52 protein-coding genes and 1 tRNA gene (2 of these 53 cut by a window edge) are annotated in these 57671 nt (G+C 41.6%); 27 read left to right on the forward strand and 26 right to left on the reverse strand.

The features are described 5' to 3' along the window. The 3 genes from B5Y40_RS16985 to rplU all read right to left on the reverse strand — a co-directional run. Positions 1 to 1819, reverse strand: the 5' portion of a protein-coding gene (locus B5Y40_RS16985) for a SusC/RagA family TonB-linked outer membrane protein (protein WP_079687973.1). It extends 1325 nt beyond the left edge of the window; 1819 of the gene's 3144 nt are visible here — the first part of the coding sequence; the start codon lies at positions 1817 to 1819; the stop codon falls past the left edge of the window. Between the two features lie 346 nt (positions 1820 to 2165). Then, entirely contained in the window at positions 2166 to 2435 is a 270-nt protein-coding gene (gene rpmA / locus B5Y40_RS16990) for a 50S ribosomal protein L27 (protein ID WP_079687974.1), read from the reverse strand. A gap of 28 nt (positions 2436 to 2463) precedes the next feature. Beyond that, a complete protein-coding gene (gene rplU / locus B5Y40_RS16995; protein ID WP_079687975.1) occupies positions 2464 to 2772 on the reverse strand; it encodes a 50S ribosomal protein L21 in 309 nt (102 codons plus the stop codon). A gap of 418 nt (positions 2773 to 3190) precedes the next feature. Between rplU and B5Y40_RS17000 the strand changes: the two genes are divergently transcribed. Continuing rightward, complete coding sequence (locus tag B5Y40_RS17000) at positions 3191 to 4174, forward strand: ribonucleotide-diphosphate reductase subunit beta (RefSeq protein ID WP_079687976.1); 984 nt, start codon at positions 3191 to 3193, stop codon at positions 4172 to 4174. Positions 4175 to 4228: 54 nt separating this feature from the next. Then, positions 4229 to 6700: a ribonucleoside-diphosphate reductase subunit alpha gene (locus B5Y40_RS17005; RefSeq protein WP_079687977.1), complete on the forward strand. Its 2472-nt coding sequence runs from the start codon at positions 4229 to 4231 to the stop codon at positions 6698 to 6700. 109 nt (positions 6701 to 6809) lie between these two features. On the opposite strand, the gene B5Y40_RS17010 is transcribed toward B5Y40_RS17005, so the two are convergent. Next, positions 6810 to 8768, reverse strand: a complete 1959-nt coding sequence (locus B5Y40_RS17010) for an OmpA family protein (RefSeq protein WP_079687978.1) — start codon at positions 8766 to 8768, stop codon at positions 6810 to 6812. A 137-nt stretch (positions 8769 to 8905) separates the two neighbouring features. Then, positions 8906 to 9376 carry a hypothetical protein gene (locus B5Y40_RS17015; RefSeq protein WP_079687979.1) on the reverse strand — a complete coding sequence of 157 codons (471 nt, stop codon included), beginning with the start codon at positions 9374 to 9376 and terminating at the stop codon, positions 8906 to 8908. 203 nt (positions 9377 to 9579) lie between these two features. On the opposite strand from B5Y40_RS17015, the gene B5Y40_RS17020 reads away from it, so the two are divergent. The 3 genes from B5Y40_RS17020 to B5Y40_RS17030 all read left to right on the forward strand — a co-directional run bounded on the left by B5Y40_RS17020 (position 9580) and on the right by B5Y40_RS17030 (position 12569). Beyond that, a complete protein-coding gene (locus B5Y40_RS17020; RefSeq protein WP_079687980.1) occupies positions 9580 to 11292 on the forward strand; it encodes an IlvD/Edd family dehydratase in 1713 nt (570 codons plus the stop codon). A gap of 6 nt (positions 11293 to 11298) precedes the next feature. Next, on the forward strand, positions 11299 to 12060 hold the full coding sequence (locus B5Y40_RS17025) for an SDR family NAD(P)-dependent oxidoreductase (protein WP_079687981.1): 762 nt from the start codon (positions 11299 to 11301) through the stop codon (positions 12058 to 12060). 299 nt (positions 12061 to 12359) lie between these two features. Next, the gene (locus tag B5Y40_RS17030; RefSeq protein ID WP_079687982.1) at positions 12360 to 12569 is read left to right on the forward strand and encodes a hypothetical protein; all 210 of its coding nucleotides are present in this window, start codon (positions 12360 to 12362) and stop codon (positions 12567 to 12569) included. A 103-nt stretch (positions 12570 to 12672) separates the two neighbouring features. Here B5Y40_RS17030 and B5Y40_RS17035 read toward each other — a convergent pair whose 3' ends face one another. From B5Y40_RS17035 to B5Y40_RS17055, 5 genes are all read right to left on the reverse strand, one after another. Further along, a complete protein-coding gene (locus B5Y40_RS17035; RefSeq protein WP_143785799.1) occupies positions 12673 to 12921 on the reverse strand; it encodes a hypothetical protein in 249 nt (82 codons plus the stop codon). Next, entirely contained in the window at positions 12894 to 13169 is a 276-nt protein-coding gene (locus tag B5Y40_RS17040; RefSeq protein WP_221408956.1) for a hypothetical protein, read from the reverse strand. Before B5Y40_RS17040 ends, B5Y40_RS17035 begins: the two co-directional genes overlap by 28 nt. Positions 13170 to 13322: 153 nt before the next feature. Beyond that, positions 13323 to 13574 (reverse strand): GIY-YIG nuclease family protein, encoded by a 252-nt coding sequence (locus B5Y40_RS17045; RefSeq protein ID WP_079687985.1) that lies wholly within the window; start codon positions 13572 to 13574, stop codon positions 13323 to 13325. Between the two features lie 111 nt (positions 13575 to 13685). Further along, on the reverse strand, positions 13686 to 13937 hold the full coding sequence (locus B5Y40_RS17050; RefSeq protein WP_079687986.1) for a GIY-YIG nuclease family protein: 252 nt from the start codon (positions 13935 to 13937) through the stop codon (positions 13686 to 13688). Between the two features lie 59 nt (positions 13938 to 13996). Continuing rightward, positions 13997 to 14071: transfer RNA gene (locus tag B5Y40_RS17055), tRNA-Val, on the reverse strand. Positions 14072 to 14295: 224 nt separating this feature from the next. On the opposite strand from B5Y40_RS17055, the gene B5Y40_RS17060 reads away from it, so the two are divergent. After that, entirely contained in the window at positions 14296 to 15039 is a 744-nt protein-coding gene (locus tag B5Y40_RS17060; protein ID WP_079687987.1) for a toxin-antitoxin system YwqK family antitoxin, read from the forward strand. Between the two features lie 9 nt (positions 15040 to 15048). Here the strand turns inward: B5Y40_RS17060 and B5Y40_RS17065 are convergent, their stop codons facing one another. From B5Y40_RS17065 to B5Y40_RS17075, 3 genes are all read right to left on the reverse strand, one after another. Then, positions 15049 to 16611, reverse strand: coding sequence for a hypothetical protein (locus B5Y40_RS17065; protein ID WP_143785800.1), 1563 nt, complete (start codon positions 16609 to 16611; stop codon positions 15049 to 15051). A gap of 118 nt (positions 16612 to 16729) precedes the next feature. Further along, positions 16730 to 18673, reverse strand: coding sequence for a c-type cytochrome (locus B5Y40_RS17070; RefSeq protein ID WP_079688478.1), 1944 nt, complete (start codon positions 18671 to 18673; stop codon positions 16730 to 16732). A gap of 19 nt (positions 18674 to 18692) precedes the next feature. Further along, positions 18693 to 20606 (reverse strand): 3-keto-alpha-glucoside-1,2-lyase-like domain-containing protein, encoded by a 1914-nt coding sequence (locus B5Y40_RS17075; protein ID WP_159453725.1) that lies wholly within the window; start codon positions 20604 to 20606, stop codon positions 18693 to 18695. 249 nt (positions 20607 to 20855) lie between these two features. Between B5Y40_RS17075 and B5Y40_RS17080 the strand changes: the two genes are divergently transcribed. From B5Y40_RS17080 to B5Y40_RS17105, 6 genes are all read left to right on the forward strand, one after another. Beyond that, a complete protein-coding gene (locus B5Y40_RS17080; RefSeq protein ID WP_079687990.1) occupies positions 20856 to 22046 on the forward strand; it encodes a M20 metallopeptidase family protein in 1191 nt (396 codons plus the stop codon). A gap of 37 nt (positions 22047 to 22083) precedes the next feature. Further along, complete coding sequence (locus B5Y40_RS30125) at positions 22084 to 22302, forward strand: PLDc N-terminal domain-containing protein (protein ID WP_079687991.1); 219 nt, start codon at positions 22084 to 22086, stop codon at positions 22300 to 22302. A gap of 91 nt (positions 22303 to 22393) precedes the next feature. Beyond that, the gene (locus B5Y40_RS17090) at positions 22394 to 24004 is read left to right on the forward strand and encodes a Na/Pi symporter (RefSeq protein ID WP_079687992.1); all 1611 of its coding nucleotides are present in this window, start codon (positions 22394 to 22396) and stop codon (positions 24002 to 24004) included. A 63-nt stretch (positions 24005 to 24067) separates the two neighbouring features. Next, on the forward strand, positions 24068 to 24424 hold the full coding sequence (locus B5Y40_RS17095; RefSeq protein WP_079687993.1) for a phage holin family protein: 357 nt from the start codon (positions 24068 to 24070) through the stop codon (positions 24422 to 24424). A 4-nt stretch (positions 24425 to 24428) separates the two neighbouring features. Then, positions 24429 to 24842, forward strand: a complete 414-nt coding sequence (locus tag B5Y40_RS17100; protein WP_079687994.1) for a hypothetical protein — start codon at positions 24429 to 24431, stop codon at positions 24840 to 24842. 3 nt (positions 24843 to 24845) lie between these two features. Further along, complete coding sequence (locus tag B5Y40_RS17105; protein WP_079687995.1) at positions 24846 to 25607, forward strand: phosphoglycerol geranylgeranyltransferase; 762 nt, start codon at positions 24846 to 24848, stop codon at positions 25605 to 25607. Between the two features lie 67 nt (positions 25608 to 25674). Here B5Y40_RS17105 and htpG read toward each other — a convergent pair whose 3' ends face one another. Together htpG and B5Y40_RS17115 are read right to left on the reverse strand one after the other, a co-directional pair. Continuing rightward, positions 25675 to 27585: a molecular chaperone HtpG gene (gene htpG / locus B5Y40_RS17110; RefSeq protein ID WP_079687996.1), complete on the reverse strand. Its 1911-nt coding sequence runs from the start codon at positions 27583 to 27585 to the stop codon at positions 25675 to 25677. 96 nt (positions 27586 to 27681) lie between these two features. Beyond that, positions 27682 to 28146: a DUF4293 domain-containing protein gene (locus B5Y40_RS17115; RefSeq protein WP_079687997.1), complete on the reverse strand. Its 465-nt coding sequence runs from the start codon at positions 28144 to 28146 to the stop codon at positions 27682 to 27684. A 168-nt stretch (positions 28147 to 28314) separates the two neighbouring features. On the opposite strand from B5Y40_RS17115, the gene B5Y40_RS17120 reads away from it, so the two are divergent. The 9 genes from B5Y40_RS17120 to B5Y40_RS17160 all read left to right on the forward strand — a co-directional run bounded on the left by B5Y40_RS17120 (position 28315) and on the right by B5Y40_RS17160 (position 40575). Continuing rightward, positions 28315 to 29505 carry a thiolase family protein gene (locus tag B5Y40_RS17120; RefSeq protein WP_079688479.1) on the forward strand — a complete coding sequence of 397 codons (1191 nt, stop codon included), beginning with the start codon at positions 28315 to 28317 and terminating at the stop codon, positions 29503 to 29505. Between the two features lie 112 nt (positions 29506 to 29617). Next, complete coding sequence (gene truA / locus B5Y40_RS17125; protein ID WP_079687998.1) at positions 29618 to 30364, forward strand: tRNA pseudouridine(38-40) synthase TruA; 747 nt, start codon at positions 29618 to 29620, stop codon at positions 30362 to 30364. A 93-nt stretch (positions 30365 to 30457) separates the two neighbouring features. Next, on the forward strand, positions 30458 to 30937 hold the full coding sequence (gene ispF, locus B5Y40_RS17130; RefSeq protein WP_079687999.1) for a 2-C-methyl-D-erythritol 2,4-cyclodiphosphate synthase: 480 nt from the start codon (positions 30458 to 30460) through the stop codon (positions 30935 to 30937). Between the two features lie 71 nt (positions 30938 to 31008). Continuing rightward, positions 31009 to 31677, forward strand: a complete 669-nt coding sequence (gene mnmD / locus B5Y40_RS17135; protein WP_079688000.1) for a tRNA (5-methylaminomethyl-2-thiouridine)(34)-methyltransferase MnmC2 — start codon at positions 31009 to 31011, stop codon at positions 31675 to 31677. 281 nt (positions 31678 to 31958) lie between these two features. After that, complete coding sequence (gene gltB, locus B5Y40_RS17140) at positions 31959 to 36512, forward strand: glutamate synthase large subunit (RefSeq protein WP_079688001.1); 4554 nt, start codon at positions 31959 to 31961, stop codon at positions 36510 to 36512. Positions 36513 to 36537: 25 nt separating this feature from the next. Then, positions 36538 to 38013 carry a glutamate synthase subunit beta gene (locus B5Y40_RS17145; protein WP_079688002.1) on the forward strand — a complete coding sequence of 492 codons (1476 nt, stop codon included), beginning with the start codon at positions 36538 to 36540 and terminating at the stop codon, positions 38011 to 38013. Between the two features lie 145 nt (positions 38014 to 38158). Beyond that, complete coding sequence (locus tag B5Y40_RS17150) at positions 38159 to 39037, forward strand: carbon-nitrogen hydrolase (protein WP_079688003.1); 879 nt, start codon at positions 38159 to 38161, stop codon at positions 39035 to 39037. A gap of 80 nt (positions 39038 to 39117) precedes the next feature. After that, complete coding sequence (locus B5Y40_RS17155; protein ID WP_079688004.1) at positions 39118 to 39471, forward strand: four helix bundle protein; 354 nt, start codon at positions 39118 to 39120, stop codon at positions 39469 to 39471. Between the two features lie 18 nt (positions 39472 to 39489). Beyond that, the gene (locus B5Y40_RS17160) at positions 39490 to 40575 is read left to right on the forward strand and encodes an agmatine deiminase family protein (protein WP_079688005.1); all 1086 of its coding nucleotides are present in this window, start codon (positions 39490 to 39492) and stop codon (positions 40573 to 40575) included. 12 nt (positions 40576 to 40587) lie between these two features. Here B5Y40_RS17160 and B5Y40_RS17165 read toward each other — a convergent pair whose 3' ends face one another. From B5Y40_RS17165 to rimO, 3 genes are all read right to left on the reverse strand, one after another. Then, complete coding sequence (locus B5Y40_RS17165) at positions 40588 to 41166, reverse strand: 5-formyltetrahydrofolate cyclo-ligase (protein ID WP_079688006.1); 579 nt, start codon at positions 41164 to 41166, stop codon at positions 40588 to 40590. Between the two features lie 8 nt (positions 41167 to 41174). Further along, positions 41175 to 42749 carry a bacillithiol biosynthesis cysteine-adding enzyme BshC gene (gene bshC / locus B5Y40_RS17170; protein ID WP_079688007.1) on the reverse strand — a complete coding sequence of 525 codons (1575 nt, stop codon included), beginning with the start codon at positions 42747 to 42749 and terminating at the stop codon, positions 41175 to 41177. Positions 42750 to 42967: 218 nt separating this feature from the next. Then, a complete protein-coding gene (rimO, locus tag B5Y40_RS17175; protein ID WP_079688008.1) occupies positions 42968 to 44281 on the reverse strand; it encodes a 30S ribosomal protein S12 methylthiotransferase RimO in 1314 nt (437 codons plus the stop codon). 203 nt (positions 44282 to 44484) lie between these two features. Between rimO and B5Y40_RS17180 the strand changes: the two genes are divergently transcribed. Both B5Y40_RS17180 and B5Y40_RS17185 read left to right on the forward strand, forming a co-directional pair. Further along, entirely contained in the window at positions 44485 to 45744 is a 1260-nt protein-coding gene (locus B5Y40_RS17180) for a DUF6452 family protein (RefSeq protein WP_079688009.1), read from the forward strand. Next, positions 45731 to 46432: a DUF6048 family protein gene (locus B5Y40_RS17185; RefSeq protein WP_143785801.1), complete on the forward strand. Its 702-nt coding sequence runs from the start codon at positions 45731 to 45733 to the stop codon at positions 46430 to 46432. Before B5Y40_RS17180 ends, B5Y40_RS17185 begins: the two co-directional genes overlap by 14 nt. A 5-nt stretch (positions 46433 to 46437) precedes the next feature. On the opposite strand, the gene ftsY is transcribed toward B5Y40_RS17185, so the two are convergent. The 6 genes from ftsY to B5Y40_RS17215 all read right to left on the reverse strand — a co-directional run bounded on the left by ftsY (position 46438) and on the right by B5Y40_RS17215 (position 51370). Continuing rightward, positions 46438 to 47388: a signal recognition particle-docking protein FtsY gene (gene ftsY / locus B5Y40_RS17190; RefSeq protein ID WP_079688011.1), complete on the reverse strand. Its 951-nt coding sequence runs from the start codon at positions 47386 to 47388 to the stop codon at positions 46438 to 46440. Between the two features lie 241 nt (positions 47389 to 47629). Continuing rightward, a complete protein-coding gene (locus tag B5Y40_RS17195; RefSeq protein WP_079688012.1) occupies positions 47630 to 47785 on the reverse strand; it encodes a DUF4295 domain-containing protein in 156 nt (51 codons plus the stop codon). 3 nt (positions 47786 to 47788) lie between these two features. Next, positions 47789 to 47971, reverse strand: coding sequence for a 50S ribosomal protein L33 (gene rpmG, locus B5Y40_RS17200; protein ID WP_079688013.1), 183 nt, complete (start codon positions 47969 to 47971; stop codon positions 47789 to 47791). Between the two features lie 76 nt (positions 47972 to 48047). Then, positions 48048 to 48287, reverse strand: a complete 240-nt coding sequence (gene rpmB, locus B5Y40_RS17205; protein ID WP_079688480.1) for a 50S ribosomal protein L28 — start codon at positions 48285 to 48287, stop codon at positions 48048 to 48050. Between the two features lie 99 nt (positions 48288 to 48386). Further along, positions 48387 to 49037 carry an HAD family hydrolase gene (locus B5Y40_RS17210; protein WP_079688014.1) on the reverse strand — a complete coding sequence of 217 codons (651 nt, stop codon included), beginning with the start codon at positions 49035 to 49037 and terminating at the stop codon, positions 48387 to 48389. A gap of 122 nt (positions 49038 to 49159) precedes the next feature. Then, positions 49160 to 51370 (reverse strand): T9SS type A sorting domain-containing protein, encoded by a 2211-nt coding sequence (locus tag B5Y40_RS17215; RefSeq protein WP_079688015.1) that lies wholly within the window; start codon positions 51368 to 51370, stop codon positions 49160 to 49162. Between the two features lie 126 nt (positions 51371 to 51496). Between B5Y40_RS17215 and B5Y40_RS17220 the strand changes: the two genes are divergently transcribed. Further along, a complete protein-coding gene (locus B5Y40_RS17220) occupies positions 51497 to 52783 on the forward strand; it encodes a UDP-N-acetylmuramoyl-tripeptide--D-alanyl-D-alanine ligase (protein WP_317043558.1) in 1287 nt (428 codons plus the stop codon). A gap of 26 nt (positions 52784 to 52809) precedes the next feature. After that, positions 52810 to 53472 carry a DUF2461 domain-containing protein gene (locus B5Y40_RS17225; protein ID WP_079688017.1) on the forward strand — a complete coding sequence of 221 codons (663 nt, stop codon included), beginning with the start codon at positions 52810 to 52812 and terminating at the stop codon, positions 53470 to 53472. A 22-nt stretch (positions 53473 to 53494) separates the two neighbouring features. Here the strand turns inward: B5Y40_RS17225 and B5Y40_RS17230 are convergent, their stop codons facing one another. After that, positions 53495 to 54766, reverse strand: a complete 1272-nt coding sequence (locus B5Y40_RS17230) for a sugar MFS transporter (RefSeq protein WP_079688018.1) — start codon at positions 54764 to 54766, stop codon at positions 53495 to 53497. Positions 54767 to 55016: 250 nt separating this feature from the next. Here B5Y40_RS17230 and B5Y40_RS17235 point away from each other — a divergent pair, with 250 nt between their 5' ends. Both B5Y40_RS17235 and B5Y40_RS17240 read left to right on the forward strand, forming a co-directional pair. After that, positions 55017 to 55934 (forward strand): nucleotidyltransferase family protein, encoded by a 918-nt coding sequence (locus tag B5Y40_RS17235; protein WP_079688019.1) that lies wholly within the window; start codon positions 55017 to 55019, stop codon positions 55932 to 55934. Between the two features lie 144 nt (positions 55935 to 56078). After that, positions 56079 to 57104, forward strand: coding sequence for a phosphotransferase enzyme family protein (locus B5Y40_RS17240; protein WP_079688020.1), 1026 nt, complete (start codon positions 56079 to 56081; stop codon positions 57102 to 57104). A 93-nt stretch (positions 57105 to 57197) separates the two neighbouring features. Here the strand turns inward: B5Y40_RS17240 and B5Y40_RS17245 are convergent, their stop codons facing one another. Then, positions 57198 to 57671, reverse strand: the 3' end of a protein-coding gene (locus B5Y40_RS17245) for a mannose-1-phosphate guanylyltransferase (protein WP_079688021.1). The gene runs 606 nt beyond the window's last position; only the last 474 of its 1080 coding nucleotides appear in the window; the start codon falls outside the window, past its right edge — the gene reads right to left on this strand; the stop codon is at positions 57198 to 57200.

Below are 57671 nucleotides of genomic sequence, written 5' to 3' on the forward strand. Positions count from 1 at the left end.
TCGCAAAAGCTGAATAACCGTCTCTCCGGAAATTGAATGTTGCAAAATATTTCTTTTTGAAATCATAATTCAATCTTCCAAAATATGAAAGAAGATAGTTTTCACTCTGTAAGTTATTAGTAGGTATAATGTTTGCAAAATTTCCCTGGAATGTATCAAAGAAGTTATCAGAGGATGTAGTACGGTTGCTACCCCATCGATCTATTTTAGTATACTGTTGTTCTCCACCAACTAATAAAGAAAAGAAATGGCTGTCTGATAAATCGAAGTCATACTGTGCAGTGTTCTGCCAGTTCCAGCGTTTGTTTGTACGGTTTGTATTTGTAGCAGAACCTTTTGGTGTAAAGCCATCTCCGTTGAGCGGAGATTGGTAGCCCTTATCTTCAATTGTAAGGCGATCTATACCATATGTAGTACGCAAATTAAGTCCTTTAATCACTTCCCAGTTAGCATATACACTTCCTTGAATTTGACCTCCATCGGAAATGAAGTAATCGTTATCAAGTATAATCATTGGGTTATAAAAACCTGACTGTTCTGTGTTACTCATTTTACCAATGTTACCCCCATCTATACTATAGGTTCCATCAGCTAAATAGGGACCAACATTGGGTGCAGTTACTAACGGCAAACGTCCAAGACCACCAGTATTAAACGCCTGACCTGGCAACGAGCCTGTATTCGGAGCTTCATTTATACTGTTAGAATAATTCATGTTTACTCCAATACGAAAATTCTCATATACTTTATGGTCAACATTTAATCTCGCAACTGTTCTCTCAAATGAATTGTTTTTGATCATACCTTCCTGCGAAGTATAGCCTACAGACATATAGTATGACGTGAGATCTGTACCGCCAGAGAAATTTACGTTATGTGAATGCGAAACGCCTGTCCTATAAATAACATCATACCAATCAGTATCAATCAATTTACCATTCGCGTCATTAGTAGGAAAAAATGCAGCAGCCTGATTATTGTTTGCTCTTGCTTCATTTTTTATAGTCATGTACTGCTCAGCATTCAGCAAGTCAAACAGCTGAACGGGTTTTGACCAACCCACCCAGCCTTCGTAGTTTATTTTTGATTTTCCTTTAGTACCTCTCTTCGTGGTGATCAGAATTACACCGGCACTTGCTCTTGAACCGTAGATCGCACTGGCAGAAGCATCTTTAAGAATTTCGATACTTTCAATGTCACTGGGATTTAAGTTACCCAGAGGGTTGTTTGCAGCTGAGTTCGTGGAGTTGTCACCCGTAAAAGTTGGAATTCCATCAATGACTATTAACGGATATGAGCTAAGGTTAATTGAATTGACACCTCTGATGCGAATTACAGGAGCGTTATTCAAAACGCCATTTGGTGTTGTAATGTTTACACCAGCTGCTCTTCCTTGTAAGGCTTGATCGAAGCTTTGAACAGGCGCTGTTGAAATTTCAGCCCCATTAATCGAAGCAATTGACCCTGAGATTTCTTTTCTGGATTGAGTTCCATAACCAACTACAACAACTTCGCTTAATTGTGTAACATCAGATGAAAGCGGGACATCAATTACACTGCGATCGCCAATCTCTACTTCTTTTGTTTCTATCCCGATGAAGGTAAAAACTAAAGTGCCACCAGAAGCGGGTACTTCGATGGAGTATTTTCCATCTGCATCAGTAGCGACACCAGTAGAGGTGCCCTTTAAAATAACATTTACTCCCGGAAGGGTGGTTCCGTCTTCAGCAGAAGTAACTTTTCCAGTAACGGTCCTCTCTTGTGCCATCAATTGAAACGATAGGGCACACGAGAAGATAACGAGTAGAATCTTCCTCATAGTTTTAAGTTTAGGTTAATACGCCCTAAAATAAGGTATGAGGTATTGAAATAAAATAACTCTTTATTCGGTAGTTATAATTGATTCAACGGTTTGCGTTAAAAAACACAGAATAAAATTCTAAAAACAGTTTAAAAACAAGAGGAAAAAAAATAAAAGAGTAGTTTATCTGGCAAAACCATGTCTTAAATTTTTTTCTAATTTCTTAAAAGAGAGTGAGGATGAGCGGTTAATTATCGTGTATGATGTTGCAAAAAAAGAGTGATGCAACCCTAGGACTATGCGACAAATAAAAAACGCTTTCTCCCTATAGGAAGAAAGCGCTCTGAAATTTTTAAGTATCCGATTAAGCTTGTGCTATAACCGCAGGCTCTACTGATACAAAAGACTTATCAGCTTTACCTTTCTTGAAAACCACAACACCGTTTGTCAAAGCAAACAATGTGTGATCTTTTCCAATACCTACGTTTTTACCAGGATGGTGTTTTGTTCCACGCTGACGAACGATGATGTTTCCAGAAATTACTTTTTGACCACCGAATACCTTAATGCCAAGTCGTTTGCTTTCTGATTCGCGGCCGTTCTTTACTTTACCTTCGCCTTTTTTATGTGCCATGGTTCTGTGTCGTTAAAGGGTTTTTGAATTAACCAATGCTTTCGATTTGCACTTTGGTGTACTGCTGACGGTGGCCGTTCTTTACCACGTAGCCTTTTCTTCTTTTCTTTTTAAAGACAATCACTTTGTTGCCTTTTACGTGTTCAAGTATCTTACCAGATACTGTTAAACCACTTACAGTAGGGGCGCCAATTTGAATATCTCCACCGTTATCAACAAGAAGGATTTTGTCGAAGCTTACAGAAGCTCCTACTTCGCCTTCCATCTTTGGGGCATAGATATATTGGTCTTTAGCCACTTTGAACTGTTTGCCTGCAATGTCTACAATCGCGTACATAGCTTTTTAAAATTGGATTGCAAAGGTAGAAAAAGAATCTGGATATCAATCTGGTTGCTCCAATAATTTTCCAACTTCTACTTCCTTGCGTTGGTCGAAAATTTTTGAAAATTTTTAATTGATCGAAATTAACTCAAATCATACACGAAAATGGGCTTACTAACGGTTTATTTTACAGGAACTTATGTATCCACAATGCATCAACAAGTTATCCACATTTGTTGAAATCAGCTTAAAAATGGCGTTTTGTTTTTTAGAATGGTTCTACTTCTTTTGTACACTTAGTGCTGACCAAAGAACAGGTGTTCAGTCTGTGTCGTAAAGCAAAAAGAATTTATTAGAAAATGTAACAGGTGTTGGTATAAATACTGACGCCTCTTATGATATTTAGTTTAAACCCTAAAACCCCATTTATGCCATGAGCCAGCAGGAAGAGCCCATATTGAAAGAGAACAAAGATCGCTTTGTACTCTTTCCGATCAGACAACATGATATCTGGAGATTCTATAAACAGGCGGAAGCCAGTTTCTGGACAGCAGAGGAAATAGATCTGAGTCAAGACTTACGCGACTGGGCTGGCTTAAATGATGGTGAGAGACATTTTATAACGCACGTGCTTGCATTCTTTGCTGCCAGCGATGGCATTGTAAATGAAAATCTTGCAGAGCACTTTGTATCAGAGGTTCAATATACTGAGGCAAAATTTTTCTATGGCTTCCAAATCGCCATTGAGAATATTCACTCTGAAACATATTCTCTTTTGATAGACACGTATGTAAAGGATGCAAAAGAAAAAGATAAGCTCTTCAACGCCATTGAGACAATGGATTGCGTAAAGAAGAAAGCTGACTGGGCACTTCGTTGGATTGACAAAGGAAATTTTCAGGAAAGACTGATTGCTTTTGCTGCCGTGGAAGGAATTTTCTTCTCTGGTTCTTTCTGCTCTATCTTCTGGCTCAAGAAGCGCGGCCTTATGCCTGGACTTAGTTTTTCAAATGAGTTGATTTCACGTGATGAAGGATTGCACTGCGATTTTGCATGTCATCTATATACACAACACGTGGTGAACAAACTTCCAGAACAAACGATTATTGATATCATTAAAGATGCCGTTGAAATCGAAAAGGAATTTGTTACCGATGCTATACCTGTTAACCTGATCGGAATGAATGCCGAGCAGATGCGTCAGTATATAGAATTCGTTGCTGATCGTTTATTGAATGAACTTGTTGGCAAGAAAATTTACAATGCTACTAATCCTTTTGACTTTATGGAGATGATCTCGCTACGAGGAAAAACTAATTTCTTCGAGAAGCGTGTGGCGGAGTACCAGAAAGCAGGAGTGATGAAGAGTACTGAAAAAGAAAGCGCTCCGAAGTTTTCCCTTAACGAGGATTTTTAATTACATTCAAACACTTTTTTAACTTCTCCCACAAAAACAACCCTATATTCTGAGATGCTTGTATTAAAACGTGATGGACACAGAGAGTCAGTTAAGTTTGACAAAATCACCGCTCGTATTGAGAAACTCTGTTACGGATTAGATCCGAAGTTCGTCAATCCTGTAGAGCTGGCCATGAAGGTGATCAATGGCCTCTATGATGGTGTATCTACACAGGAGCTTGATAATCTGGCCGCAGAGATTGCTGCTACGATGACTACCAAACATCCTGACTTTGCAAAATTGGCAGCACGTATTGCTGTATCCAATTTACACAAGGTGACAAGCAAGTCGTTTTCAAATACTATGAAGCGACTGTATACATATGTGGATTCTAAGACTGGCCAGAATGCTCCGCTTATTTCAAAGGAAACCTATAAAGTAATAAAAGAACACGCTGCCGAACTGGATGAAGCCATCCTGTACGATCGCGATTTCAGTTACGATTACTTCGGTTTTAAAACATTAGAGCGTTCGTACCTGATGAAGGTGGAAGGCAAAACTGTGGAACGCCCGCAGCATATGTTAATGCGTGTGGCAGTAGGTATACACGGCGAAGATATTCCGGCTGCTATCGAAACGTATAATTTACTTTCCGAAAAGTGGTTCACACATGCTACGCCTACATTGTTTAATGCTGGTACACCGAAGCCTCAATTGTCTTCGTGCTTCCTGCTTACGATGAAGGACGACAGCATCGATGGTATATATGACACATTGAAGCAGTGCGCAAAAATTTCTCAGTCCGCGGGAGGTATAGGTCTGAGCATTCACAACGTACGTGCAAAAGGATCCTATATTAAAGGAACCGGTGGAACTTCAAATGGTGTTGTTCCAATGCTAAGAAATTTCGACATGACTGCACGTTATGTTGATCAGGGTGGTGGAAAACGTAAAGGAAGCTTTGCAATCTATCTTGAACCATGGCATGCTGATGTTTTCGAATTCCTTGATCTGAAAAAGAATCATGGTAAAGAGGAGATGCGCGCACGCGATCTTTTCTACGCAATGTGGATTCCGGATCTGTTCATGCAACGTGTAGAGAACAACGAGATGTGGTCTCTCTTCTGTCCAAACGAAGCGCCAGGGTTGGCTGAAGTTTGGGGTGAAGATTTCGAGCGTCTCTATGATAAATATGAAAAAGAAGGCAAGTTTCGCAAGCAGATAAAAGCTCAGGATCTGTGGTTCGAAATTCTTGAATCACAAATTGAAACAGGAACCCCATATATACTATATAAAGATGCTGCCAACAAAAAATCCAACCAGAAGAACCTGGGTACGATTAAGTCCAGCAACTTATGTACAGAAATTATACAGTATACATCTCCGGATGAAGTAGCGGTTTGTAATCTGGCATCTATAGCATTGCCAAAATTTGTTACAGAAGATGGCAAGTTCGATCATCAAAAACTTTATGAGATCACAAAAGTTGCTACGCGCAACCTCAATAAAGTAATTGATGTAAACTATTATCCGGTAGCAGAAGCGAAGACTTCAAACATGCGTCACAGACCAATCGGTTTGGGGGTGCAAGGTTTGGCGGATGCGTTTATCATGCTACGTATGCCATTTGACTCTGACGAAGCCCGCAAGCTGAACGCAGATATATTTGAGACCATCTACTTCGGTGCGATGGAAGCTTCCATGGAACTTTCAAAAGTTCTGGGTCCTTATGAAACGTTCAAGGGATCGCCAGTATCAAAAGGAATTTTCCAATTTGATATGTGGGGTGTTACCCCTGACAGCGGTCGCTGGAATTGGGAACAACTTAAACAAGATGTGAAGAAGCATGGTGTACGCAACTCATTGCTTGTTGCTCCAATGCCAACCGCTTCTACATCGCAGATACTTGGTAACAACGAATGTTTCGAACCTTATACTTCGAATATATATACCCGTAGAACATTGTCAGGAGAATTCATTATTGCAAACAAGCATTTAATGAGAGATCTGATGAGCCTTGGCTTATGGAGTGAATCCATGAGACAGAAACTCATCGCAGCAAACGGATCGGTTCAAAATATACCTGAAGTTCCGCAGAACATTAAAGACCTGTATAAGACCGTTTGGGAAATTTCACAGAAGTCAATCATTGACATGTCTGCTGATCGTGGTGCCTATATCTGCCAGTCACAGAGTCTTAACATTCACCTTACCAATCCGAACTTTGGTAAGCTTACTTCGATGCATTTCTATGCGTGGAAGAAAGGTCTTAAGACCGGTATGTACTACTTGCGTACAAACGCTGCTGCGGATGCAATTAAATTTACGCTTGACAAATCAGCGATTCAACAGGCAAATGCAGCTGAAGCAGCAGCGGCCATTGAACAAGGTGCTGTTACAACAGCAGATCCTGTTGGAGTAGTGGCAGCTGTGACATCTGATGCGCAACAGACTTCACTACAGTACGTGCAGTACGAACAGAAAATGTCTGATATGATGTGCTCACTGGATAATCCAGATGCATGTGAAGCTTGCGGAAGCTAAACAACAGTGACGTTTAAACTCTAAATAAAGAAGCCCGGTCAAATTGATCGGGCTTTGTTTTTATATACTATAAGGTTGAAATCTTTGAAGTTGTGCTCTAGCCCAACCGTTATTTTTCAAGGAAAGTAAATTCAACTCTTCTGTTCAACGCTTTTCCTTCTGCCGTTTTATTTGAGGTAACAGGCTTCGATGAACCGTAACCACGCGAAGTGATTCTGTTTTTTGCAATTCCTTTAGACGTAAGATAATTTACTACAGCCTTCGCCTGGTTTGCCGTTGAAATTTTTGTAGATGGATCGGTGTGAGCGCTGACCTCGATCTTTACAGTCGGGTTTGCTTCCAGGTAAGCCACCAATCTGTCAAGTTCAGGGAATGAAGACGGACTTAATGTAATTTTCTTAGGGTCGAAAAATACATTCTTCAACAGCACAGATTGTCCGCGCTCGACAGGAACCAACGTCAGATCACGGTTAATCCGAACTTCGTTGGTTTCATTCATAACGTCAATCGATTCATACACTGGGTAATAATTACTAGCAATGGCGCTTAATATATATCGGTCTTTCAACGGAAACCTTAATTCATATTCACCCTTTAATGAATCTACGGCAGCAGCGACAGAGGAAACTCCTTCCACTTTAACATCAACTTTTATTTCAGGAGAGAGTAAAGTGCCTGTTTTTTTATCGATAAGTTTTCCTGTTACGATAGCCATCTTCTCGGCATCAGCCTGCAAATCAAAGTTAATCTCCTCGTAACCATCAATATTTTTCAAGTCTATTATGTCTGGAAGAGATTCAAAACGTTGTGCACTCACCTGAATATAGTATATCGTGCCGTGATTTAATCGTATCGAATAAGTACCTTTCGCATGATCAATTGTTGCAGACTCCATTTCTTCTCCATCTACTACAATTTTTGCCTTAGCCGATGCAGGGATAGTCTGGTCCGTGTTCTTGATCAGAAGTTTTCCCTTCAGTAAAGCGAACATTGTGGGCTCTTCTTCCAAATCAGTTTTAACTTCACGGTATTCCTTATCTGTAGTAGCATCGATGGTATAATCCTTCGCTCCGTATTGATGAACCTGTGCAGATATAGTATATTTTTTTCCGAAAGGAAGCTTTACTGAATATGTAGCTGAATCGCGATGCACCGCGTTATCAACTTGCTTGCCATCCACCATGATTTGAATGTCTTTGCCTTTCAGTGCACGTTTGGAAGTAGCATTTATTATTTTGCCAGAAACTAAAATATAGGGACGATCTTCAAATAACTTCACTTCAAAGATGTCACCTTTGCCACTAGAGTTTTTTGTAGAAGAATAATAGCCCCAGGCGCCATTCGCATTTGTTGTCAGAGAAGTTTCATTTCCATCTGTATTTATAGTATCATTTAGATGAGTGGGAGCAGACCATACATTCCAATCATCACTTAATCTTTTTATACTGAACAGATCTTTGCCTTTACCTTTTTGTGTAGTGCTATAATATAAAGTTTTGTTGTCGATCAACAGAAAAGGAGTTTGTATCTTCCCTTTTATACCTTCTGCAGTTACAGCATCTTTCCATCCACCACCAACATCATTCTTTTCAAGAATATAGAGTTTACTTTTCTTTTTATATAAAAGATATTTGCCATCAGCACTGAGTGTCGCATCGCTCGATCCCTTGATGTTTAGCTTTTGTGGAGCAGACCATATTTCATTTTGTTTTGTGGATATCGATAACCCTTCGTCTGTATATAGCAACAATGTATTGCCATCTACTGTAAGGGACAATGCATAATTGTGCTGACCAAGATTGAGAGATGTTGAACGTTGTGCTTCCGACCACAAGCCTGTAGGTTGTAATGTACTGAACCATATATCAGCACTGTTCTTCGCACCGTATCCGTTTTGAGGATGATCTTTCCGGCTAAAGAAAATAACTTTTCGGTCAGCAGAAATTACTGGACTCACTTCGTCATAGGCTGTATTTATTTCGCTCCCCAGATTCTTCGGAAGAAAAGTTGATTGGGCTTGTGCAGAGAAAACAAATAGCAATGCACAAATAAATGCCGTGAATTTCATGAAAGTAAGGATTTTTGGAACAGAGAGTCTATAATTGTGATAAAAATAGACTACTACGGTCACTCCCGAAAATACATGTAATAAAAAGTAACCTTTTTACCCGAAAGCATCTGAGTGTCCACGTCATGATCACGTCATCAAGTTTTCTTCCCTTTGGCTGCCGCGATTTTTCGCTTGCCTGTTTCGCTCAATGCAGAAGAGCGTGTCATTGTTTTAATGTGCTCTGCTTTCCGAAAACGTAAGGCACTCCAGTCCTCATCAATGGCCACCATTCGCACGGGCTCCCAATCAAGTTTGCCCAACGCTATCCATCCGGTGTCACGATTAAATTCGCAGGTATACTTTTTCGATGATCCTTTCGGATATGCAAACCACAATAAGCCATCTTCCTCCATCAACGGCGATATTTTTTTTGCGAGGTCATCTACTTCTTTTTGTTTAGTAACGAACGCGAGAACAAATTCAATTTTTTTGGATCCTGCAAGAGTTGTTTTAATTGTAGTAAGATCATTCATATCGTCCATCGCCTTTTTAAAACTATCGGGAGGGTTAATGATGTAGGCCTGTTCCTGATTTTTATAGTTGAGTTTCTTGAAGATGGGATTCACGTGGCAAACTTTTAATTAAAGTTATCAGATGAAAGTTTACGTGCAAAGAACAATCCGGCGAAAAAACACACACATATAGTAACGTGCTATAAATACATCAATCTATCAAGCCTATATTATTAAGGTCTGTGATCGTTGATAAAGAATCATTGTATTTCCATCAGCGGATTTCAATCTTCCTTTATTCATACTATCTTTTACTTATGAAAGAAAAACTCCGCAGCCAGGGCTGGTTTGGCAAGACAGGTAAAGATGGTTTTATCTATCGTGCCTGGATGAAAAATCAAGGTATACCCGATTATGAATTACGAGGGAAACCCGTGATCGGTATTTGCAACACATGGTCGGAGCTCACACCGTGTAATGCTCACTTCCGTGAACTAGCTGAATCTGTGAAGCGTGGAATATCTGAAGCGGGTGGATTTCCGGTAGAGTTTCCAGTAATGTCGTTAGGAGAAACATTGATCAAACCAACGGCTATGCTCTATCGCAATTTAGCCAGTATGGATGTGGAGGAATCTATACGTGCCAACCCGATCGATGGTGTTGTACTGCTCTGTGGATGCGATAAAACTACACCATCGTTAGTGATGGGCGCGTGCAGTGTAAATATACCTTCCATTGTTGTTTCGGGCGGCCCAATGTTAACCGGTAAATATCAGGGGCGTGATATAGGCACGAGTGATGTATGGCGATTTAATGATGCTGTGCGATCCGGTGAAATGTCGCAGGAAGAATTAACGGTTGCTGAAGCATGCATGTGTCGAAGCCGTGGACATTGTGCTGTAATGGGTACCGCGTCCACCATGGCTTGTATGGTTGAATCACTTGGATTATCGCTTCCTGAAAATGCTTCTATACCGGCTGCAGATTCCCGCAGAAAGGTGATCGCGCAATTGTCGGGTAGCCGTATCGTTGAGATGGTGAAAGAGAACTTGCTGCTTTCAGATATATTAACACGTCAGGCATTTGAAAATGCTATCATGGTAAATGCTGCTATTGGTGGCTCCACTAATTTTATTATTCACTTGTTAGCCATTGCCGGGCGAATGGGTATACCGCTTTTGCTCGAAGACTTTGATCACCTCTCAGCAAATATACCTTTGCTTGTTAACCTTCAGCCTTCCGGAAATTATTTTATGGAAGATCTATACTATGCCGGAGGCATTCAGGCTGTGATGAAAGAACTCGATTCCTTCCTTCATGGTAATAGTGTAACGGTGAATGGGAAGACGCAACAGGAGAACTATGTGAAGTCGGCATGCTATAACCGTGAAGTAATCGGAAGCGTTGCTGCACCCATCAATTCATTATCAGGTGTAGCAATTTTGAAAGGAAATTTGTGCGAACATGGTGCTGTGATAAAACCTTCGGCAGCAAGTTTGAAACTAATGATGCATACTGGAAGAGCTGTAGTGTTTGAAGATATTGAAGATTATAAAAGCAGAATTGATAGTCCTGATCTGGAGGTGGATGAAACCAGTATATTGGTTTTAAAGAATGTAGGACCGATTGGTTATCCGGGCATGCCTGAAGTTGGCAACATGTCTATTCCCAAAAAACTTCTTGCACAAGGTATACATGATATGGTGCGTATATCAGATGGGCGCATGAGTGGGACAGGATTTGGCACTGTTATACTTCATGCTTCACCGGAAGCAGCACTCGGTGGCAATTTTGCTGTAGTAAAAGATGGTGATGTTATTTCACTGGATGTTATGAATCGCTCATTGGTATTGCAGGTGTCTGACGAAGAACTTGAACGAAGAAAACAGGATTGGAGACCGCGGCATAAAAAATATACACGTGGCTATGTGCAGCTATACCAACAACATGTGCAGCAAGCACACCTCGGTGCTGATATGGATTATCTGGCAGGAGGCTCAGGCAGTGAAGTAACACGCGATTCGCATTGATAGACTATGGCTATATTTAAAAATAGAGTAGCAATTGTTACAGGCGCAGGTCAAGGTATAGGCCTTGAAATTTGTCGCCAGCTTGCCAGAGAAGGTGCGAGTGTTATTTTAAATGACGTACAGGAAGGGCTTGCAGTTGAAGCCGCTGAAAGCATTCAGCATAGTGCAGGTATATGTATTCCCTTTGCGGGCGATGCTTCCGATGTTTCTTTTATTGATTCCATGGTGGAGGAAGCAATTAAACAATTTGGCCGATTGGATATAGCAATAGCAAATGCCGGGATAACACTCTTCGGTGAATTTCTGAACTATACTCCGGAGGATTTGAATGCAGTATTACATGTAAACCTCGGAGGAAGTTTTTTTCTGGCGCAGGCCGCAGCTCGTAAAATGAAGGAGCAACAAAGTGGAGGGAGGATTTTATTCATGTCTTCGGTTACAGGACATCAGGCTCACAAAAATCTTGCTGCCTACGGCATGAGTAAAGCTGCTCTTGAAATGCTGGCAAAAACCTTAGTGGTAGAATTATCGGAATATAAAATTACCATCAATGCACTTGCTCCAGGTGCTACATTAACGGAGCGCACCGTGCATGATGCTACATATGAAAGTACATGGTCGCGTATAACACCTATCGGAAAGGCTGCTACTACAAACGACATTGCACAAGCTGCGTTGTTCCTGGTATCTCCACAGGCAGGACACATTACAGGACAATCACTGATCATTGATGGCGGATGGACATCGGTGAGCCCTTCACCTTACTAAAGTGGTATAAACATAGTATAGGCATTAAAAAAGAAGACTCCTCTACAGGAGTCTTCCGTATTCATTTTCATTTGCCTGTAGTTATAGGCTTAAGAGTATAGATCCAGCTTCCGATGAAATAAATTACTCTTGAATGGAAATGAACTGATTCATAAGGGAAAAAGACTATGCCTGGCTTCGTGATGCTTTTTTGGACAGTTTTGCGGAGAAGTGTGGGGTGAATGGGTTCTTCCTGAGCAAAGAATTCCTCCTTTGTCCGTAGGTATTATTTTGAATAAGTAATATAAAAACCTTGTGTTATGAATACTTATTCAAAAACGACTTCTTTATACAAAGAGAGAAATTCTGTCGGGGAGGTCAGTGGAGACGATGGTGCAACCACCAACAATAAAAAGCGGTATTCTGATAGTATAGATGTACTATCGAAGAAAATAAAAAAAGGAACGAATGCCTCGCGTTTCGCTGCACGGAAGCGATCTGTTATGAAGAAGCTGAAGGGGATTGATTAATTACTATGAGGACAGAGTGTGTATATATAGATGCAATCACACTGCATATTGTGACTGGAAAATATATATACCTGAGGTATATCATTACTGTGTTCGTAACGATTTACAACATAGCTTTATGGAGCCACTCCTTGGCAGACTTAACATCCTCGAACGAAGCCATTTCCATTTTTGCAGCAGTCGAACTTAAGTCAACATAGTCACGTATTTGCATTTCCGCGAAAACTTCTTTAGGCTGAACGAATGCCAGATGAGATACATCTCCTGCAAAGAGTCTGGGATTCCAATCAGAGACTGCCCACTCTGCTGAAGTGTTGCCCTCCATCAATAGTGTATCGGCAAGCCAGCCCATGCCTTGCGTGATTTTTTTTTCTTTTCTATGGCATACGATAACCCAAGATTGAGAAGACTTCTAAACTCGTCATTTGTTGCGTACCCGAAATGTGTAGCAATGATGCACGGCACAGACGGGTCATAATCCAGTGTTCCATATTTCTGCGTATGCAATCTAATGATTGGTGTATCCACTGCTATATATAGGTTAGCGTTCTCTTTGCTCAGCAGTTGAATTGGTACCTGATGAAGTAAAACGAAGGGCAAACTATTTCCGTCAGTACAAGAAAGCATTGAACAAGTTCAATAAATGCCAGCGATTACTTTCTTAGAAATTCTGTAAGATAGATGGTAGACTTTTTTTAGTGTGTGAGCTGAGGGGTTCGAACCCCCGACCCTCCCGACTAAAGTCGGGATACTCTAAAAGTAAAAGAAGAACCGGGCGATTTTTTTTCTACTCTTCCACGCTTTCACCTGTCGCTCTCTTTGATAGGCTAATTCTTTTGTTGCGTATTCTTCCGTGTAGATTATAGTCCAGTCTTTATACTTTGCTGTGAATCCATCATGATTGGAAAGATGTTTTCGTAGTCTTTCTTTTATGGGTTCCGTTGTGTGTCCGATATAGTATTTATCGGCATCGTTAGAATATAGAATGTAAAAGGTAGCGTTCATCCATTAACAAGATTGCATACAACGAAAAAGCCATCACAATGTGATGGCTTTTTTTAGTGTGGGAGCTGAGGGGTTCGAACCCCCGACCCTCCCGACTGAGGTCGGGATGCTCTAACGTTGCTGTATGACCTGTGCGATTTTTTTTCTACTCTTCCACGCTTTCACCTGTCGCTCTCTTTGATAGGCTAATTCTTTTGTTGCGTATTCTTCCGTGTAGATTATAGTCCAGTCTTTATACTTTGCTGTGAATCCATCATGATTGGAAAGATGTTTTCGTAGTCTTTCTTTTATGGGTTCCGTTGTGTGTCCGATATAGTATTTATCGGCATCGTTAGAATATAGAATGTAAAAGTTAGCGTTCATCCATTAACAAGATTGCATACAACGAAAAAGCCATCACAATGTGATGGCTTTTTTTAGTGTGGGAGCTGAGGGGTTCGAACCCCCGACCCTCTGCTTGTAAGGCAGATGCTCTGAACCAGCTGAGCTAAGCTCCCGTTTGGGATTGCAAATGTAGTAGAGATTTCTATTTCTGCAAAAAAAAGTCTTGGAGAAGGAATATTTTTTAAAAAAAAGTTGAATTTGCTTTCTGCGCAGCGTTTTTCAACGCGCATCCTGCAAATGGAACGTTCTCTTTATCAGCGAATTTTGTTCAATTTTCAGACTCATTGTAACTCTAGCAGTTTTTGAATTAATTATCTTGCGCCCTAGTCCTAACCCTATGCGTAAGCCTGCTGCGTTGTTCCTCTGTCTCTTTGCTTCTTTTTTATTGTATTCCTGTTTCCCACACAATTCGTCATCAGAAGGTCAGGAGGCATCGAAGGATGTTCGGAAAATATATTACCAGGATGGCACCTTGCATAAAGAGATGGTATACAAGAACGGTTTGCAGGATGGTGTTTCTAAGGAGTATTACAAATCCGGTAAAATCTTTCAGGAGGTAACGTACAAGAAAAACTTGCGCAACGGAGTTGCCAAACGATATTTTGAATCAGGCCTTTTGAGTCAGGAAACTCCATACCTGGACGACAAGATGCATGGCGTACAAAAACGCTATAGACGTTCCGGAGATTTGATGACAGAAGTCCCGTATTACGAAGGAAATCTCTGCATCGGATTAAAGGAATATACCATCGATGGAAAACTCAAGCAACGTTATCCTACCATTGAAATAACTTCAATCGATAATATACTGTTGAATGGCACCTATACTTTAAAAATTAAAATGTCTGACGGCAGTAAAGGCGTTGAATACTTTGTTGGCAGACTTGCTGAAAATAAATATATAGGCGTGGAGGCGAGCCGTGTTTTCGAAGTGAGAGATGGTGTAGGTGAAATTAATTTTCCGATGCCCCGAGGATCTTTTATCATGGAAGAAGTAAATATTATCGCACGGGTGAAAACCTCTCAAAGCAATTACTATATCACACAAAATAAATTCCACCTGGCAATCGAGAACAGGTAGTGCATTCGATCACTTGATCATCCGTTGGCGTGTAATCAGTTCGTAGTTGTTCGGTGCATATTTTAATCCTGTTGACAGGAATTGTTTTGCCTTCGAGACTTGTCCTTTACGATAATAGTATACCGCTGCATTGGAATATGACTGTCCTATAAGCTCTGTATTTATAGAGATGTCGGGATATTGCGTAGCAAGACTTTCAAACAGTGTTTTATACTTGTCTCCCTCTGCAATCTTATTGGTGGTATAGCTCATGTTGAATTGTACCAGGTAAGCCATAGCACGCAGTGCATTAAAATGATTGTTTGCCTGCAGGTTGCTGAACTTTGCATTGTAATCATCCAACTGTTTAATAATCTCCTGGTTACTGTTTTTTGAATTGAATGTCTGTGCCAGTGATGCCAGAAATAATCCTTGTGCTTCCAGGTTGTTTGGTTTTAGAAACAATGTTTTTTCAAAGTATGGCAGCGCATCTTTACACTTTGCCTGACTGTAGAGAAGTCTTCCGGTTTCATAATTATATACATATGCCAGGTCATCTTTAAGCTTCTGATGGGTGATTGACCGCGTCAGGATGCGATAGTATTGTTCGTATTGATCTCTCTTTCCTTTCACAAATAAAAGATCTTGTGTTGCCCGCGCAAATTCTCCAACAATCATTTCCTGGTCTACACCAAGATCTGTATAGCGAGATAATTTACTTAGTAATACAGCGTGCGTTGAGTCCTTTTCTTTGCGCGACTCAAATGTTTGTGCACCGGTATAGTATAATAATTGTGCTATGCGTTGAGACGGGTTGAGTATATACGCTTTCTCCAATTGAGTGAAGGCTTCCTCATGTTTTTTGTCTTCCGTTTTATATAGAGCATCGTTGAGATATTGCAACCCTGCAAGTTGCTGAAGATTTACTTCGGTGTTTTGTCCGAAATAATATTTATCAAAGAGCGTCTTTACATCTTGCATAGCATACTCCTGTGCACTGATCAGTTTTTGATCTTTTAATTTCTGAAGATAATTCTGTTTGAATTCATCACTCAAAGTATAGTATCCGGCTAGTGGCGAAGTTGTTTCCAAAACAATCCTTTCATCTTGTGGGTAGGCCACCAGGTATACATGTGTTGGCTCTTCTTTTATACTATACGGAATCTGTAATCTCTCGAATGCTAAAGCATATAGCGCTGTAGCGGATACACAATTGTAGTATCCATTGTAAAATATTTCCTCAAAGCGATTTTTAAGTTCGTACTTCATTAAAAATTTACTGTGAAGATTATCATATATAGCTTTGATACGCTTGCCAGTCTTTTTCTCGGCGGTTTCGCGACCAACGATCGTAACATGATCATAAAATCTATCGCGTCCTTCTTTAATCTTCACATCAGAAAGTAAACTACCATTTGACATGAGCAGCGCAAATATATCTACATCCTTATGTTGGAAGCGTTTAAAGGTCTCTCGTTCAAATTCAGAATAGAAAGTAAGTTCGTTGAATCGTACAAGGCTGTCGGGTGCTTGAGCCAGCAACGTTGATGACAGCATCATCAAACACAAGGTTAGGCGGTTAAATTTATTCATAACGGAGACAGGTAGTGTCACAAATTTACTCAAAAATTTACCGGTTGATTAAATCGGCAAATAAAAAATCCCGAAGTATACACTCCGGGATTTAGTTTCTGCTATAACCTTATTCAGGTTATGGTGTTGGTGCTTTTTCTATGCGCAATGAATTGATCCATGAGGCAATCTTTAGCGCTTCTGTTTTAGGAACCTGCGGCATTGGAGCCATGGGTGTTTCATGTTCAGGCCAGTTCTTGGGTTCAGGATTATAGATCAGCTGTACAATTCTCTCATTACTGTATTTACGCTTTGCTATATCTGCAAAGGCAGGGCCCACCTGGCGTTTGTTTGTCTGGTGACAAGCCGTACAGGTATTTTTTACCAGTAATGGTTCTATCTCTGCATAGGTCGGTGCCTTCTTACTGCTGGTAGTTGCTGCAGTTTTGACTGGAGTTGTTTTTGCCGGAGCGACCACGGATTTTTTCGTGCTCAGTTCACTGGCTGGTAATTTTGCTCCTTCCGGGATGTTGTTCAATGTATAGTATGCCGTTGCGTGCAGTACAGGCAGGTTGCTATCTTTAGAACGTATACCTGGTACGTTGATTTCATGCAGATAATATTGACGCAGGTTATCGATTACAACTCTGACTTTCAAACCGTCTTCGGAAACCTTCACGCCTTTGATGTTTAGCTTCTCGTCATTGATGGTAGGACTTCCATATACCGCGTGGTATTTATAAATGAAGCTTCTGCCCATATAGGATGAAAGATCTTCCGCTTTACTCTTATCGACTGGTAACGTGAATTCAATTTCAAATCCATCCGGCATAGCACGTACGGTTTTCATTTCCATCGGTACATTGCCCGTCCAGACCACCCGTTGTAAGCCAGATGAAGTTGTACCGGCAGATCCCCAGCCGCGGTTTGTTTCACCAGTGTACAAGGAGCCATCATGTCCCCAATTCATACGCAATACACCAGACTGAAATCCGGAACGAAAATCAAAAGCTACACCTTGAAACTCGCCCTTTACTTTTTCCATCACAACACGCATTACTTTGCTTTGCCCCTGATCACCAACAAAAATCTGTCCTGCAAATGGACCAAATTTACCAGCGGTTTCATCGCGGATGATTTCTGAATTTGATATACCTAATATACCATGCGGCAGCCATACTGAAGGCAAACGTGTTTCAGGGAAATCCTGTTTTATCTGGTATAGTAACTTTGGATTTTTTTCGTCTGCTACATTTTCAGGTTTAACATATTGTCCGTTTTTCTTTTCTCTGCGCGGATCAACTTTTGCGTACAGCTGCTCCGTTGTAAGCTTAACCGGTGAGTTCGGTTGGTTCGTCCAGCGTAAGCCTGCCGGGTGTCCTGTAAAGCTTCCCTTCGTTACGTGAAATATACCACCAGATCCCATCCAGTCACCTTGGTTATCATCGTAGAAAAGTTCTCCGTCAATCATTCCCAATCCGCAAGGCGAGCGCATGCCGGTAGCCCAGGGTTCCAATGTTCCATCCGCATGAATCTTCATCGTCCATCCGCGCCAAGGTCTGCGGCTTTCACCACGCCACCACTCTTCGTTACCAAAAGCCACATTGCCCGTAACAAAGAAACTTCCATCCGGGGCGATCTTCGGTCCAAATGAATATTCATGATAATGTCCGGATATAGGCCATGCATATATAGTTTCATATACATCAGCTTTACCATCGCCATTCGTATCTACAAGCTTAGTAAGCTCACCGCGTTGTGCCGCATATAGCGCCTGGTCTTTATAGGCTAATCCCAAAGGTTCATGCAAACCTGATGCGAACAAAGTATAGGTGGGCGTTCCGCCACTCAGCATCGCAGCGTTTTCAATAATCCATATATCCCCTCTGCGGGTGCTCAACGCAATTCGTCCGTCCGGTAATGTTGCCACACCGCCTACTTCAAGTAATACTCCTTCGGGAGTAGGAATCGTAATGATCTTATAGTAATCATCTTCCGTTGGAACCTTGCTTTGTGCTTCCACAGCCTGTGCGCTTACAAGTATAGCAGCAGCAGTAAAAAATTTCGATATCAAGTTCTTCATGTCGATCATTCTTTATCAATTACCAGATGATTGAGTATTTAACACTGCTTCCGTCTACTGCTACGATTAGTTCTTTCTTTCCGTTTACATCACGTATAGTTGCAGCTGATGACGTCTTAATATAGTATTGCTTGTCATCAATAGCGTATGAGCCATTTGGATTCAGGGTAATGCTTGAACCTTCTGCGAGTTTATAGTATAAGCCTGTTTTGGTGCCACGGTTTTTAATGGTCACTTCATGTGTGATGCTTCGTGCCTGATCTTCCGGATATACTTTGTCTTCTACTTCCAACCCTTGATAGGTATATTTGAAAACAGGTCTCGCAGTCGTTTCTTCTATAGTATATCCTTTCGAACGGAACTCGCCTTCTTTGCCTGTAGCCGGGAAGGCTTCATTTGCATTGGCCAGGAAAGCGAGTGGCTGATTGATATATAGGTACTGTACTGCACCCAGCGGACGGAAAGAACCATCTCCGCGATCATGCCACATGGGTGTAGCGTTTACAAAATCACCGCGCCATACACAGGCCAGGTTACCCGCTGCTAAATCATATACGTAGTTAATCCTGGCAGGGTCACCTACACCTATCGTATGCGTAAGACGTTGACGTTCGTCTCCTTTGAAATCAATGAACGCACGCAGTAATTTTGGCTCAGCACCAGCGTGGATCAGGATCGGGGAAGTCGGTTCATCATCCGGAGGGAAAGAACCATATGCATTCAACACTACCGGGTACGTGCTAGCTGTTTGTGCTGTGAATCCGATGCGCGGTGGCATCCATGATGCAGTTTTGAAGTTGGCAATCTCAAACGGATATGTACCCGCCTTCAATGCTATAGTAGCCCTGTTTCTTCCGCCACCATCAGCACGTTGTTCATCGATCAGGCGCTGATTGTTTATAGAGAAGGTTATACCTCCGGTATAGCTCAGATCAAAATAGTAAGTCTCATCTTCGGGTATAGTAACTTTTCCGGTATATATAATGCCGTACATATTCTCATCATCTAATACCTCCGCTGTTAACTCGGGCGATGTTCCGCTCTTTACTGGTTTCAGTGTCGCAAAGTCATCGACTTCACCGAAGGTTCCTTTGAATGCTTTGTAAGAAACGTCCGATACAGACACTTTGGAATCTTTCATGAGTTTATAGCGAACGTTACGAAACGCAACAGGGCCATGGTCGCCTTGTATCATAAGCGGGCCAGTAGGCTTCTCGTTGTTTTCAACAGGTCCGCCCGTTGGCAATGGTACTTCTACGTTATCGTGAATTTTTACACCATTCAATTCGACAGATACAAAGCGAGCGTTGGTAATTTTATTTCCGTTGGCATCGAACTTCGGTGCACGGAAAGATATAGTCATCTTTTGCCAGAGGCCGGGTGCTTTCGCAGGATTACTCAAAGGCGCTTTGCCCATATATATTTTGGACGGTTCGCTTTCCCAGTTTCTGTAAATACCACCGATGTCGGAGAAGGAGGGATTCTTTACACCCCAACTGTCGAGCAGCTGAACTTCATAGCGGCCTTGTAAATAGATGCCGGAGTTAGATCCCTTTGGTAACATTACTTCGAGTTCCAGTTCAATGTCTCCATGTTCGAATGCAGAAATAAGATTATCTTTTTTCGATTCATCATTCATGTTCAGCAACACGCCTTTACCTGCGGTAAAAGTTACTGCCTGAGGAGCTTTTGAAGCTGACTCTTCTTTTGATTTCTTTTTTTTCTTTCCGGTTTCAGCGGCTGCTTTTTCGGGTTCATGGTGAATATCAATGGTTGGATCTATGGTGACATCACCAACAATCTGCCAGTTGCCGGCCTGCTGTTTAAAAGCAGACATATCTTGCAAAGGCAAAGCTTTCATTGGAGTATCCTGGGCGTATGTTCCCGTAATACCGGTCATGGCTATAAAGACCATGAGTACTTTTTTATGCATGTGCATTTGGGTTATAATTAATTAAGAAGGGTTCGAATATCTGAGGATTCATTGGTTTTCACAAAGTTCTTTACAAGAAGAACAAAGGTTATTGTTGATTGGTATTTTTCAGGTTAAGAAGACACACAGTAAGTGGCGTACCCTTAACATACCCCTAAAGTTTTCAATATTTTTATTTTCAGTCGTGGCTTTCGTGTATTTTTTTCAATCTGCCCAAGTAGCTTTACTTTTGAATCTTAATTATGCCGTATGAGTCTTTTAGATAAAATAAAATCTCTTTCGCAAGGATATAGTGAACAGGTGGTGGAGTATCGCAGATACTTGCATGCGAATCCTGAACTATCGTATAATGAATTTAATACAGTGAAGTACGTAGATGCAACCCTTCGTTCGTTTGGAGTTGATAAGATTGAAAGTCTTGCTACCACCGGTTTGGTTGCTGAAGTGAAAGGTAAGAACCCTTCGAAGAAAACAATCGCGCTTCGTGCCGATATGGACGCACTGCCCATTGTAGAAGCGAATAACGTTCCCTATAAATCAAAGAATGAAGGAGTGATGCATGCATGTGGCCATGATGTACATACTTCGTCATTATTGGGTACAGCAAAAATTCTGAATGAAATAAAAGATCAGTTCGAAGGCACCGTTCGATTTTTATTTCAACCTGGTGAAGAAAAAAATCCGGGAGGTGCTTCCTATATGATTCGTGATGGTGCACTTAAAAATCCGCAGCCTGCCGGTATAATTGGTCAACATGTTTTTCCACTTCTTCCTGCCGGAAAAATTGGCTTTCGTGAAGGGATGTATATGGCCAGTGCCGATGAAATATACCTGAAGGTAATTGGTAAAGGTGGCCATGGTGCAGCACCGGATCTTGCTATAGATCCCATCGTAATCGCATCGCACATTATCATTGCTTTACAGCAGATCATCAGCCGTAACGCAAGTCCGAAGCAACCAACGGTGCTTACCTTTGGAAACATCATTGGTAAAGGAGCCACGAACATTATACCAGATGAAGTAAATATTGCCGGTACATTTCGCGCGATGAATGAAGTATGGCGTGAATCAGGTTTAGAGAAAATAAAGAAGATGGCGGAGAGCATTGCTGAAGGAATGGGCGGACGTTGTGAAGTAGATATTTCCCGTGGTTATCCATACCTGGAAAATAATCCGGAGCTTACGCGGAGATTAAAGCTGGCTGCAGAAGAATATGTAGGCAAGGAAAATGTATATGATATAGATATAACATTAGGAGCTGAAGACTTTGCTTACTACTCACAGATAATACCAGCTTCATTTTATCGTTTGGGTACCAGCAATGTTGAGAAGGGTATTAAGTCGTATGTACATACCCCAACGTTTGATATTGATGAGGATGCCTTGAAAATCGGTCCGGGGCTGATGGCCTGGATGGCAGTGAAGGAGCTTGAGGGGTAGATTGTAATTTAAATTTCAAACTACGTACTTCGTGTTTATGGAATTACTGACCCCTGGAGTAGGACTTATTGTCTGGCTTATAGTGTCTCTGCTAAACCTGGTACTGTTTGTTATCGCTGTGGTTCTCCTTGTGAAACAAAGGATACCTGCTGTTGACAAGTTATTGTGGTTTGCAATTATACTCTGTATACCTATTATTGGCAGTGGAATATATTTGGTGAGCGGTTACTCGTCGGCAAAACGTGAGCGATCTTAGTATTCGATCTGTATATTAAAACTATGTTAAGAATATTAATGAACTATACTTCTTCCATTACCTGACTTATCTTTACGTTCACTGCAATCCTTTGGAAACCACACCACTCACTGATCCCAATAAAAAAATCTGGAGCAACCTCCGGATCGTCCTCTATATTTTAGGTGCCTTAATACTTTTTCTTTTTGCGCTCGACCTGCTGACGTCATCGCTTCAACACCTTGGAGGCAACGTTGCTGAAACCATTTTGTTGGCAACATCAAATCCATTTGCCGGCTTGTTCATCGGTTTACTTATCACGGCAATGCTGCAAAGCAGTTCCACTACTACATCGCTGGTGGTTGCATTTGTTGCTTCAGGTGCGATTACTTTAGAGAGCGCTATCCCGATCATTATGGGAGCGAACGTGGGCACAACCATCACGAGCATGATTGTGTCCTTGGGTTTTATCAGTCGTAAAAAAGAATTCCGAAGAGCTGTATCAGCGGGATCGTATCACGTATTCTTCAACATCCTTACCGTTGTTGTTTTGTTCCCGCTCGAGTATTACTATGGTTTTCTATCAAATATATCATCGCATATAGCGGGGTATTTCTTTACACCCTCTGCGCTTGTCGTGGAAAAAGAAATTTCACATTCATGGTCTGGGTTCTGGCCGTTTACAGATTTTCTACAACGCATCATTCCAAGTTCATTTATACTTACTATTCTGGCACTGGCACTGTTATTCAGTTCCATTCTTATTTTCCGCCGGCTTATCTCAAATTTGCTCAAAGCAAAATCACCGGAAGTATTCAGTCGTTTCTTTTTTAAGAATCAGATAAAATCTTTTTCGTGGGGTCTGCTCACAACAGCAGCCATTCGCTCCAGTACGATTACTACATCTGTGGTGGTGCCCATCGTTGGTAAAAAAATCGCCAGTCTCAAACAGGCAGCGCCTTTCATTATGGGCGCAAATGTAGGCACAACCATTACAGCATTTATAGCGGCAACCTTAAACGCCAATACGAGCAGTACCATAAGTATAGCGATTGCGCATTTTCTCTTTAACATCATTGGTGTACTTCTATTCTTTCCTATACCTGTACTTCGGAAATTGCCAATGGAACTTGCCAACGGGTTGGGTAAATTAACATTGAAGTACCGCCTTGTCGGATTTCTTTTTCTACTGCTTACGTTTTTCTTTATTCCGTTCTCGCTGATTTACTTTAACCAGGATTCCATTCAGACGTATCATCTCACGTATGAAAAGAATGAAGCGAATGATCCATCATCATACTATAGGATTGTAGCACGCATCAACAAGCGCAAGCAAAGCGGTGAATGGTCGCAGTATCAGGGCAAAGAATCTATTACAGGTGAAGAACCATCGTTGATTTATCCTGTATCGGTAAAGAACACGACCCTGTTTGTTGGTGATAAAATGTTTTTGCTCGACAGGCCAGGCTTTTGTTGGGATGGTACTGATGATCAAGGGCAGTACAACGCTTGTATTGACCGGATCGTAAAACGCTTGGACCTTTCATCCTATACATTTGATTCGGTATATGTATGCAGCGTGAAGTATCAAAAATCTTCCGATTCAACTACGCATCGCTATTTCATCAGTGCACCCCTTAAACTGATGCTGCAACACGAAGTAATTCAGCATGACAGCGTTACTGTAACCCGCGAAAAACTGGTGGGTTTTGAACATCAGTAGCATCTGAAAAAGTCCGATCTTCTGTCTATATTGCATGAACTCATTTTATACGCTAAAAGGAACATGATTAAGGAATCTGTGTTAAAGTTTTTAAAGCTCGATAGTTTGGTTCAGAATCTCACAGGCTATGTGGAGACCAAAGTTGAGTTGATGAAGCTGGAGATAAAGGAAGATTTAGCGAAGGGATTGTCGCGGGTTGCTGTGTTTATAGTACTCGCATTTACCTTTGTATTGTTTATCGTTTTCTTCAGTGTAGCTGTCGCTTTTAAATTAGGAGAATCGATGGGCACTTTTGGAGGTTTCGCAGTGGTTGCCGGATTTTATTTATTGTTGGCAATCGTTACATTTTTATCGCGCGAAAACATCTTCAATAAATTAGAAAAAGAGCTTGGTGAATTAATGACAAAAAAGAAAAAGTAACATTATGGAATTGCTTGAGACCAACGATATGAAAAGTGAGTTGCTGAAAAAGTCAGCAAGACATCGTGAGGAACTTGAAGAGGAAGTAAAGCTTATCTCGGAGCGTACCGGAAAAGTATTAACCAACGCATTAATTATAGGAGGATCATTGGCAGCAACCTATTTCCTGGTTCGTCAGTTATCCGGAGGTTCAAAGTCAAAAAAATCCAAACGAAGAAAAGTAAAAATAGTGAAGGCAATGGCAGCACCGGAGCATGTTGTAGAGGCAGAAGTCGTTGCTGAACCTTCAACACCGGGTATAGTATCGCATATTGGTACTGTGCTGGCGGGGCAAGCCATGACTATATTACTCAATATAGCGAAGGAGAAACTCGGTGAATACCTGAGTGCGAAAGAAGAGGCGAAGACAGAAAAATAGTTCATGAATATTATTCAATCACTGCGCGCGCGAAGGGAAGCTGGAAAGAAATCAATTGCTATCCTGATCGATCCGGATAAGGTTGAAGAACCTTCACATCTTAACCAGTTGATCAATCTGGCCAGTGAGAACTGTGTTGATTTTTTCTTTGTAGGCGGAAGCCTTGTTACTACTATAAATCTTTCTGAAGTAGTAAAACAGATCAAGCAGAACGTTACAATTCCGGTTATACTTTTCCCGGGGAATTCCATGCAGATCGATTCTTCTGCAGACGCTATTTTGTTTCTGTCGTTGATCTCCGGAAGAAATCCTGAGTTGTTGATTGGACAACATGTTATAGCAGCACCTGTTATTCGCAATACAAAGCTCGAGGTGATCCCAACAGGGTATATGTTGATCAACTCCGGACGAACTACTTCCGTTGCCTATATCAGCAATACAATGCCTATACCCGATGATAAGTATTCGCTTGCCGCCTGTACTGCAATGGCTGGTGAGATGCTTGGGCTACAGGCCATGTATCTAGATGCTGGCAGCGGAGCCGAAAAAGAAATCAGTGCGCGTATGATTGCTTCTGTTCGAAAGGCTATTAATGTGCCGCTCATTGTTGGTGGAGGAATCAACACCAGTCAGAAAGCGTTCAAAGCATTAGAAGCCGGAGCCGATATGATTGTAATTGGTAACGCATTAGAGAAAGAACCTGAGTTGCTCATTGAAATTGCCGACAAGGTATATGAGTGGAACCAAAGTGCAGCAGGTCAATAAAGTAAGCCTATAAAAAAAGGTGCTCCGTTCGTGAAGCACCTCCTTAAAATATATATAATCTTATTCGTTACGAAACCAGTTCAACACTTCGTTTGATGAAGTTCGTAAGATCTGCACCCGTCAACAGGTTTTGTGAAAGGAGTGCAAGATCGTAAGCTTGTTTTGCAAGTTTAGCTTTAGCTTCATCGCCTTCTGCTTTCAGAATTTTTTGTGTGATCGCGTGATTTCCGTTTATGGCTACATTATAATTGTCAGGCATAGCACCCATAAAGGCATAACCGCCTCCGCCTGTCTTCGCCATGTCTTTCATCCTGCGCATAAACTCACTCATCGTAACCACTACAGGAAGATCGTTAGGCGACATCGGTTCAATAGCAACTGAAAAGTTTTTATTGTTGATAGCTTTTTCAAATACACCTTTAATCTGTTCCTGCTCTTCAGTGCTTAATACACTTTCGATTTTTTCACCCTTATCGATAAGCTTGTCGGCAGTCTCGCTATCAACACGTTTTAATTGTGTCTTCTCGAGTTTTTGTTCCAGCGTGTTAATGAAATGGCTGTCCAATACTCCGTCCAGCAAGATCACATCATACGCCTTATTTTTTGCTCCCTGAATAAAGCTGTCTTGTTTGCCAGGGTCAGAAGTATATATATAGATGATGTTGCCGTCTTTGTCTGTTTGGTTCGGCTTCACCTTCTCTTTGTATTCTTCAAAGGTAAAGTACTGCTTGTCTACGTTCTTGAATAGCGTAAAGTCTTTAGCCTTTTCATAGAATTTTTCATCACTGATAATTCCATACTTTACAAAGATGTTGATATCGTCCCACTTCTTCTCGAAGTCAGCACGATCTTTTTTGAAGAGCTCCTGTAATTTATCACCAACCTTCTTAGTAATGTGCTGGCTGATTTTCTTTACGTTGGCATCACTCTGTAAGTAACTGCGTGATACGTTCAGCGGTATATCCGGAGAATCCAATACACCATGCAACAGCATCAGGAAGTCAGGCACTACATCTTTTACTTCATCGGTAATAAATACCTGGCGAGAGTATAGCTGTATTTTATTCCGTTGTAACTCGAAATCATTCTTCACTTTTGGGAAGTAAAGAACACCGGTTAAGTTAAAAGGATAGTCAACGTTCAGGTGAATCCAGAACAACGGTTCTTCCGAGAAAGGATATAGCTCCTTATAGAATTTCAGATAATCTTCATCCTTTAACTCGCTTGGAGACTTTGCCCAAAGCGGAGCAGGGTTGTTAATGATCTGGTCAACAGTAACACTTTTGAATTTAGGTTTACCTTCTTCATCGGTACCATCTTCAACACTTTCTTCTTTTGTGCCGAATTTGATTTCTACCGGAAGGAACTTGCAATATTTTTCAAGTATAGATTTCAGTCTCCACTCATCTAAAAATTCTTCAGACTCGCTGTTGATATATAGGATGACATCTGAACCACGATCTTTTTTGGTTGTAGAGGTAAGTTCAAACTCCGTTGAGCCATCGCATTCCCAACGCGCTGCTTCATTCTCAGCGGCTTTAAATGAACGCGACACGATTTCAACTTTATCCGCCACCATGAAAGCCGAGTAGAATCCAAGTCCAAATTTCCCGATGATGTCTTTTGCATCACCTTTGTCTTTGAATTTTTCTACAAACTCTGCTGCACCCGAAAAAGCGATTTGGTTGATATACTTTTTGATTTCATCGCCCGTCATACCGATACCTCTATCGCTTACGGTGATGGTCTTTTTATCTTTATCGAAACTTACCTCAACACGAAGCTCGCCAAGATCACCATTGAACTCACCGATAGAAGAAAGCTTTTTAAGTTTCTGCGTGGCATCTACTGCATTCGACACTAACTCGCGCAGGAATATTTCATGATCAGAATAAAGGAACTTCTTAATGATTGGAAAAATATTCTCCGTGTGAATGGAGATCGTACCTTTTTCTCGTACTTCTGCTGTTTCTGCCATAGTTGTCAGGTTTTAAACGGTTTTTAAATAAAAAATCCTCGATGGCGAGGATTTCAAATGTTATTCCAGAAAGATAAGCGTGTCAGGATGGCAGCATTACCGAAGCCGATCTGAATCGCGCACGAGTTTTTCATCGCGCTTGATAAACCGGATCGCCACCCAATTGCAGACTACAGCAATAGCCGGGAGCCAAAGTCCAAATCCATATTTTCCACCTTGAAATGTTTTAATCATTGTGGTGCCAAAGTAAACGGCAGCGCACATGGCTATAGCGATGATAAGCGAATTCAGCGCCCCCATTTTTATTTGCGTAATTCTGTCTTTGAATTTTCTGATCTCCAGAAAAGCCAGCGTTGCAGCAGCAATCAACAAGATGGCAGTTATAGAATAAGGAAAGTATGTAGTGTTGCGTGCGCCATTTTCAATGATGCTATAGTGCAGTGCATACAGCTCATGCGATTTGCCGGAAGGATCCTGAAAGACCCAGATCGGTAAGAAGATTGCTGCGACTAAACTAACAATGGCGATCGCCAGAAATACCGTTTGAATTCTTTGCCACATGTGCTTGTTGCGTTAACTTGCTTACTTTGTTATAAGCTCGGCAAAAGTAAAAAGAAAAATTTAACCCGCTACTTTCAAAACAGATATGTAGCATTCCCGGAGGTTATATCAAAGCTTAAACAAATCCGGATTTGTTAGTTGGTTAAGTTTCCATGAACGATGATGCCTATGAAGTCTGTATATATTGTTGATATAGTGCGTACACCGGTTGGTAAATATGGCGGAGCGTTGGCGTCTGTACGACCCGATGACCTGGCGGCTCATGCTATTCGTGAATTGCTGAAACGAAATCCATCCATAGATATAGGTTTGATTGAAGATGTAATTGTTGGCGCTGCAAATCAGGCAGGGGAGGATAACCGGAATGTTGCCCGTATGGCGTTGTTGCTCGCAGGCTTGCCTGTGGAAGTTGCCGGAGTAACTGTAAACCGGTTGTGTGCTTCGGGTTTGCAGGCGATTATGCAGGCGGCTCAAGGCATCATGACGGGCAATGGCGATATGTATATAGCCGGTGGTGTTGAAAGTATGAGTCGCGCTCCTTTTGTGATGGCAAAATCAGAAGAGCCGTTCGCGCGTAAACAGGAGTTGATCGATACGACACTTGGTTGGCGTTTTATCAATTCAAAACTTTCCAGACTATATCATCCATACTCGATGGGAGAGACGGCAGAAAATGTAGCGGAGAAATGGAAGGTGAGTCGTGAAGAACAAGATGCATTTGCATTTCAATCACAAGTAAAATATCAGCAGGCAAATCAAGCAGGGAAATTTAAAGAAGAGATCGTGCCGGTGCCTAAATCAAAAGATGAATTTTTCCTTTTTGAAAAAGATGAACACCCGCGTACCACGACTATTGAAAAGTTGAGTTCGTTGAAGCCTGCCTTCAAGGAGAATGGTACGGTAACAGCAGGAAATTCATCCGGTATAAATGATGGTGCTGCTGCGTGCTTGTTAGTAACGGAAGATATACTTCAGAAATTCAACCTTACTCCACTGGCAAAAATAGTTTCGACTGCCATTGCTGGTGTTGATCCTGCCTATATGGGAGTAGGGCCTGTACCGGCTGCACAAAAAGCATTGAAACGTGCCGGATTAAAAATTACAGACATCGGATTAACGGAACTCAACGAAGCGTTTGCCTCTCAATCTATAGCCTGTATTCGCGATCTTGATCTTAATCCAGAAAATGTAAATGTAAATGGTGGGGCTATTGCTATAGGCCATCCGCTTGGTTGCAGCGGTGTGCGGATCAGCGCTACTTTGCTGTACGAAATGCGAAGAAGAAATATACAGTATGGGTTGGCAACGATGTGTATTGGTGTCGGACAGGGTGCTGCAATTATTTTTGAAAAAGTATAGCAGGGAAAAAGTAATTTTGCAATCATGAACACACCGAGATTTTTCAGACAGCAGAATTCTATCTATATATCTTGCTTTCTCCTTTTTATTTCTCTCTTCAGCTTTTGAATTCATGCGTTACTTTTTTGAAATAAGTTATAACGGTGGTCACTACAATGGCTGGCAAAGCCAGAATAATGCGTTGGGTGTGCAAACCGTAGTAGAAAATGCGCTTACTAAATTACTACGCGAAGAAATTAAAATAGTAGGAAGCGGACGAACAGATACCGGTGTTCATTGTGAGCAACAATTTTTTCATGCTGATATTGAAAAGGAATTTGATACCAATACGCTTATACAAAAGTTAAATTCCTTTTTGCCCAAGGATATAGCAATTCCTTTTATCCACAAGGTGAAGCCCGATGCACATGCACGTTACGATGCTGTTGAGCGTACCTATATTTACAGAATCACACGCACAAAAAATCCTTTTCTTGAAGGGCTCGCTTTATATTATTTCAAGAGTGTAAATATTGACTTAATGAATAAAGCTGCTTCTTCGATGCTCGGCTCACATGACTTCGAGAGTTTCAGTAAAGTAAAAACAGATGTAAATCATTTTCTGTGCGATATAAAAAAGGCGGAATGGAAAGCGCATGGAGCCTCGCTTGAATTTACAATTACCGCCAATCGTTTTTTAAGGGGAATGGTACGGGCAACCGTAGGAACATTGCTGGATGTAGGCACCGAAAAAATTTCTCTAAAGGAATTTGAAGCTATACTGCAAGTCCGCGATCGAAAAAAGGCAGGCGCCAATGTTCCGCCTCACGGCCTATATCTTGTGAAAGTAAAATATCCATCCAGTGTTTTTATTAAATAAGGATGGGAGTATAAATATACTTTGTGCAACTTTGCATGCATTGCCTGGAGCCATTTGTGCTCTGCATCAAATCAGTAACAAGACTAAAGTAAGATGAAGATACGAGTAGGAATGGGCTTCGATGTACACGAGCTCGAAGAAGGACGAGACTTCTGGTTGGGTGGAATTAAACTTCCTGCCAGTAAAGGTGCCGTTGGACACTCCGATGCTGATGTTTTAATTCACGCTATCTGCGATGCCCTGCTTGGCGCGGCTAACCTCCGCGACATCGGTTTCCATTTTGCCAATACGGATAACCGTTGGAAAGGTATGGATAGCAAATTTTTTCTGAAGGAAGTAACAAACATGCTCCACGAAAAAGGATGGCGTATCGGAAATGTAGACTGCACCATTTGTCTTGAACGTCCCAAGGTAAATCCTCACATTGATGAAATGAAAAAAGTGTTGGCACCGCTCATGAATATTTCGGAAGACGATGTGTCGATCAAAGCAACTACCAATGAAAAACTTGGATACGTTGGCCGCGAAGAGGGCGTTAATGCTTCAGCGGTTGCGTTGATCACGAAAGAGTAACTTCAATATCGTGAGCTTCTGCAAGGAGGAATATATATATATATGGTACAATAAAATCGCATAGTCATCTCATGGGCATAGAAATAATTACTACATCGGATGGCTCTCATTCATTGTTGAATACGGAACTAGATGAAACGTATCACTCCAGGCATGGAGCCGTTCAGGAATCCATTCACGTTTTTATAAAGGAGGGGCTTGATTATTTCCTCCGAAGACAAAATGCAACGGATATAGCTATACTTGAAGTTGGGTTTGGTACAGGTCTCAACGCGTTGCTCACTCTTCAACGTGCACAGGAAATTCCGAATTCTATTCACTATACTTCGTTGGAGACGTATCCGATTCCGGAGGAGATTTGGTCGAAGCTGAACTATATAGATTCAGTGGGACTGAAAGAAAAATTTGATCAACTTCATCAGGCTCCATGGAACAGTGCGACATATATACTTCCGAACTTTGAGCTGCAAAAACGAAACGTCACGTTGCAGCAAGCGGATTTATCGACAGGTTTTGATTTGATATATTTTGATGCCTTTGCTCCAAACAAGCAACCCGAAATGTGGGAGATTGATGTTTTGAAAAAGGTGGTTGACGCGATGAAAATTGACGGTGTCTTCGTTACGTATTGTGCAAAAGGCCAGCTAAAACGTGACTTGAAATCATTGGGATTAGTCGTTGAAACATTGGCTGGTCCACCCGGAAAAAAGGAAATGGTGCGCGGAGTGAAGAAAAGTTAACAAGAACACAAAATTCAATTCATACTTGGTAAAGATCGTTGCAAATACTTCAACCGTTTTCTGTAATTGTTGAATTTTTCAAAATTGGACATGGTGCAATCGTGTTCGTTTTTTACATTTTAAAATGTTTTGAATCAAATCTGAAAAGATTCCAAAAATTCTGCTCTTTCTTACTTTGCCAAATATTTCTTCTGTTTTATCTCTATTTTTATAGGCTCCGTTTTGCCCTAAACGGAATTTTACACACCCATTTACAACCAGACAACTAACCAGAAAGAAAGATGAAAGAAACAACCAGCCGTGGTTTGTACACCCCAGAACTGGAACACGATGCCTGTGGTATCGGCTTTGTCGCTAACATCAATGGCACAAAAACGAACCAGAATTTGCTTGACGCGCTCACCATGCTTGAAAACATGGAACACCGCGGAGGCAAAGGCAGCAGTCCGAAGACAGGAGATGGCGCGGGTGTACTGATTCAAATCCCCCATGATTTTTTTGTTGAAGAAGCGAAACGCCTTGGCTTCGAGCTCCCGGCTCCCGGCAAGTATGGCGTTGGTATGGTTTTCTTCCCACGCGACAAAAAAGTAAGCAATGCTTGCCGCGAGGTATTGCGTAAGAACATCAAAGAACTTGGCCTTGATCTGATCGGCTTCCGCGTTGTGCCGGTAGATCACAGTGTGCCAGGTCCGGGTGCAGCGGAAGTTGAGCCTGTCATCGAGCAGGTGTTTGTGAAGCCAACAGATGAAACTGTTGTGGGCGATGCCTTCGAACGAAAACTTTTTATACTGCGCAATTACTCTCAGCACATTGTTGCCAATACAGTAAAAGGTAATAACAAGGAATTTTATATCACCAGTTTTTCTGCGCGTACTATTGTTTACAAAGGACAACTTCGTACAGAGCAACTAAGAATATATTTCAATGATCTTCAGGATACACGTTTGAAAACAGCGATGGCGCTGGTTCACTCGCGTTTCTCTACGAATACATTTCCGAACTGGAAGTTAGCACAGCCTTTCCGGTATATAGCGCACAATGGTGAGATCAATACCATTCGTGGTAACGTAAACAAAATGAAGTCGAAGGAAGCACTCTTCAAGTCGACTATGTTTACAGACGAAGAGTTGAAAAAGCTTTTGCCAATTACAAGCCCGGATGGTTCCGACTCTGCTAACCTCGATGCACTGGTTGAAATGCTGGTGTTGTCAGGCCGCACGATTCCTCACGTTATGATGATGCTTGTGCCGGAAGCATGGCAGGATAACAAACTGATGGATCCACACAGAAAAGCATTTTATAAATATCATGCTTCCATGATGGAGCCGTGGGACGGTCCTGCTGCATTGGTGTTTACCGATGGTGTGCGCATAGGCGCTACGTTGGATCGTAACGGACTTCGTCCACTTCGCTATTGCGTTACACGTTCTGGTCGTGTGATTGCAGCATCAGAAGCAGGCGCGTTGACTATAGATCCAAAAGATATTGTCGAAAAAGGACGCATCACACCCGGTAAGATGTTGATGATCGATACCGAAAAAGGTAAAGTCCTCGATGACGAAAAAGTAAAGCGTTCCGTTTACGAAGGGAAATCATACTATAACTGGATCATTCAGAATCGCCTCAAGCTTCGTCTTGAGCCGGAAGTTGAATGGGTTGAGACAAGCTTCGATGAGAAGACATTGATCCAACGCCAGAATGCTTACGGATATACTACAGAAGACGTAAAGACGGTCATCCTTCCAATGGCCGAAAAAGGTTATGAAGCGATTGGCTCCATGGGCGATGATACTCCGCTCGCGGTCCTTTCGAAAGAAAGCCGTCACATTTCTAATTATTTCAAACAGCATTTTGCTCAGGTAAGTAACCCTCCTATAGATCCGATCCGTGAACGATTGGTGATGTCTCTCTTCACACGTGTCGGTGCAAGCTTCAACGTGTTGGATGAAACACCAGAGCATACACGCCAGATACACATCTCACAACCTGTGTTGCTGAATGAAGATCTTGAAAAATTAAAACACTTGCAGGATCAGGGTTTTGAATACGCAGTAATTCAATGTGTGTTCAAAGCAGATGGTGAACCTGGAAGACTCGATGAAAGTATAACACGTATTTGTTGTGAAGCTGAGAAAGCAGTTCGTGCCGGCAAGAAGATATTAATTCTTTCCGACAGAAAGATTAGCAATGAATATGCACCCATCCCTTCACTATTATCAGTAGGATCCGTTCATCAATACCTTGTTGAAAAACGTATTCGTACACAAGCTGGTCTTGTTGTAGAAGCAGGTGATGCGTGGGAAGTTCAACACTTTGCAACCATCATCGGGTATGGTGCCAGTGCCGTGAATCCATATATAGCATTGGAGACTATACATTCAATGAACAAGCACGGCATGTTCTACAAGCCGCTTGCCGATGAAGAAGTGTTTGCAAATTTCCAGAAAGCTATAGGAAACGGTTTGCTGAAAGTAATGTCGAAGATGGGGATCAGCACGCTGCAATCATACCAGTCGTCACAGATTTTTGAAGCCGTAGGATTAGGCAGCGATGTAGTGGAAAAATGTTTCCGTGGCACGATCAGCCGCATCGAAGGTTTGTCATTCGATGACCTTGCACAGGAAGTATTGGTTCGTCATCGCCTTGCCTTTGAAAACGAAGCGAAAGAACTTCAGGTCGGTGGTATATATCAGTGGAAACGCAGAGGCGAGAAACACATGTTTAGTCCTGAAGTAATTCACTTGCTTCAGTATTCCACGAAGACCAACAACTATGAGCAGTATAAGAAATATGCTCAGAAGATAAACGATCAAACCCGTGATCAGTTAACGATCCGCGGATTGTTTGAATTTAAGAAACGCAACGCTATACCATTGAGTGAAGTAGAGCCTGTAGAAGAAATCTTCAAACGCTTTGCTACCGGTGCTATGTCATTCGGATCTATATCATTTGAAGCGCATACAACACTCGCTATAGCGATGAACCGCATTGGCGGAAAAAGCAATAGCGGTGAAGGTGGAGAAGATGAGATCCGCTATGAGAAAAAAGAAAATGGCGACTGGGAACGTTCTGCTATCAAGCAGGTTGCTTCCGGACGTTTCGGTGTGACAAGTTACTATCTATCGAATGCCGATGAGTTGCAGATCAAAATGGCACAAGGCGCAAAGCCTGGTGAAGGTGGTCAGCTTCCCGGACATAAAGTAGATGAATGGATTGGTCGTGTGCGTCACTCAACACCGGGTGTTGGTTTGATATCACCTCCTCCTCACCACGATATATACTCAATCGAAGATTTAGCGCAATTAATTTTCGATTTGAAAAATGCCAATCGTCAGGCGCGTATCAATGTGAAGCTTGTATCCCAAGCGGGTGTCGGTACCGTTGCGGCCGGTGTTGCCAAAGCGAAGGCTGATGCTATTCTTATTTCTGGTGCCGATGGCGGAACCGGTGCATCGCCAATCAGCTCCATGCGTCACGCAGGTTTACCTTGGGAACTTGGTTTAGCAGAAGCACATCAGACACTGGTAAAAAATAATTTAAGAAGTCGCGTTACACTGCAAACAGACGGACAGATCCGTACTGGTAAAGATATAGCTGTAGCTGCTATGCTGGGTGCTGAAGAGTGGGGTGTTGCAACGGCAGCCCTGGTCGTAGAAGGATGTATCATGATGCGGAAGTGTCACTTGAATACATGTCCTGTAGGTATAGCTACTCAAGATCCTGATCTGCGCAAGCTGTTTACAGGTGATCCTGATCACGTAGTAAATTTCTTCCGCTTCCTGGCACAGGATCTTCGTGAAAATATGGCGGAGCTTGGTTTCAGAACAGTAAATGAAATGATCGGACGCACGGATATGCTGCGCGTTCGTCAGGATGTTGAACATTGGAAAGTGAAGAAGCTTGATCTTTCTCCTATACTTCACCAGGAAAGTGCGCGCGAGGGTGTCGGACTATATAAGCAGATCGAACAAGATTTCGAACTTGAAAAAGTACTCGACTGGAAACTTGTTGAGGCCGCACGTCCTGCACTCGATGATGCAGAAGCGGTACAAGAGAAGTTTATCATTCACAATATAGATCGTTCTGTCGGAGCATTACTCTCGAATGAAATTTCGAAGAAGTATAAAGGCAAAGGCTTACCGGAAGATACTATTCATTTTCAATTCAAGGGTTCTGCAGGACAAAGCTTTGCTGTGTTCGGAGCACCTGGGTTAACATTCGAACTTGAAGGTGAAGCGAACGATTATTTTGGAAAAGGTTTATCAGGTGCTAAACTGATTATCTATCCTGATAAGGAAGCAACCTTTAAACCTGAAGACAATATCATCATTGGTAACGTAGCGTTCTACGGAGCTACATCTGGTGAAGCCTATATAAGAGGTCAGGCAGGTGAACGTTTCTGCGTTCGTAACTCCGGAGTAACGACCGTTGTAGAAGGTGTAGGCGACCATGCTTGTGAGTATATGACCGGTGGCCGTGTTGTTATTCTTGGTAAAACAGGTAAGAACTTCGCAGCTGGTATGAGTGGTGGTATAGCGTATGTCTTCGATCCTGAAAATGCATTGGAGCGTTTGTGTAACCGTGAAATGGTGGATCTTGAAACGCTGGAAGATGAAGACAAGGCAGAAGTAAAAGCCATGATCGAAAAGCATCACAAATATACCGGCAGTGATCCTGCCGAGTGGGTGCTCGAGAACTGGGAAACTGCCAGTGATCTTTTTGTAAAAGTGATGCCTCGTGATTACAAGGCTGTCATTCAAAAACAAAAAGCGCAGTCACGCCAGGCTGTTAACGGCAAGGTTACGCCAGCAGCACCAGCACTTCTTAAAAAATAATCACCAATAACAGACGCAACGAGACATGGGACAGATAGATGGATTTATGAAATTTGATCGCGAGATGCCCAAATCACGTGATCCAAAAGAACGTATAAAAGATTACAAGGAAGTATATAACCCGCTTGACAAAGAGAAGGTAAAACAGCAGGCCGCCCGTTGTATGGATTGTGGCGTTCCGTTTTGCCACAACGGTTGTCCACTGGGAAATAATATACCTGACTTTAACGATGCAGTATATAATGGCAAGTGGGAAGAGGCTATCAAAATACTGAGCAGCACGAATAACTTTCCGGAATTTACAGGAAGGATTTGTCCTGCGCCTTGCGAAGCAAGCTGTGTACTGAGCATTAACAATAAACCTGTTACGATTGAGTATATAGAAAAGACAATCGCTGAACAGGCATTCGAAAAAGGTTATCTCAAACCGACACCTCCCAAGCAAAGAACCGGTAAACGTGTTGCTGTTGTAGGGTCAGGTCCTGCGGGACTTGCTGCTGCTGCACAATTAAATAAAGCTGGTCATTGGGTAACTGTATTTGAACGCAGTGACCGGATCGGTGGACTTCTTCGCTATGGTATACCTGATTTCAAATTAGAGAAGCATGTCATTGACAGAAGACTTCGCTTGATGGAACAGGAAGGCATTGTGTTCCGCACAAACGCGCACGTAGGTGTAAACATCAGCGCGAAGCATTTGCAAGACGAGTTCGATGCTGTTGTAATGTGTGGAGGTGCTTCGGCACCACGCGACCTTCCTATACCAGGAAGACAATTGAAAGGTGTACACTTCGCGATGGAGTTTTTATCACAGCAGAACAAGCGTGGTGCTGGTGATAATATTTTCGTGGAAGAAATTTTAGCTACGGATAAAAATGTATTGGTGATTGGTGGTGGTGATACCGGATCAGATTGTGTCGGCACATCAAATCGTCATAAAGCAAAATCAGTATCACAAATTGAATTGCTGGCCAAGCCTCCGTTAACTCGTAATGAAGAATCAAATCCATGGCCGCTGTGGCCGATGATTCTGAACACTTCATCTTCACATGAAGAAGGGGTTGATCGCCAATGGGCAATTCTCACCAAAGAATTTATAGGGGATAACAGCGGTCGTCTTACAGGATTAAAAACGGTTGACATCAAGTGGGGTTTGAATGCGCAAGGAAGAATGGGCTTCGAAGAAATTCCAGGATCAGAAAAAGTGATTCCTTGTGAGTTAGCATTGTTAGCCATTGGATTTGTTGGTGCTGAAAAAGGTGGCCTTGTAGATGAGCTGAAGCTTGAGCTCGATGAGCGCGGCAACATCAAAACTACAAACTACATGAGCACGCAGGAAGGCGTCTTCTCTGCAGGCGATGTACGCAGAGGTCAGTCGCTCGTTGTTTGGGCAATCTCTGAAGGACGCGAAGCAGCACGTGCTGTCGATACGTGGTTGATGGGATCATCCAATCTGGAAGCAAAAGATGAATCGTTTGTTCACATTGAACAAGAAGCATAAGCAAAGTACTTTCTTAGTCTGACGCTAATATGAAGCCCTCTGAACTTTTTCGGAGGGTTTTCTTTTTATGCATATCGGAAGTAAATCATGATTTTTGGAACACGAATTACTTCCTAATTTTGCAACCATTAAAAGCTGAACACACGTGAGTAAAAAAGTGAAAGTTGGAACCGTGCAGATGTCATGCACAGAAAACCCGGATCAGAACTTGGCAAAAGCCATCGAGAAAATCCGTGAAGCTGCCGCAAAAGGCGCGCAGATCGTTTGCCTGCAAGAGCTCTTTCGTTCGCTATACTTCTGCGATGTAGAAGATTACGAGAACTTTAAATTAGCAGAACCAATTCCAGGACCGTCAACGGAGACCCTATCCGGTGTTGCCAAGGAACTTGGCGTTGTGATCATTGCATCACTTTTTGAAAAACGTACACAAGGTATATATCACAATACAACTGCGTTGATTGATGCAGATGGTACATACCTCGGCAAGTATCGCAAGATGCATATACCGGATGATCCGGCTTACTTTGAAAAATTCTATTTCACGCCAGGCGATCTTGGCTATAAAGTTTTTAAAACCAAGTTTGCTACAATAGGCGTTCTCATCTGCTGGGATCAATGGTATCCGGAAGGAGCGCGTATTACTTCGCTGATGGGTGCAGAAATTTTATTCTACCCGACTGCGATCGGATGGGCTACGTCACAAGATGAAGCTACCAACTCCGAACAGTATAACGCGTGGCAAACCATTCAGCGCAGTCACTCTGTAGCCAATGGCCTTCACGTTGTAAGTGTAAACCGTGTTGGCTTTGAACAAAACGGAGCGATGAAATTCTGGGGCGGTTCGTTTATCTCGAATCCATTTGGACGGCTGCTATATTTAGCATCACATGATCAGGAAGAAGTACATGTAGAAGAAATTGATCTCGACCAAACCGATCGCTACAGAACGCACTGGCCATTCCTGCGCGACCGCAGAATTGATTCGTATCAGCCAATTACGAAGCGGTTTATAGATGAAGATTAAGTCCGTAAGACGGTAAGTCTGGAAGTCCGAAAGACAGTTGTTGTGTAAATGAAATTAATACCGTTAGCTATTTAACGTATATGGGATTTAAATTTGAGAAACTTATTGTTTGGCAAAAGGCCGCAGATCTTTCTGAAAAAGTGAATGAACTGGTAAAGAAGTTTCCTAAGGATGAGATGTATATATTAACTTCTCAATTTAAAAGAGCTGCTGATTCAGTTTCTTTAAATATAGCGGAGGGATCAACAGGTCAGTCAAATGCAGAATTCAGTAAGTTTTTAGGATATGCTCTTCGATCAGATGTAGAAGTCGTAGGATGTCTACATCTTGCCGCAAGAAGAAAATATATTTCTCAGGAAGAGTTTAAAGAACTTTACAAATATTGCGAAGAGCTTTTGGTCATGATCAACAGCCTTCGAAATACTCTTAAGTAAGAGAGACTAAACATTATAATGAGCAACGAATCAAACTTTCCGTCTTCCGGACTTTCCGACTTTCGGACTCCAAAACATCTCGGCTATTTTTTCCCTGCAGAGTTTGCTAAGCATGATGCAACGTGGCTGAGCTGGCCTCATAAGGAAGCTTCGTGGCCTGGAAAGATTGAAACTATATATCCGGTATATGCGCAGTTTATAAAACTGGTAGCAGAAGGAGAAAAGGTAAATATCAACGTTGTTGACGAGGCAATGAAGCAGAAGGCACTGCGCTATGTTCAGGAAGCGGGTGCGGATTTGAATAACGTTCAATTCTTTATTCATCCCACGAATGACGCCTGGTGTCGTGATCATGGCCCTGCATTTTTGCTGAACCCCAACGCAGAGCAGAAGAAAATTATAGTGGACTGGGGTTATAACGCATGGGGTGGTAAATATCCTCCATTCGATCTCGATGATAATATCCCAACGTTAATTGCTAAACATTATGACATTCCGGTAGTATACCCGGGGATTGTTATGGAAGGCGGCTCTGTTGAATTCAATGGCAAAGGGACATTACTCACGACAACATCTTGTCTATTAAATGAAAATCGTAATCCACATCTTGATCAAAAGCGAATCGAAGAGTTCCTGTATAACTACTATGGAGTAAGTAATATACTTTGGTTGGGTGATGGTATTATTGGTGATGATACCGATGGGCACATTGACGATCTTACGCGTTTTGTAAATGAAGATACCGTTGTCACCGTTGTGGAAACGAATAAAAGTGATGAGAACTATGAGCCTTTGCAAGAGAACTTAAAACAGCTTCATAAACTCAGACTTGAGAATGGAAAGCAGATGAACGTTGTTGAATTGCCAATGCCTGCAGCTATAGTATATGAAGATATGCGATTGCCTGCATCGTATGCTAATTTTTATATCAGCAATAAATATGTTGTAGTTCCTACCTTTCGGGATAAGAACGATGACAAAGCGCTTGAGATTATTCAAAGTACTTTTTCAGATCGCAAAGTTATAGGCCTTGACTCTGTTGATATAATCTGGGGCCTTGGATCTTTCCATTGCCTGAGTCAACAGGAACCATCAATAGTATAGAAACTTTCGAGCTTAAGATTGAAAACTGAAAGCCTGGTTGGGAGTAACGCAGATGTTTAGAGGTATATCGTGGGCCTCTACATTTTCTATATATTCTATAGGATCGAAAAGTGAGAGACCAACACTTTTGCATGAAGGTTTGCATTCTGATAGAAAGCGATCGTAGTACCCTTTGCCATAGCCTACGCGATTACCTTTGGTATCAAAGGTTAACATCGGGACAAATACCATATCAATTTTTTCTGACTCTGTAGGTACCCCTTGCTTCGGTTCCAGGATGCCCCATATATTTTTTTGAAGCTGGTGCAGTCCTTCGAAAAAGAAATTTTCAAGCCCTCCGGTTTCTGTATTGATCTTCGGTATAGATAGTCTTATGTGCGGAAACTCTCTCCGGATACGGTCTATGATCAGCCAGGTATTGGGCTCGCGTTTCTCTTCAATCGGTATAAATGTATGTAACACTTTTATGAACGATAGATCGACATGCGCGAAGAAATTTTCACACAACTGATAATTGAGCTGCCCGTATTCTGCTTCTGAAATTGATTTTCGTTTTTGAAGATATACTTTTCGGAGTTCAGCCTTTGTCATATTCAAATTTAAAGCTGGCTTTCGTAAGAAATAACATTGAATCGAAAATCAAACGGATCAAATAGCTCTTTCAATTTTTGAATGAACGCAGCGTCTTGCTGGTGGAAGTTCAGGAAGTTGTCTGTTCGTTCCTGCAGGCTGCCATTGGGAAACAATGTATCTTTTATACTTTCTATCTGACGAAGCTTATCCGTATGCAATCGCTTCTCAGCACGGAGCAGTTTCCGTTCTATTTTTTCGAGGCTATTCAATGCGCGTTTACCTTCAGCAGCTATATAGGCAGTTAAGGTTTTATCGATAGCGTCCGATCTTTTCTTTAGCGTCTCAAATATTTCAAGAACCTGGCTTCGTTCTGCTCCTACCGTAAGATTACGAGGTGAATGTTTTAATACCCAATGATTGAATATATAGTTCTTCTCTTCGAACAGATCTTTTAGTTCGAGGCCTGTCTTCTCATACTTGCGAACAACGGTATGATCCATTACCATCGCAAAATTACGCGGCATCAAAACCGGGAATGGCGTTTCGAATTTTTCAAATACGCTTTTCAACTGAAGCCAGTATACTACTTCGGACGGACCGCCTACATAAGCAAGATTTGGCAAAATCATTTCCTGGTATAGTGGTCTTAGAATTACATTGGGACTAAACCGTTCGGGATGCTTTTCTATCAGTTCATTTATTTCATCCGCAGAGAAGGAAATATCCGTATCAACTACTTGATATTTATCTCCCGATTTTTCAATCCTGCTTCTCAGACTTCCATCGAGATAAAAGAAATTTATATCACGACAGTATACCTGTATTTTATATCCGTTGTTTTCTAGTGCTGCATTCGTTTTGTCTACCAGGCTCTTTGTAGAATTGGCAACTATATCTTGTCGGATTACCTCTTTAAAAACAGATTTGAGTTTAGGGTTATCGGCATCAATCACTACAAGTCCTTCATCGCCAAACAGTGCATTAACATAATGACGGACAGCTTCACTCAGCGTTTTATTTTTAGTATATGCCTCTTTGAAAGGAGAAATGTCTCCGGGAATTTCATTCAGCAGCGGTAATAAATCTTTAGTCGAGAACCTGCCGACAGCGCCTTTCTGATTTGTGCCCCACGCATACTTTTTACCGTAGAGTCTGAAATACTTTATCTCATCGTAGTCATGATCTTCGGAGGCCATCCAGTATACAGGAACAAAGTTATATTCAGGATAACGTGCCTTCAATTGCTTACACGTATTGATGACGGTAATGATCTTATATATAAAATACAGCGGACCGGTAAAGATATTCAGCTGATGGCCTGTTACAACTGTGAAGGTCTTTTCGTGTTTCAGTGCCTTTATATTTTGCTGTACAGCATCAATGGCTGGTGTCGAAGTGTATTGCTGTTCCAATACTTCAACCAATGTATTTCGGGTCTGAGTTGAAAACGATTTACCTTTTTCAGCAAGTTGACCTTTGAAATTTTCAATGAGTGGAAAGTGATGATAGAAGGGCTTAAGAGATTCTTTTTGTTGAATGTAATCCAGGAAAAAAGAACTGAAGGATCGCGTTTCAGCGAAGGAGATTTTCTCAAGCTGCATAAGTCAGGAACACGGATTGGTGGTACGTGAATTCACAAGTCGAATAACGGTAATTTCCGGTATTAAGTTTAGCAAATTGTTATGGCAGGAGATTGTATTTTTTAATGAACGACCTTCCTGCTATAGCGAATTTGTTAATGAAATGTTAAACCATACTATTGGATATATAGTATGGTGATGAATGTGTATGGCCTTCTAAACGAAAAGATTAAATCAGATCAATCCGCAATGCTTCCGGTCAAATCAAACTCCGTTGCTGACTTGATCTTTACAGTAACGAAATCGCCTACGCGCAAATAATTTTCAGGGCTATGGATAATCACTTCGTTATCAACTTCGGGAGAATCAAATTCTGTGCGGCCTATAAATTCGCCACCCTCTTTGCGATCAACCAATACCTTGTAAATCTTTCCGATCTTCTGTTGATTGAGTTCAAGGGAGATGCCTTGCTGAAGTTCCATGATCTCGTCAACACGCTGTTGTTTTACATCATCGGCAACATCATCCGGCATAGAATGAGAGTGTGTATTTTCTTCGTGTGAGTAACCGAAAACTCCGAGACGATCGAAACGTGACTTTTCTATAAAGTTTAAAAGATCATGATAGTCAGCTTCGGTTTCTCCCGGGTGGCCAGCAATCATCGTTGTACGAATTGCTATACCCGGAACTTTCTCGCGAATGGTCTGCAACAATTGTTCAGTTTTTTCACGTGTTATACCTCTGCGCATAAGTTGCAGCATACGTGTTGATCCGTGTTGAAGAGGTATATCAATATACTTACAGATGTTTGAGCGCTCGGCCATTACCTGAAGAGCATCCATGGGGAATCCCGCAGGGAATGCATAATGTAGTCTAATCCAATCTATACCTTCAACATCGGAAAGTCGTTGGAGAAGCTCGGCCAGATTTCTCTTTTTATAAAGATCTAAACCGTAATAAGTAGAATCCTGCGCGATGAGAAGTAATTCTTTTACACCATTCTTTGCTAGGTTTTTAGCTTCCAGCACCAGCTCTTCCATGGGTCTGGAAATATGGCCACCACGCATCAACGGAATAGCACAGAAGGAACAAGGACGATCGCATCCTTCCGAAATTTTCAGATACGCATAATGACTGGGATTGGTAAGAATCCGTTCGCCCACTAATTCGTGTTTGTAGTCAGCTTTAAAAACTTTCAGAATGCGCGACAGATCGCGTGTGCCGAACCATGCATCGACATCTGGAATTTCTTTTTCAAGATCATCTTTATAGCGTTGCGAAAGGCAACCTGTAACATAGACTTTATCAACAATGCCTTCTTCCTTGGCATCTACATAGCGTAAAATAGTGTCGATAGATTCCTGTTTGGCGTTATCGATAAACCCGCAGGTATTTATAACCACAACGCTGGCATCGTCTTCTTTTGATTCGTGGACCGCCTCAATTCCATTTCCACGCAGTTGAGTCAATAGTACTTCTGAGTCCACCAGGTTTTTGGAGCAGCCCAGTGTTACAATATTGACCTTTGTTTTCTTGTTACCCTTTGTCTTCATTTAAATTATATCACCACTTGCGTTTTCAAACAACAATCAGGTTTCAATAATTCAAAAGGAGAAATATCCGAAAGAATGATTTTGACCTTGATTTCGATGTTTGCTACGTTGGGGTTTCTGTTATGAATGCAAAAGTACTAAAAATAAATGGGCACAGAATTTGGGCTTTGGGGCGTTAAACTATCTTTACGACCGCAAAAACTATGAGAAAAACGAGCTGGTTCATCGCTTTCATTATTCTGGCTGCCTCGTGCCTGGACGATCCGGATTGCTTTCAACTCAATAATAATTTTTTAGGCATCTCTTTTCATGTGATGGGCTCTACGGTTGCCGATACCCTGAAGGCAACGGAAATATCATTCTCGGGTACCAGCGCAATCACCGCTGACACTGCCACCAGCATTTCATTGCCACTGAATTATACAGCAACAGGTACAGATATTTTCTTTACCAGAAGTGATGGCAGCAAGGATACACTGAAGTTAAGTTACAGCACAAAAATACAATACGTTTCAGATGACTGTGGTTCACGCTATATCTTGTCGGACCTCAATGTAGCAAGCCATTCATTTGATTCCATCAGGCTTGTAAACACTACGCCTACAAAAAGCGGAGGAACTAATATTGCTATATATCGCTGCCCGAAGGTTGGCATGGTTGGACTCACCCTGCAGCAACTCTATATAACAGGAACGGCTACTCAGTCGGCCACTACACGCAGTACTATATTCAATAGCGTAACAGCTGATTTCAGTGGTGAAAATTTTTATGTAGATCAAACAGCATCCACACTATATCTTCCGGTTAATCTTACCCAGGAATTCTCCACCTATACCTTTGATTTTGCAGATGATTTTGGATTAGCAGATTCGGTCAGAAAGCTAAGGTTGACCTATAGGATCTTTGAAGTAGAACGTTACAAGCAGTGTGGCAACCAAAAATTTATAGATAGCTTAAAAATAGATTTTGCAAATGCAGCTACGACTTTTGATACTGCATCTATAGCATTGGATAGTGATGATGATCGGCTCGAAGCATTGCAGGATCCTGCAGTGGTTAATGTTAAATTGATGCGGTGCCCCGAAACAAATCTCACGCAGGTTGTTTTCAGAAGACCGGGCACTACGACAGCAACGGCTGTACATATTAAAAGTATCACTACAAATTATTCTTCTGATATTTACTATGCAGGCGATACAACCAGTACAGTGAAGCTTCCACTGAATCCTAGCGCAAGCGTGAACAGCACTCAGTTTATTGTTACTTATACGGAAGCCGATCGGGCCGCTGATACTATATCTGTGAGTTATACTACTACTTTAGATACGCTATTTCCCGGTTGTGGTCCACAAGTGATATATTCTGATCTGGTAAATTTATTGGAAGGTGGAGACACCGATGTACTCATAACGAATGATGTTAAATTTCCAGCCGTTACAAACATTGCAGTTGAAGTCAATTAACATATTGCTCCTGGTTTTCTGCAGCACATTTGTGTTCGCGCAAAACGATTCGTCATCCACGAAGATTGATTCGCTGGAAAAGAAAAGCTATAAACCAACGGGAATTAGGATTGGTACTGATGCTCTTTCTATCGCACGGAATTTTTACAGTAAGACCTTCAATGGATGGGAGGTAAATGCGGATGTTGACTTCAATCGCTTTTTTCTCGCAGTTGATTATGGACACTGGGCAAGAACGTATGGTGGTGATAACGGCGATTACGATAATTCAGGGAATTATTTCAGAGCTGGTGTAGATGTTAATTTCCTCACAAAGGATCCTGAACAAAATATGTTCTTTATAGGAGGACGTTATGGTCAATCCACATTCTCCGAGCACATGAGAATCGTAGGTGTTGAAGATGAAATATGGGGCTCGCTTGATAAAGAGTTGTATAATACGAATGTAAGGGGTCACTGGTTTGAATTGACGACAGGACTTCGTGTAAAGATGTGGAAGTATATATGGATGGGCTATACCGCTCGCTTCAAATTCGGATTAAGCACGAACGAAACCGGTGAAATGGTCCCCAGCGATGTGCCTGGCTATGGTCGCACGGATAAAGAATCTACCTGGGGCTTTAACTACCAAATATTCTTCAGGATACCTGTGAGAAAAACTCCAGTGCCGCCCGCCACTAAAAAATAGTGAGATTAGTTTCGCTTAAACAACGAGTCTACGAACTCGTTCTTGTCGAATATTTGAAGGTCATCTACTTTCTCTCCAACACCTATATATTTTACTGGAATTTTAAACTCATCAGAAATTCCAATAACAACGCCACCTTTCGCAGTGCCGTCAAGTTTGGTAATAGCAAGTGCCGTAACTTCTGTAGCCTTGGTAAATTCTCTTGCCTGGATCACAGCATTCTGGCCGGTGCTTCCATCCAATACCAGGAGTACTTCATGAGGAGCATCTGGTATAACTTTTTGCATGACGCGCTTAATCTTGGTAAGCTCCGCCATCAGGTTGATTTTTGTATGAAGTCTTCCTGCAGTATCTATAATAATGACGTCAGCATTCTGATCGACACCAGCTTTTACGGCATCGAAAGCAACGGCTGAAGGATCAGTGTTCATACCTTTCGCAATAACCGGTACGCCTACACGCTCGCCCCAAAGTTTCAGTTGATCTACTGCTGCTGCACGAAATGTATCGGCTGCACCGAGCAATACATTTTTACCTTTCTTTTTGAATTGAGCCGATAGCTTTCCTATCGTAGTTGTCTTGCCGACACCGTTTACGCCCACAACCATAATTACATAGGGCTTTTTGTCGGCAGGGGTTTCAAATTCCTGAATCTCCTTCGAGTTAGTTTCAGATAAAAGAGATGCCACTTCCTCTTTTAGAATTCTATCGAGTTCGGATGCTCCTAAGTATTTATCGCGGGCTACACGTTGCTGAATGCGCTCTATAATTTTCAGTGTTGTTTCAACGCCCACATCGGAAGACACCAGAATTTCTTCCAGGTTATCTAAAACCTCATCATCTACAGTAGACTTTCCTACAAGAGCTTTTCCGAGTTTACCGAAAAAGTTATCCTTGGATTTCTCCAGTCCTTTGTCGAGTGATTCTTTTTTATCTTTTGAGAAAAGTCCGAACATAAATAGATTCTAAATGACAAGTTTCAAATATCAACAAAATCCAATAACCAAGGCAAACCTCCGATAATAAGGATTGCTAATACAACCGTTGATCTGATTTAAAAATTCATGCTCCAAACAAGCAAACTATATATTTCATGGGCTCCATTCTTTCGGATCAAACCTCGTTAAAATACTTGTCGCTCAGTGAAGGCAAAAAAAAAGTCCCTCATAAGGGACTTCTGTTTCTTATATAACCAGCTTATTTTTTAGCGAGTGTTTCTTTCACTAAATCAGCTGGAACGATTTCTTCTCTAAAGGTGTAAGCACCCGTCTTTTCAGACTTCACAGCACGGATCACTTTTGCAAAGCTCTTTCCGTCAGTTTTCTTCAGGGTCGCGACTACTTTCTTTGCCATGGGTTATTTAATTTCTTTGTGAACAGTTACTTTTTTCAAGATAGAATTGTACTTCTTCAGTTCCAATCTTTCTGTTGTGTTTTTACGATTCTTGGTGGTGATGTAACGGCTCATACCTGGCTGGCCGCTGGTTTTATGCTCTGTGCATTCTAAGATCACCTGAATCCTGTTGCCTCTCTTTGCCATTTTCTTTTACGTTATTTGTTGATCGCCTTTGGTTATACGGATAATTTTATAACTCATCAACGATTGACATGTAATACTATAATACCAGAAATCCGTTAGCTCTGGCCTCTTTCAATACCGCGGTAATACCATTCTTATTGATGGTCTTAATTGCCTTGGTAGACAATTTCAACGTAATCCACTTATCCTCTTCAGGAATGTAGAAGCGTTTCTTTTGAAGATTTGGTAAAAATCTACGTTTCGTCTTGTTGTTAGCATGCGATACGTTGTTACCAACCTGAGGTCTTTTTCCTGTTATTTCACAAACTCGTGCCATAATGAGCTCAATTTTAGCCCCTTCTAAAAAGGGATTGCAAATATCGGAAAAACCTTCCCAATAATCCAAAACCAATTTCAAATAATCCTAAGTCTTTTCTTAAAAAAGCCTGGAAATCAATGTTTCCGGGTCAAGATTTTCAAAATCGGTAATTAAAAGGTCGGTTTGATGGAGCTCTTCCGGAGTGTGCGTGGTTGTTATTCCCACCACTTTACATCCCGCGGCCTTGCCTGCAGCGACTCCCGAAAGTGAATCTTCAAACACGATGCAGTTTTCTGGTTTAAAGCCTAACGCTGCCGCAGACTTCAGGTAAATCTCCGGATCAGGTTTCCCTTTGCTCACAAACGAATCATCGAGAATGGTCGGAAAGAAGCGTTCAGTATGGGTTTTAGATAGCGAGAAATCTACGTTAGCGCGTGGCGCAGACGTTGCAACGGCTCTTGGAATTCCTGCCTTCTCTGTTTTCTCGAGGAAGCCGATCAATCCTTTTACCGGTACGATGTCTTTATCATATAACTTCCGATAGAGCGCTTCCTTCTCTTCTGTATATTGACGGATTTTTTCATCTCCTATATTTCCGAAAATGTTAAGGATCCAATCGCGGTTTGTGCGGCCATAGATCTTCTCGCGGAGTTCTTCCTCGCTCAGATCATGTCCATGCTCTTTACAGAACTGAACCAAAGCAATCTTGTGATATGGATTGCTGTCAACGATCACTCCATCCATATCAAAAAGAAAAGCATATTTCATAAATTCGTATTTATAGTGACACATTCGTATTGATGAATAACAGAATTCACTTCTCTTATTCTACAATACTTAAATAAGTAATTACAATTGCTTGCGGGCGCAAAGATGGAGGAATACGCGAATTAATGAACTACAATTTTTTTCGCGAACGATTGATTATCCCATACGAAACGAACAATATATAATCCTGCAGAAAGCCTGACATCGTTTAATTGATTTGATTGGTTTGGTTGGACCAGGATTGGCTCGCTGATGATCTGCCCGGTGCTGGAAAAAATCTGCATGGAAACAGGCCGATCTGATTGTACACTCAAACTGCCTCCTTTAAGTACCGGGTTAGGATATATAGTAACGACAGGCTTCGCGGGAAGTTCAACACTGTTATCGTGTTTTAAAACTGTTAGCCCACCCGTTACATTTCCGGTAACAATAGCGGGCTGCGTAGTTCCAAACAGATTGACAATCGCTGGCCAGATTCTTCCGCCCAGGTTGCGTGTTTGGTAGGTTTCTGATAGTGGATTCCATACTATATTATTAACGGCGGCATCTGCATTCGCAGCTTGCCTGAAATTTTCCAGAATACGAAGTTCCCCTGTCTGATCACCAATCGCCAGGTCGTTTGTGCCGTTTCCATTCAGATCACCTGTAGCAAATGAAAGATTTTGCCGGAGTACGCTGGAGCCAATACCAAGATAGGTTTCACTTGTAAGAGTATAGCTTGGTGCATTGTTATTTCCTGAGTTTTTCCAGTAATATATAGCACCATTACTTCTTCCGTGAAGCAAATCTTTCTTGCCATCGAGATCGATATCGATCACTAGAATATTTTCGGTGGAGGCAAGCTCTGTAGTTATAGCTGGATTAATATCAATGGTTTGGATATCACCGATGGAAAAACTTAAACCGGCAGCTGCTTTGTTTGGAATATAGTTTAGTCGTGTAATACCATCAAAGAAACCTGTGGCTGTGAATACAAGATCTTGTTTGCCATCACCTGATATATCTGTAAACTGGATTTTGAGATTGTATAGGGCAAGCGTTGTGAAGTTCAGGTAATTGTCTTCGACCAACTTGAAACTGGGGGATGATTGACTTCCTGTATTCTCATATACCTTTATTGTAGCAGCAGTTACCTCTGATGTATTCTGGCTCACGAAGAGATCATAATCACCATCGACATCGAAGTCTGCGAAAGCAGGCACAGCATTGTCGCCCACATCGATCATTCTATCCTGAAGAAAATTAGCGGTGCTATAGGTGAAGACTGGTTTATCATTTGTACCCGAATTCTTATATACCCAGTTGGACATTGCCAGGTTTGTACTCAAACTTGTTTTCGTAAATATATTCGGAGTGATGATCAAATCCTTCAGACCATCAAAGTCTACATCTTCATAGTACGGTGCGGGGTAAAGAAAATTACTCGCATTGGTTGCAGGGAAACTTTCATCAGAGTTAACAACAGGATTTAATAGATCTCCTTTATTCTCTAAGAATGAAAGTCGTGTGCAGGTAGCTTCTGATAACAGCACATCCAATTGTCCATCTTGTGTAACATCGAGCATCAATAAACTTTTTCCTCCTGCATGTTCGACTCTTCCTCCTGTGGGACAAGCCTCACTATTAAAAGCAAAATTTCCACAGCTACATTCTGTTAAGCCTCCCCATTGCATCGTAATTCTTTCAAAGTCGAGTGAATCACAGTTATTGTTGTTGCGTTCGAGGCCGTAGTTCTTGTGATATTCTATCGTGCCATTTCCGGCAAAGCGTACTGTAAAAATGTCCAGATCGCCATCACCGTCTGCATCTGTAATGGTAGGAAGGTCATCATACTGAAGTTGCAGGTTTATCTTTTCTTCTGAAAATCCTTTTGTAAGCAGCACATCACTTTTATTTCCGTCATCATAGAATAAATGATGCTTCCATGTTAATGTTTCGCCAGACTGCGTTTCGTTTTTATAAACTTTTATCCCCAGAATATTTCCGGTGAATATATCTTTCCGTCCATCACAATTCAGATCGCGCAGTAAAATCCAGTTGGCAACATCGTTTGGAAAAAACGGCTCGTACTCAGGAGCATATACATATTGATTATCAAGATTGAGAAATGTAAAGATCTTGTTGGTCATTCTGTCAAAGAGGACAAGATCTTCCTGATTGTCCTCATTCAAATCCATGGTGTTATACTGTGCAGTATTAAGGCCACCAACCCAGGGCATCGTTAGGGTTGCTTTATCATTTTCAACCGGAATGCTTTGGTCTAGCACATACGTAAACTGAGCCTGAACGCCAAATGAAATGAAGAGAAGGAAGCAGGATAAAAGTAATCTCATGAAATAATTTTTCTATCTACTATAACGTAGTGGTCAGCGAGGCTGTTATCTTGCCACCAAGATACTTTTTCCCGTGCATAATCCCTATGAAGAAAATGACGGGTAAATAAATTTAAGAAGTTGATCATGATGAGTATTGCAGATTTGTATTCAAAATTTTTGATATCCGGCAAGGTGTCTACCGATACGCGACAGATCACACCGGGTTCTATTTTCTTTGCATTGAAGGGCGATCGTTTTAATGCGAATGAATTTGCTGCACAAGCGCTGGAGAAAGGGGCAAGCTTTGCTGTAATTGATGACTCGGCATACCGTGTAGACGATCGTTGTATTGTTGTTGAAAATGTATTGGAGACGTTGCAGAAACTGGCGCGTCATCATCGCGATCAGTTAAAAATACCGGTGGTAGGTTTAACGGGATCGAATGGGAAGACAACGAGTAAAGAACTTGTGAGCGTTGTGTTGAGTAAGAAATACAAAACCTACGCAACTAAAGGAAATTTGAATAATCATATAGGCGTTCCGCTTACTATACTTTCAATTGATGCATCGTATGAGATGGCGGTAGTTGAGATGGGGGCGAATCATTTAGGTGAGATCGCGTTGTTGTGTTCTATCGCCAATCCAACGCACGGTTTTATTACGAATATAGGGAAGGCACACATTGGTACATTTGGCGGATACGAAAATATTATCCGGGCGAAATCAGAATTGTTTCAGCACCTGATCGCAACCAACGGAACCGTGTTTATCAATTCGCAAAATCCCATTCTTGCAAATATGGCCAAACGATTTGCGAGCCCTATACTATATCCTGCCAAAGGCGATTATTATCATTGTGAATTAATAGGGGCTGATCCATTTGTAAAACTCAAAGCGGAGAATAATGAGGAGATTACCACCAACCTGATTGGTACCTATAACTTTGAGAACATGGCGGCAGCATTATGCATTGGAAAATTTTTCAATGTAGAAGGCACCCAGGCAAATCAGGCAATCGCTGAATATATACCTTCGAATATGCGTTCGCAGATTGTGAAGAAGGGAACGAACACAATTATACTGGATGCTTACAATGCAAACCCCAGTTCGATGCAGGCAGCCATTGAGAATATAGCGGCCATGAAGACTGCACGCAAGGTTGTGATTCTGGGTGATATGTTTGAGTTGGAAGAAGAGGCTGAAAAAGAACATCGAAGTCTTGGAAAGCTGATCCGGGAGAAGGGCTTGAAGGAAGTATATTTCTGTGGCAACCTTATCAAGACGGCCCTGGAGGAGATTCCACAAGCAAAGCATTTTACAACTAAAGATGCGTTGATGGAACAGTTGAAAAAAGACAATCTCTCGGATGCAACAATTCTTGTAAAAGCATCACGAGGTATAGGGCTTGAAACTATTGTAGAAGTTTTTTGATATATAGTAACGTTAAGATCTTGAATATGAATTTCCCTCTCGTTTTAAAATTCTTGAAAGACCTTGCAAAGAATAACAATCGTGAATGGTTTGATAAGAACAAGCCTAAATATCTGGAGGCAAAAGAATCGTTTGATCAAATAGTAGCGAACCTGCTGGAAGAGATGATCAAGTTTGATGATACACTTGGCGGGCTTGATCCGAAGAAGTTAACCTTCCGTATTTATCGCGATGTACGATTCAGTAAAGATAAGCGTCCTTATAAAAATAACTTTGGCGCAGCAATTTCTTCTGAAGGAAAAGGGTTAGGCACTCCCGGTTATTATTTTCAGATAGAGCCCGGGAATAAAAGTTTTGTAGCTATAGGTTTGTTTCAGCCACAGCCTGAATACCTTGGTAAGGTTCGCCAGGAGATTGACTATAACGGTGATAAGCTGAAGAAGATCTTCAATGAAAAGAAATTCAAAAAGAGCTTTTCAAAATTTTGGGATGAAGATTCACTAAAGAAAGCTCCGAAGGGATACCCGGCCGATCACACGTATGTTGAATGGTTAAAACTGAAAAGTTTCGTTGTCATACACGAGTTCACCGATAGCGAAGTGACTGACAAGAAGTTTATGAAAAATGTAATTGATACGCTAAAGTCAGCGAAGCCCCTGAATGACTTTTTGAAAGAAGCTATAGCTTGATGCTATAGCTTCTTTTTATTTCTTAAGAAGTTTGAATTTTTCTACCTGCGCGATATCCACTCATGGCAAAGTATAGGATATAGAGGTAACAAGGCACCATTAACAAATACGCATCCTGGGAATTCCAAACCTCAGCAAATTTAGCGTATACTAAAGGTAGTATAGCTCCACCGGAGATCGCCATAACCAGGAAAGCAGAACCGGTTTTGGTATACTTGCCAAGGCCATCAATGGCTAGTGGAAATATAGCCGGCCACATCAGTGAGTTTGCCAAACCTAATGCTGCGATAAAACCCACCGAAACATAACCGGTCGTAACCACGGCCAGGATGGTAAAGATAACTCCGAGAATTGCACAGAATTTCAATGCAACCGCCTGCGATATATAGCGGGGTATAGCGATAATGCCTACAACATATCCCAATAGCATGAAAGCAAGTGTTCCCTGCGTGAAAAATCTGGCCATAGATAACTCGATTCCTAGTGATTTTCCGTAGCTGATGATTGTATCGCCAGCCATTACTTCAACACCTACGTATAAGAATAATGCAAGAACGCCAAGTAATAGATGAGGAAACTGAAATACACTTGTCTTGGAAGAATCCGAAGAGTGATTCGCAGAGTCGTCACCGGTATCTTTAATATCCGGAAGTGATGAGAACAGAATGGCTATTGCCAGAACAACCAGAACAGCGGCTATAATTACATACGGTATAATAACACGGCTTGCCAGTTCATCGAGCTTCGCTTCTCTAGCTGCCATATCCATGGTTTGTAAACTCTTCTCAAGAACGTCAGCGTCATTCAATGCTATATATCCGAAAATAAGTCCGGCAAGTATACCTGCTATCTTATTACTAATACCCATGATGCTAATGCGGGTTGCCGCACTTTCAATGGGACCAATTATTGAAACGTAAGGATTCGAGGCGGTCTGCAGTAATGCCAGTCCTGTTCCTATAATAAAAAGACCCACTAAAAAAAGATTGAAGTTTCGGTCTTGAGCAGCAGGAACAAATAGTAGAGCACCTATAGCCATGATTCCCAATCCCAATGCCATTCCTTTTTTATAGCCAACTTTACTTAGCACAAAAGAAGAAGGCAGAGCCATCACCGTATAGGCTATAAAGAAAGCGGTCGCTACCAGGAAAGATTCAAAATCGCTTTTTAGTTGACACGCGATCTTCAGGTAGGGAATGAGAGTTCCATTCACCCACGTTACAAATCCGAAAATAAAGAACAACGCTCCGATGATGATCATCGGCACCAGGTATTCATTCTTCTGCTTTGTCATGATAGGTTTATAAAGTAATTAGGTGGTTTAACTTCTATATTGATAGTGTGCTTTATGCACGCACTTTTATTAAAACTTTTATTTTTGCGCCTTGTTATTTTTCCAAGCTCGCAATGGTGTTTCTTGAAAGCTATTTTTCTGTTCCTTCCGGAAGATATTATAGACTTCGGTTAAAACGTAATAAACAGCTTCAAAAGCAAGTGTTTGCGGAAACACACCATCTATTTATTCTGAAATAAACTAAAACACAATGGACACACCAAATCGCACACAAAAAAAAGTAGCGCTGCTCGTAATGGCTGCAGGGATCGGAAGCCGATACGGAGGCATAAAACAAATTGACGGATTTGGCCCCAATGGCGAAACAATCATGGATTACTCGCTTTTTGATGCCATTCGTGCTGGGTTCACAAAAATAGTGTTCATCGTTCGTGATGAAATCCTGGAAACAGTAAAAGAAAAATTCCTTCCCAAACTTCAGGGCAAAGTTGAAGTTGAGTTTGTAGTACAGTCCATCGATAAACTTATACCACCACATTATAATACCAACGAGCGCACAAAACCTTGGGGTACAGGACACGCATTGTTATGCGCTAAAGATGTGATCACAGAGCCGTTCATTGCTATCAATGCTGATGACTTTTATGGTAAGGATGCTTTTGTGTCAGTAGCGGATTATTTTAAGAATGATACCACTGGAGCTCACGCTATGGTTGGCTTTACGTTGAGTAAAGTATTATCGGAGCATGGCAGTGTTTCAAGAGGTGTAGGCGAGGCTGATAAAGATGGCTACCTGCAGTCGGTAGTGGAGCGTACAACCATAGTATTGGAAGACGGCAAGATCATATCAAAAGAAAAGGAAGGCGATCGTATACTGGATCCAAATGCGCCAACGTCTATGAACTTCTGGGGCTTTCATCCGGAAGTGTTCAAGCTGGCATCAACGATGTTTGAAGACTTCTTGAAAGAGAATCATCAAAATCTGAAAGCAGAGTTTTATATACCGCTTATTGTAAATGAACTGATCCATAGAGGCATTGGTAAAGTGAAAGTATTGGGTGGAGGAAATATATGGTTCGGTGTTACCTATAAAGAAGATAAAGAAGAAGTATCCTCTAAAATCAAGTCATTGATTACTAAGGGCGACTATCCTGACAAGCTTTGGTAGCCTGGCACAAAACTATTTAATGCAACACAAAAAATCTCCCGCAGGTTCTCATAAAGCAGTTATTGTCTGCTGGAATCTGCAGGAGATTTTTTGTGTTGGGCTATATATGTATACGCTATGCTCATTTGCATGTATATTTGATTCATGGCATTAGATGATATTCGGAGAAAATTTCCGCTGGGTACAGGCAAGTTTCAAGTCGAACCGATCCATGCAGGGTATATCAACCAAACATATAAGCTTACAGGAGAGAACTCCTATATACTTCAGCGTCTTAATAAAAATGTATTTAAACATCCGGAGACCGTAGCGAAGAACATTCGTGCTGCAGCAGACTATATTTACCTGCATGACCCGGATTATTTATTCCTCTCCAGTATTAAAACCACTTCCGGAGATGAAATGGTCTACGATGATGAGGGATTTCCCTGGCGCCTTTTCCCCTATATAGCGAATACAATTACCGTTAACAAAGTTGAAACGGAGGAAGAAGCATTTAATGCTGCCAGTGGTTTTGCCCGCCTTACTAAAAAACTGGCGGGTTCTGATCTCACATTATTTCAAGCTACCATCGATCGGTTTCATGATTTACGCTGGAGGTATGAGCAATTTGACGAAGCGTTAACACGAGCTACACCAGAGCGAAAAGAGGAGGCATCGAACGTAATCAGGACTTGTCAATCATATATATACCTCGTAGAAAAGTATAGACAGGTGATAGCGAGCGGTGATTTGTCATTGCGCATCATGCACAATGACACAAAAATCAATAATATATTGTTTGACGCCACTACGCGTAAAGACATTTGCGTAATTGACCTGGATACATTAATGCCCGGTTATTTCATTTATGATCTTGGCGATATGATTCGCACGTTTGTGAGCCCTGTTGATGAAGAAGTAAAAGATGTATCACAAATCGTTGTGCGGAAAAATATTTACGATGCGCTTGTGAAAGGATACCTCTCGGAGATGGATAGTATACTAACAGAGAAAGAGAAAGGATTGATAGAATTTTCAGGACAGATGATGACCTATATTATGGGGTTAAGAATGCTAACCGATTTTTTGAATGGAGATATATACTATCAGACTACTTATCCTAAGCAAAACCTGATTCGTGCGCGCAATCAATTACGGCTGCTTGATTTACTGGCTGGTAACGGATAAGGAAGAAGTTCAGCGAATGCTTATACTATATATTACTTCTCAGATTTCGCAAGAATTTGTAAGTATTGTTCCTGCGAAATCTGAGTGAATATACTATATAAATTCGTTAGCTCCGGGCCGGGTTTTTACATCATTTACGAACTTGCGGAATTGCTCTTCTTTGTCTTTTTCGCAAACTATAATAACGTTTCCAAATTCTCCAACCAGGTATCCATTCAAGCCCTGTACTACAATAAGTTTGTCGGGTGAACCTTTAATGATTGAGTTACGCGTTTCATACATCAGCGCGTTTGCAGCAAGAACGTTGTTGTTGTCATCTTTCTCAGAGATCTCGTGAATAGATCCCCATGAGCCAAGATCGCTCCAGGTAAAATTGCCAAGGCAGACATATACGTTGGAGGCTTTCTCCATGATTCCGTAATCTATAGATATACTCTTGCTCTGAGAGTATGCACTGAGGATTGCTTCTTTTTCTTCGGGTGTACCCAGTTTCGGTTTTACAATTTCATCGAAGACTTCAGCAGTTTCGGGTAAATGTTGATGAAATGCATCCAGGATGGCTTTAGC

Origin of the sequence: Ohtaekwangia koreensis, assembly GCF_900167975.1 — a bacterium.
Classification (GTDB): Bacteria; Bacteroidota; Bacteroidia; order Cytophagales; family Cyclobacteriaceae; genus Ohtaekwangia; species Ohtaekwangia koreensis.

Coding starts and splice junctions, on each gene's coding strand:
- rpmA (WP_079687974.1), bottom strand. CDS start 2,435: ATGGCACATAAAAAAGGCGAAGGTAAAGTAAAGAACGGCCGCGAATCA.
- rplU (WP_079687975.1), bottom strand. CDS start 2,772: ATGTACGCGATTGTAGACATTGCAGGCAAACAGTTCAAAGTGGCTAAA.
- B5Y40_RS17000 (WP_079687976.1), top strand. CDS start 3,191: ATGAGCCAGCAGGAAGAGCCCATATTGAAAGAGAACAAAGATCGCTTT.
- B5Y40_RS17005 (WP_079687977.1), top strand. CDS start 4,229: ATGCTTGTATTAAAACGTGATGGACACAGAGAGTCAGTTAAGTTTGAC.
- B5Y40_RS17010 (WP_079687978.1), bottom strand. CDS start 8,768: ATGAAATTCACGGCATTTATTTGTGCATTGCTATTTGTTTTCTCTGCA.
- B5Y40_RS17020 (WP_079687980.1), top strand. CDS start 9,580: ATGAAAGAAAAACTCCGCAGCCAGGGCTGGTTTGGCAAGACAGGTAAA.
- B5Y40_RS17025 (WP_079687981.1), top strand. CDS start 11,299: ATGGCTATATTTAAAAATAGAGTAGCAATTGTTACAGGCGCAGGTCAA.
- B5Y40_RS17030 (WP_079687982.1), top strand. CDS start 12,360: ATGAATACTTATTCAAAAACGACTTCTTTATACAAAGAGAGAAATTCT.
- B5Y40_RS17035 (WP_143785799.1), bottom strand. CDS start 12,921: ATGGGCTGGCTTGCCGATACACTATTGATGGAGGGCAACACTTCAGCA.
- B5Y40_RS17045 (WP_079687985.1), bottom strand. CDS start 13,574: ATGAACGCTACCTTTTACATTCTATATTCTAACGATGCCGATAAATAC.
- B5Y40_RS17050 (WP_079687986.1), bottom strand. CDS start 13,937: ATGAACGCTAACTTTTACATTCTATATTCTAACGATGCCGATAAATAC.
- B5Y40_RS17060 (WP_079687987.1), top strand. CDS start 14,296: ATGCGTAAGCCTGCTGCGTTGTTCCTCTGTCTCTTTGCTTCTTTTTTA.
- B5Y40_RS17065 (WP_143785800.1), bottom strand. CDS start 16,611: ATGAATAAATTTAACCGCCTAACCTTGTGTTTGATGATGCTGTCATCA.
- B5Y40_RS17070 (WP_079688478.1), bottom strand. CDS start 18,673: ATGAAGAACTTGATATCGAAATTTTTTACTGCTGCTGCTATACTTGTA.
- B5Y40_RS17075 (WP_159453725.1), bottom strand. CDS start 20,606: ATGCATAAAAAAGTACTCATGGTCTTTATAGCCATGACCGGTATTACG.
- B5Y40_RS17080 (WP_079687990.1), top strand. CDS start 20,856: ATGAGTCTTTTAGATAAAATAAAATCTCTTTCGCAAGGATATAGTGAA.
- B5Y40_RS30125 (WP_079687991.1), top strand. CDS start 22,084: ATGGAATTACTGACCCCTGGAGTAGGACTTATTGTCTGGCTTATAGTG.
- B5Y40_RS17095 (WP_079687993.1), top strand. CDS start 24,068: ATGATTAAGGAATCTGTGTTAAAGTTTTTAAAGCTCGATAGTTTGGTT.
- B5Y40_RS17100 (WP_079687994.1), top strand. CDS start 24,429: ATGGAATTGCTTGAGACCAACGATATGAAAAGTGAGTTGCTGAAAAAG.
- B5Y40_RS17105 (WP_079687995.1), top strand. CDS start 24,846: ATGAATATTATTCAATCACTGCGCGCGCGAAGGGAAGCTGGAAAGAAA.
- htpG (WP_079687996.1), bottom strand. CDS start 27,585: ATGGCAGAAACAGCAGAAGTACGAGAAAAAGGTACGATCTCCATTCAC.
- B5Y40_RS17115 (WP_079687997.1), bottom strand. CDS start 28,146: ATGTGGCAAAGAATTCAAACGGTATTTCTGGCGATCGCCATTGTTAGT.
- B5Y40_RS17120 (WP_079688479.1), top strand. CDS start 28,315: ATGAAGTCTGTATATATTGTTGATATAGTGCGTACACCGGTTGGTAAA.
- truA (WP_079687998.1), top strand. CDS start 29,618: ATGCGTTACTTTTTTGAAATAAGTTATAACGGTGGTCACTACAATGGC.
- ispF (WP_079687999.1), top strand. CDS start 30,458: ATGAAGATACGAGTAGGAATGGGCTTCGATGTACACGAGCTCGAAGAA.
- mnmD (WP_079688000.1), top strand. CDS start 31,009: ATGGGCATAGAAATAATTACTACATCGGATGGCTCTCATTCATTGTTG.
- gltB (WP_079688001.1), top strand. CDS start 31,959: ATGAAAGAAACAACCAGCCGTGGTTTGTACACCCCAGAACTGGAACAC.
- B5Y40_RS17145 (WP_079688002.1), top strand. CDS start 36,538: ATGGGACAGATAGATGGATTTATGAAATTTGATCGCGAGATGCCCAAA.
- B5Y40_RS17155 (WP_079688004.1), top strand. CDS start 39,118: ATGGGATTTAAATTTGAGAAACTTATTGTTTGGCAAAAGGCCGCAGAT.
- B5Y40_RS17160 (WP_079688005.1), top strand. CDS start 39,490: ATGAGCAACGAATCAAACTTTCCGTCTTCCGGACTTTCCGACTTTCGG.
- B5Y40_RS17165 (WP_079688006.1), bottom strand. CDS start 41,166: ATGACAAAGGCTGAACTCCGAAAAGTATATCTTCAAAAACGAAAATCA.
- bshC (WP_079688007.1), bottom strand. CDS start 42,749: ATGCAGCTTGAGAAAATCTCCTTCGCTGAAACGCGATCCTTCAGTTCT.
- rimO (WP_079688008.1), bottom strand. CDS start 44,281: ATGAAGACAAAGGGTAACAAGAAAACAAAGGTCAATATTGTAACACTG.
- B5Y40_RS17180 (WP_079688009.1), top strand. CDS start 44,485: ATGAGAAAAACGAGCTGGTTCATCGCTTTCATTATTCTGGCTGCCTCG.
- ftsY (WP_079688011.1), bottom strand. CDS start 47,388: ATGTTCGGACTTTTCTCAAAAGATAAAAAAGAATCACTCGACAAAGGA.
- B5Y40_RS17195 (WP_079688012.1), bottom strand. CDS start 47,785: ATGGCAAAGAAAGTAGTCGCGACCCTGAAGAAAACTGACGGAAAGAGC.
- rpmG (WP_079688013.1), bottom strand. CDS start 47,971: ATGGCAAAGAGAGGCAACAGGATTCAGGTGATCTTAGAATGCACAGAG.
- rpmB (WP_079688480.1), bottom strand. CDS start 48,287: ATGGCACGAGTTTGTGAAATAACAGGAAAAAGACCTCAGGTTGGTAAC.
- B5Y40_RS17210 (WP_079688014.1), bottom strand. CDS start 49,037: ATGAAATATGCTTTTCTTTTTGATATGGATGGAGTGATCGTTGACAGC.
- B5Y40_RS17215 (WP_079688015.1), bottom strand. CDS start 51,370: ATGAGATTACTTTTATCCTGCTTCCTTCTCTTCATTTCATTTGGCGTT.
- B5Y40_RS17220 (WP_317043558.1), top strand. CDS start 51,497: ATGATGAGTATTGCAGATTTGTATTCAAAATTTTTGATATCCGGCAAG.
- B5Y40_RS17225 (WP_079688017.1), top strand. CDS start 52,810: ATGAATTTCCCTCTCGTTTTAAAATTCTTGAAAGACCTTGCAAAGAAT.
- B5Y40_RS17230 (WP_079688018.1), bottom strand. CDS start 54,766: ATGACAAAGCAGAAGAATGAATACCTGGTGCCGATGATCATCATCGGA.
- B5Y40_RS17235 (WP_079688019.1), top strand. CDS start 55,017: ATGGACACACCAAATCGCACACAAAAAAAAGTAGCGCTGCTCGTAATG.
- B5Y40_RS17240 (WP_079688020.1), top strand. CDS start 56,079: ATGGCATTAGATGATATTCGGAGAAAATTTCCGCTGGGTACAGGCAAG.